The sequence below is a fragment of the Sulfurimonas lacustris genome (genome assembly GCF_059705355.1).
Genome location: NZ_AP046125.1, coordinates 1606100 through 1663770 on the forward strand (window position 1 = coordinate 1606100; position 57671 = coordinate 1663770).

56 protein-coding genes (2 of these 56 running past the window's edge) are annotated in these 57671 nt (G+C 36.2%); 14 read left to right on the plus strand and 42 right to left on the minus strand.

Annotated features, from left to right (window positions below):
• The 7 genes from AC6H4V_RS08315 to AC6H4V_RS08345 form a co-directional block, all read right to left on the minus strand.
• On the minus strand, positions 1 to 372 hold the 5' portion of the coding sequence (locus tag AC6H4V_RS08315) for a TolC family protein (protein WP_497606454.1). It extends 2031 nt beyond the left edge of the window; 372 of the gene's 2403 nt are visible here — the first part of the coding sequence; its start codon is at positions 370 to 372; its stop codon lies beyond the left edge, outside the window.
• A complete protein-coding gene (locus tag AC6H4V_RS08320; RefSeq protein ID WP_497606455.1) occupies positions 372 to 1043 on the minus strand; it encodes a hypothetical protein in 672 nt (223 codons plus the stop codon). Before AC6H4V_RS08320 ends, AC6H4V_RS08315 begins: the two co-directional genes overlap by 1 nt.
• Positions 1044 to 1047: 4 nt before the next feature.
• Positions 1048 to 2043, minus strand: coding sequence for a hypothetical protein (locus tag AC6H4V_RS08325; protein ID WP_497606456.1), 996 nt, complete (start codon positions 2041 to 2043; stop codon positions 1048 to 1050).
• A 154-nt stretch (positions 2044 to 2197) separates the two neighbouring features.
• Complete coding sequence (locus AC6H4V_RS08330; protein ID WP_497606457.1) at positions 2198 to 3142, minus strand: hypothetical protein; 945 nt, start codon at positions 3140 to 3142, stop codon at positions 2198 to 2200.
• Positions 3143 to 3236: 94 nt separating this feature from the next.
• Positions 3237 to 4061 carry an HDOD domain-containing protein gene (locus tag AC6H4V_RS08335; protein WP_497606458.1) on the minus strand — a complete coding sequence of 275 codons (825 nt, stop codon included), beginning with the start codon at positions 4059 to 4061 and terminating at the stop codon, positions 3237 to 3239.
• A 58-nt stretch (positions 4062 to 4119) separates the two neighbouring features.
• Positions 4120 to 5388 (minus strand): HlyD family type I secretion periplasmic adaptor subunit, encoded by a 1269-nt coding sequence (locus AC6H4V_RS08340; protein WP_497606459.1) that lies wholly within the window; start codon positions 5386 to 5388, stop codon positions 4120 to 4122.
• Positions 5385 to 7484 carry a type I secretion system permease/ATPase gene (locus AC6H4V_RS08345; protein ID WP_497606460.1) on the minus strand — a complete coding sequence of 700 codons (2100 nt, stop codon included), beginning with the start codon at positions 7482 to 7484 and terminating at the stop codon, positions 5385 to 5387. Before AC6H4V_RS08345 ends, AC6H4V_RS08340 begins: the two co-directional genes overlap by 4 nt.
• Before the next feature lie 162 nt (positions 7485 to 7646).
• Between AC6H4V_RS08345 and AC6H4V_RS08350 the strand changes: the two genes are divergently transcribed.
• From AC6H4V_RS08350 to AC6H4V_RS08365, 4 genes are read left to right on the plus strand one after another with little or no spacing between them, the layout of a single operon-like run.
• Positions 7647 to 8993: a TolC family outer membrane protein gene (locus AC6H4V_RS08350; protein ID WP_497606461.1), complete on the plus strand. Its 1347-nt coding sequence runs from the start codon at positions 7647 to 7649 to the stop codon at positions 8991 to 8993.
• 37 nt (positions 8994 to 9030) lie between these two features.
• On the plus strand, positions 9031 to 11202 hold the full coding sequence (locus tag AC6H4V_RS08355; protein ID WP_497606462.1) for a type I secretion system permease/ATPase: 2172 nt from the start codon (positions 9031 to 9033) through the stop codon (positions 11200 to 11202).
• The gene (locus tag AC6H4V_RS08360; protein WP_497606463.1) at positions 11189 to 12526 is read left to right on the plus strand and encodes an HlyD family type I secretion periplasmic adaptor subunit; all 1338 of its coding nucleotides are present in this window, start codon (positions 11189 to 11191) and stop codon (positions 12524 to 12526) included. The genes AC6H4V_RS08355 and AC6H4V_RS08360 overlap by 14 nt, the downstream gene beginning before the upstream one ends.
• On the plus strand, positions 12527 to 13132 hold the full coding sequence (locus tag AC6H4V_RS08365) for a response regulator transcription factor (protein WP_497606464.1): 606 nt from the start codon (positions 12527 to 12529) through the stop codon (positions 13130 to 13132).
• 39 nt (positions 13133 to 13171) lie between these two features.
• Here the strand turns inward: AC6H4V_RS08365 and AC6H4V_RS08370 are convergent, their stop codons facing one another.
• From AC6H4V_RS08370 to AC6H4V_RS08380, 3 genes are all read right to left on the minus strand, one after another.
• On the minus strand, positions 13172 to 21862 hold the full coding sequence (locus tag AC6H4V_RS08370; protein ID WP_497606465.1) for a tandem-95 repeat protein: 8691 nt from the start codon (positions 21860 to 21862) through the stop codon (positions 13172 to 13174).
• A 220-nt stretch (positions 21863 to 22082) separates the two neighbouring features.
• Positions 22083 to 22415: a hypothetical protein gene (locus tag AC6H4V_RS08375; RefSeq protein WP_497606466.1), complete on the minus strand. Its 333-nt coding sequence runs from the start codon at positions 22413 to 22415 to the stop codon at positions 22083 to 22085.
• 10 nt (positions 22416 to 22425) lie between these two features.
• Positions 22426 to 22626, minus strand: a complete 201-nt coding sequence (locus AC6H4V_RS08380; protein ID WP_497606467.1) for a MerR family transcriptional regulator — start codon at positions 22624 to 22626, stop codon at positions 22426 to 22428.
• 140 nt (positions 22627 to 22766) lie between these two features.
• On the opposite strand from AC6H4V_RS08380, the gene AC6H4V_RS08385 reads away from it, so the two are divergent.
• From AC6H4V_RS08385 to AC6H4V_RS08430, 10 genes are all read left to right on the plus strand, one after another.
• A complete protein-coding gene (locus tag AC6H4V_RS08385) occupies positions 22767 to 23126 on the plus strand; it encodes a hypothetical protein (protein WP_497606468.1) in 360 nt (119 codons plus the stop codon).
• A gap of 327 nt (positions 23127 to 23453) precedes the next feature.
• A complete protein-coding gene (locus tag AC6H4V_RS08390) occupies positions 23454 to 23804 on the plus strand; it encodes a hypothetical protein (RefSeq protein ID WP_497606469.1) in 351 nt (116 codons plus the stop codon).
• Positions 23805 to 24407: 603 nt separating this feature from the next.
• Positions 24408 to 24584 carry a hypothetical protein gene (locus AC6H4V_RS08395; RefSeq protein WP_497606470.1) on the plus strand — a complete coding sequence of 59 codons (177 nt, stop codon included), beginning with the start codon at positions 24408 to 24410 and terminating at the stop codon, positions 24582 to 24584.
• 173 nt (positions 24585 to 24757) lie between these two features.
• Positions 24758 to 25123 carry a hypothetical protein gene (locus tag AC6H4V_RS08400; RefSeq protein WP_497606471.1) on the plus strand — a complete coding sequence of 122 codons (366 nt, stop codon included), beginning with the start codon at positions 24758 to 24760 and terminating at the stop codon, positions 25121 to 25123.
• 114 nt (positions 25124 to 25237) lie between these two features.
• The gene (locus AC6H4V_RS08405; protein ID WP_497606472.1) at positions 25238 to 27010 is read left to right on the plus strand and encodes a hypothetical protein; all 1773 of its coding nucleotides are present in this window, start codon (positions 25238 to 25240) and stop codon (positions 27008 to 27010) included.
• Between the two features lies 1 nt (position 27011).
• Positions 27012 to 27449, plus strand: coding sequence for a hypothetical protein (locus AC6H4V_RS08410; protein ID WP_497606473.1), 438 nt, complete (start codon positions 27012 to 27014; stop codon positions 27447 to 27449).
• Positions 27446 to 28591: a zonular occludens toxin domain-containing protein gene (locus AC6H4V_RS08415; RefSeq protein ID WP_497606474.1), complete on the plus strand. Its 1146-nt coding sequence runs from the start codon at positions 27446 to 27448 to the stop codon at positions 28589 to 28591. Before AC6H4V_RS08410 ends, AC6H4V_RS08415 begins: the two co-directional genes overlap by 4 nt.
• Positions 28524 to 29669 (plus strand): type II secretion system protein GspD, encoded by a 1146-nt coding sequence (locus AC6H4V_RS08420; protein ID WP_497606475.1) that lies wholly within the window; start codon positions 28524 to 28526, stop codon positions 29667 to 29669. The genes AC6H4V_RS08415 and AC6H4V_RS08420 overlap by 68 nt, the downstream gene beginning before the upstream one ends.
• A gap of 126 nt (positions 29670 to 29795) precedes the next feature.
• Positions 29796 to 31094, plus strand: coding sequence for a rolling circle replication-associated protein (locus tag AC6H4V_RS08425; RefSeq protein ID WP_497606476.1), 1299 nt, complete (start codon positions 29796 to 29798; stop codon positions 31092 to 31094).
• Positions 31094 to 31972, plus strand: coding sequence for a tyrosine-type recombinase/integrase (locus AC6H4V_RS08430; protein WP_497606477.1), 879 nt, complete (start codon positions 31094 to 31096; stop codon positions 31970 to 31972). Before AC6H4V_RS08425 ends, AC6H4V_RS08430 begins: the two co-directional genes overlap by 1 nt.
• A gap of 250 nt (positions 31973 to 32222) precedes the next feature.
• Here AC6H4V_RS08430 and AC6H4V_RS08435 read toward each other — a convergent pair whose 3' ends face one another.
• From AC6H4V_RS08435 to AC6H4V_RS08590, 32 genes are all read right to left on the minus strand, one after another.
• Positions 32223 to 32735, minus strand: a complete 513-nt coding sequence (locus AC6H4V_RS08435) for a hypothetical protein (protein WP_497606478.1) — start codon at positions 32733 to 32735, stop codon at positions 32223 to 32225.
• Positions 32732 to 32878, minus strand: coding sequence for a hypothetical protein (locus tag AC6H4V_RS08440; RefSeq protein WP_294880859.1), 147 nt, complete (start codon positions 32876 to 32878; stop codon positions 32732 to 32734). The genes AC6H4V_RS08435 and AC6H4V_RS08440 overlap by 4 nt, the downstream gene beginning before the upstream one ends.
• A 103-nt stretch (positions 32879 to 32981) precedes the next feature.
• Positions 32982 to 33227, minus strand: coding sequence for a hypothetical protein (locus tag AC6H4V_RS08445; protein ID WP_497606479.1), 246 nt, complete (start codon positions 33225 to 33227; stop codon positions 32982 to 32984).
• A gap of 27 nt (positions 33228 to 33254) precedes the next feature.
• Positions 33255 to 33440, minus strand: coding sequence for a hypothetical protein (locus tag AC6H4V_RS08450; protein ID WP_497606480.1), 186 nt, complete (start codon positions 33438 to 33440; stop codon positions 33255 to 33257).
• Positions 33441 to 33457: 17 nt separating this feature from the next.
• Entirely contained in the window at positions 33458 to 34426 is a 969-nt protein-coding gene (gene traN, locus AC6H4V_RS08455) for a conjugal transfer protein TraN (protein ID WP_497606481.1), read from the minus strand.
• Positions 34416 to 34808 (minus strand): hypothetical protein, encoded by a 393-nt coding sequence (locus AC6H4V_RS08460; protein ID WP_497606482.1) that lies wholly within the window; start codon positions 34806 to 34808, stop codon positions 34416 to 34418. Before AC6H4V_RS08460 ends, traN begins: the two co-directional genes overlap by 11 nt.
• Before the next feature lie 7 nt (positions 34809 to 34815).
• Positions 34816 to 35508: an Lcl C-terminal domain-containing protein gene (locus AC6H4V_RS08465; protein WP_497606483.1), complete on the minus strand. Its 693-nt coding sequence runs from the start codon at positions 35506 to 35508 to the stop codon at positions 34816 to 34818.
• Between the two features lie 413 nt (positions 35509 to 35921).
• Entirely contained in the window at positions 35922 to 36644 is a 723-nt protein-coding gene (locus AC6H4V_RS08470; protein WP_497606484.1) for an EAL domain-containing protein, read from the minus strand.
• A gap of 77 nt (positions 36645 to 36721) precedes the next feature.
• Positions 36722 to 37396, minus strand: coding sequence for a DNA/RNA non-specific endonuclease (locus AC6H4V_RS08475; protein WP_497606485.1), 675 nt, complete (start codon positions 37394 to 37396; stop codon positions 36722 to 36724).
• 13 nt (positions 37397 to 37409) lie between these two features.
• On the minus strand, positions 37410 to 38153 hold the full coding sequence (locus tag AC6H4V_RS08480; protein ID WP_497606486.1) for a thioredoxin fold domain-containing protein: 744 nt from the start codon (positions 38151 to 38153) through the stop codon (positions 37410 to 37412).
• Positions 38154 to 38286: 133 nt separating this feature from the next.
• Complete coding sequence (locus AC6H4V_RS08485; protein ID WP_497606487.1) at positions 38287 to 38664, minus strand: hypothetical protein; 378 nt, start codon at positions 38662 to 38664, stop codon at positions 38287 to 38289.
• A 73-nt stretch (positions 38665 to 38737) separates the two neighbouring features.
• The gene (locus tag AC6H4V_RS08490; RefSeq protein WP_497606488.1) at positions 38738 to 39916 is read right to left on the minus strand and encodes a hypothetical protein; all 1179 of its coding nucleotides are present in this window, start codon (positions 39914 to 39916) and stop codon (positions 38738 to 38740) included.
• A gap of 2 nt (positions 39917 to 39918) precedes the next feature.
• Positions 39919 to 41295: a conjugal transfer protein TraH gene (locus AC6H4V_RS08495; protein WP_497606489.1), complete on the minus strand. Its 1377-nt coding sequence runs from the start codon at positions 41293 to 41295 to the stop codon at positions 39919 to 39921.
• The gene (locus AC6H4V_RS08500; protein WP_299857315.1) at positions 41292 to 41762 is read right to left on the minus strand and encodes a S26 family signal peptidase; all 471 of its coding nucleotides are present in this window, start codon (positions 41760 to 41762) and stop codon (positions 41292 to 41294) included. The genes AC6H4V_RS08495 and AC6H4V_RS08500 overlap by 4 nt, the downstream gene beginning before the upstream one ends.
• Positions 41759 to 42133: a hypothetical protein gene (locus tag AC6H4V_RS08505; RefSeq protein ID WP_299857316.1), complete on the minus strand. Its 375-nt coding sequence runs from the start codon at positions 42131 to 42133 to the stop codon at positions 41759 to 41761. The genes AC6H4V_RS08500 and AC6H4V_RS08505 overlap by 4 nt, the downstream gene beginning before the upstream one ends.
• Position 42134: 1 nt before the next feature.
• On the minus strand, positions 42135 to 44675 hold the full coding sequence (locus tag AC6H4V_RS08510; RefSeq protein ID WP_497606490.1) for a TraG/VirB4 family ATPase: 2541 nt from the start codon (positions 44673 to 44675) through the stop codon (positions 42135 to 42137).
• A gap of 4 nt (positions 44676 to 44679) precedes the next feature.
• Positions 44680 to 44982: a TraV family lipoprotein gene (locus tag AC6H4V_RS08515; protein ID WP_299857319.1), complete on the minus strand. Its 303-nt coding sequence runs from the start codon at positions 44980 to 44982 to the stop codon at positions 44680 to 44682.
• Between the two features lie 153 nt (positions 44983 to 45135).
• A complete protein-coding gene (locus AC6H4V_RS08520) occupies positions 45136 to 46353 on the minus strand; it encodes a TraB/VirB10 family protein (protein WP_497606491.1) in 1218 nt (405 codons plus the stop codon).
• A gap of 9 nt (positions 46354 to 46362) precedes the next feature.
• Positions 46363 to 47070: a TraK domain-containing protein gene (locus tag AC6H4V_RS08525; RefSeq protein ID WP_497606492.1), complete on the minus strand. Its 708-nt coding sequence runs from the start codon at positions 47068 to 47070 to the stop codon at positions 46363 to 46365.
• A gap of 38 nt (positions 47071 to 47108) precedes the next feature.
• Complete coding sequence (locus AC6H4V_RS08530) at positions 47109 to 47654, minus strand: TraE/TraK family type IV conjugative transfer system protein (protein WP_299857325.1); 546 nt, start codon at positions 47652 to 47654, stop codon at positions 47109 to 47111.
• A complete protein-coding gene (locus tag AC6H4V_RS08535; RefSeq protein WP_497606493.1) occupies positions 47651 to 47947 on the minus strand; it encodes a hypothetical protein in 297 nt (98 codons plus the stop codon). The genes AC6H4V_RS08530 and AC6H4V_RS08535 overlap by 4 nt, the downstream gene beginning before the upstream one ends.
• Complete coding sequence (locus AC6H4V_RS08540; RefSeq protein ID WP_497606494.1) at positions 47947 to 48231, minus strand: hypothetical protein; 285 nt, start codon at positions 48229 to 48231, stop codon at positions 47947 to 47949. The genes AC6H4V_RS08535 and AC6H4V_RS08540 overlap by 1 nt, the downstream gene beginning before the upstream one ends.
• 164 nt (positions 48232 to 48395) lie before the next feature.
• Positions 48396 to 48809, minus strand: a complete 414-nt coding sequence (locus AC6H4V_RS08545) for a thioredoxin fold domain-containing protein (RefSeq protein WP_497606495.1) — start codon at positions 48807 to 48809, stop codon at positions 48396 to 48398.
• A complete protein-coding gene (locus tag AC6H4V_RS08550; protein ID WP_497606496.1) occupies positions 48806 to 49672 on the minus strand; it encodes a TrbC family F-type conjugative pilus assembly protein in 867 nt (288 codons plus the stop codon). Before AC6H4V_RS08550 ends, AC6H4V_RS08545 begins: the two co-directional genes overlap by 4 nt.
• 10 nt (positions 49673 to 49682) lie before the next feature.
• Positions 49683 to 50642 (minus strand): TraU family protein, encoded by a 960-nt coding sequence (locus AC6H4V_RS08555; protein WP_497606497.1) that lies wholly within the window; start codon positions 50640 to 50642, stop codon positions 49683 to 49685.
• Positions 50621 to 51235: a chromosome segregation protein ParM gene (locus AC6H4V_RS08560; protein ID WP_497606498.1), complete on the minus strand. Its 615-nt coding sequence runs from the start codon at positions 51233 to 51235 to the stop codon at positions 50621 to 50623. Before AC6H4V_RS08560 ends, AC6H4V_RS08555 begins: the two co-directional genes overlap by 22 nt.
• 106 nt (positions 51236 to 51341) lie before the next feature.
• Positions 51342 to 52391, minus strand: coding sequence for a ParB/RepB/Spo0J family partition protein (locus tag AC6H4V_RS08565; RefSeq protein WP_497606499.1), 1050 nt, complete (start codon positions 52389 to 52391; stop codon positions 51342 to 51344).
• Complete coding sequence (locus AC6H4V_RS08570; RefSeq protein ID WP_497606500.1) at positions 52369 to 52974, minus strand: AAA family ATPase; 606 nt, start codon at positions 52972 to 52974, stop codon at positions 52369 to 52371. The genes AC6H4V_RS08565 and AC6H4V_RS08570 overlap by 23 nt, the downstream gene beginning before the upstream one ends.
• Positions 52971 to 53765 carry a conjugal transfer protein TraF gene (gene traF / locus AC6H4V_RS08575; RefSeq protein WP_497606501.1) on the minus strand — a complete coding sequence of 265 codons (795 nt, stop codon included), beginning with the start codon at positions 53763 to 53765 and terminating at the stop codon, positions 52971 to 52973. Before traF ends, AC6H4V_RS08570 begins: the two co-directional genes overlap by 4 nt.
• Positions 53758 to 54036: a hypothetical protein gene (locus AC6H4V_RS08580; protein ID WP_497606502.1), complete on the minus strand. Its 279-nt coding sequence runs from the start codon at positions 54034 to 54036 to the stop codon at positions 53758 to 53760. Before AC6H4V_RS08580 ends, traF begins: the two co-directional genes overlap by 8 nt.
• A 56-nt stretch (positions 54037 to 54092) precedes the next feature.
• Positions 54093 to 57335, minus strand: a complete 3243-nt coding sequence (locus tag AC6H4V_RS08585; RefSeq protein WP_497606503.1) for a conjugal transfer protein TraG N-terminal domain-containing protein — start codon at positions 57333 to 57335, stop codon at positions 54093 to 54095.
• On the minus strand, positions 57332 to 57671 hold the 3' portion of the coding sequence (locus AC6H4V_RS08590; RefSeq protein WP_497606504.1) for a type IV secretion system DNA-binding domain-containing protein. It continues 1538 nt past the right edge of the window; the window shows 340 of its 1878 coding nt (coding positions 1539-1878); the start codon falls outside the window, past its right edge; its stop codon occupies positions 57332 to 57334. Before AC6H4V_RS08590 ends, AC6H4V_RS08585 begins: the two co-directional genes overlap by 4 nt.

Consider the following 57671-nt stretch of genomic DNA (forward strand, 5'->3'; position numbering starts at 1 on the left):
AGTGGTTGGACCATCATCCCCTGGGCTTATTTGGTTTTTTCCATAGCTGTACTCAAGATCAAGAGTAGGTTTATAACCCGAATATGCATCATCTAAATTTATCTTTGCACGCCTTACTTTTTCACTTGCGGCTTTTATTTTATTGTTATTTGAAACTGCTTCTAAAATCACATCTATCAAAGATACTTTTGTGTAACTATGAATCTTTTTCTCTTCTTCTTCATCTATACCAAACTCTTTTTTAGACTCCTTTTTCATAGCAGTGCTACTGTTTATATCAGCCTTAATAGAGGCGTCAAGCGTCTCTGCTGTTGCAAAAGTCATAGTAAGCATAAAAATAATAATTAAAAAATATGTTTTTTGAAATATCATTATTTTTTTTCAATCCTGATTATGATATACCCATTTTTATTTTGATTTACGATTTTTGCTGCGTTTGAATGGAGTAAATCAACACGCACATCTTTGATGTCGTATCCCATTTGTCGTATAAGATTTCTGGCATTGAGCGTTCTAGCAAGTGAAATCTGCTTCATAACTGTTGCGCTAATCTGATTTGTTGGATCAACTGCACTTATCTTTACTGTGTGTTTTAGATTTTTTTGCTTCATTTTGTTAATAAACTCTCTTATTTGCAGAATCGTCGGATTATCAATCTTTATAGCATTGCTTCCAAAATTGACAAGCAGATGTTCCTCTGCCATAACTACTTCTTGCTTCGTGACCTCATCCTCATAGATTCTGCTCAAATCTTTTCCCGCTGCTTCTATATTACCAATGCGTTCTTTTACTTGCACTACTTGAATTTCTCTTGGAACATCCTCTTTTTTTTCTAAAACTTCGACTTTTTTTGTTTCTGGAGCCGAAATAACCTTATCATTTAGTATCGCGCCCGCATACGCAACTTTAAATTTAAACTGAGAGTAATAAACAATATTAACAACCGTAACTAATAAAAACAGTAACAATACCAAAATAACTGATGAGAAAAGATCAACAAATGCTGGCCATGGGTTGAATTCCTCTATATGTTTTTTTGCCATTATGTTAACTTTTCACGCTTGTTTGGGAGAGATTTTCTACTAGTTCTTGATTTTGTTTTTGCGTCTCAAGCAACTGTTTCATCGTTTTATGTTGACTTGTTGCGATGTTAGCAAGAGATTGTATCGACTCATCAAGTTTACTTGAATTTGAAAATTGGTTAACATTGAGCTCTTTTATGGAGTTTACGATACTCTCCAAAAGAGCTATTTGGTTTGCGGTTGTTTTAGTGGTAGATTCTAAATTTTCCGAGAGCATTTTATAGATGATTTCATTGCCTTCAGAACTTCGTCTCATCTCCTCTTTGAGTCCACTCATCGCCTCACCAAAAACATCCAAAAATTTACTTGATGCCATTGGGTCTGAAGAGACAGCACTTTGTGCACCTGTATGCTGAACAACGCTTACATGCGCCAAACCTTCTGTCTCTCGAAACTGTTGGATTGTCTCTGCAGATTGTGTGTCAATAATGCGACCTTTCATCCAATCTTCTATATCTTCTATGAAAGATTCTTGACTTCTACTAAGAATATAGCTCTTAAGACTTAAAATAATGGCAGTAGCAACACCAAATAAAGAGGAGCCAAAACCTATCGCCATACCGCTTAGAGGTCCAGAAAAGCCAGAAACCACCTCTACTATGTTGATATCTCCGCTTAAAGACAAAATAATAGCACCCATGTCATCAATTGCTTTTAGCAAACCTGTAAAAGTTCCTAAAAGTCCTATCATCAAAGCGGTTGATGTAAAGAAGTTTATATATATTTTTTGAGAAGCAAATTTTTCTTCAAGCCATGTAGTGACATCTTTTGCTTCTGCTTGGGTAAAATAGAGAGACCCTCCTTTTGCTCTTTTATAAAACATGTGCGCAATGCTTGCAGGCATAATTCTGTCTATTCCATGAAGATAATGGGTAAGCGCCTCACCTTTTTTATATGCCAAGATACCAAATGTTCCCGCTAGCATCGTTAGTCTAAATGCAGAGTGATAGACTATAATCATACCAATAGAAAGAACCGTTAAAACTGCAATATTAAAAGTCAAGGTGGCCATAAAAAAGCTAATAAAAGCGTCAAGATGGGAAAATACTAAAAAAAAGATAAAGAGCCAAAAAACAAAATAAATTTTTAATATTCTAATGCGTCTCATAAGCTACCTAAAAGAGAAATAAAATGATAGAAATAACCAATCCCAAAGCAACAGCCGTAACTGTGTTTGTCATGTCACCTGCTATATTAACAAAACCACCACTCGCATCTATGCTCTCTCCCGAAATCATCAAACCTATGTCTACTCCATTGATATCGGTAATTTTTTTAACTACTCTAAAATAATTACCATCAAGCGCATATTTCAACTGCTTCATGGCTTCAAAATCAACTTCACCTATAGTTGATGCAAACTTTGTGTTGTACTCCATCTGCTTAAGCACGTAATTTTCATTAATCTCTTTGTATTTATCTGCTTTTTCTTCAAGAGATAAAATCGGAAGCATCTTTCTATCAAGCAAAAAGAGGTATTGACTTCCCTCTTTTGTCAGCTCTGCTTTAAGGGCATGTAGTGACTCTTTTATCTCTAAAACACCGTAAACAACCTCATTTTTTTGTAAAGGAATCAGATAGACAAAAAAAGCACCGCTATCTAGGACTTCTGCGCCAAAAAGCGTTCTTTTGCTGCTGATTATCGTATTTATAGTATTTCTTAAGGGTTTGTCTCTGTTTGCTACGCTCGCAAAGTCCACGCTCAAACTTGTAAAGCCGTTTTTGAGTAACTCTTCATTTAGAGATTTTTTAAATTTTTCTATAACCGCACTATTATTTGTCTCTATCGCACTTAAAAGTAACTCATTTTGCGCAATTACCGCCGCAATCTTTTTAAACTCTTCTTGCTTCGTTTCTATTTTTGTATTTAATTTTAACTCATAGCTATCAAACATACTTTGATAAACTTTTTGTGAAACTCTATCTGTCATAGTCATAATCACATACATTGAGATAAAAATACCGATAATGGAGACAACAAATAGTGTTGTAAACCAAAGACCCTTGTGCTTTTTAAGATGCGCGAGCAACTCTTGTAATCTTTTAATGAAAGTAAACATTGTTCTAAAAGTTCCTTAATTCAATTGTTTTTTTATGTTATTTTACATTGTCTTTGAAATGTCTAAGGATTATAGCATATATTATTTATTTAACCTATTCTTCAGAGATTCTTGTTTGCATTTTTGTAACAGCTGTGTCAAAAGGTTGCAAATCAAACCCAAACTCTTGGGCTCTTTGTCTTGCAAGTTCTATACATTTTTCATCTAAAGGTCTTGAAATGTTACAAACAAGCTTTACGATGTTTAAAATCTTTGCATGTTTTTCATATTGGGGAGGCACTTTAGAGACATCATCACTGTACTTAATGCCATTGGTAATACTCTGAGCAATATTCCAGTGTTTAAAGATTGCAGCAGTTACATCTGCACTGCTCATTCCGACAAACTCTTTTTCTACCGCACTTATATCATCAAATCTTTCATTGATTTGCTTAAGAAAATCATCTTTTTTGCCCTCATCCATAATAGCATTATTGATAATAAATTTACCACTCTCTTGTAGAAAAGAGGGCAAAACCAACTCTTTTTTTAGTTCCATATCGACTTGATTCATCCATAAACTTACAAAGTTTGACTGCATGTTGGCAATTCTCAAAAACATATCACTATCGCCTCCATACACTACTAATTGGCTATTTATCGCATTTTTAATACCACTTGCCAATGCCATAGAGATGGTAAAATTTATCCCTAAAAGAGCAACAGCTTTGTTGAGTGAGTCGATTTTGCTTACAAAACCAAACATCGCCGAATTTGCTGTTTTTAAAATTGTCGATACCATAAGCGGGTCTTGTTCGATTATTTTTACCAAATCATTTGTATCATAATTGTCGGTTTTTTTAAACTCTTCTATATCCAAAACAGTTTTTGGCAGAGGCGCTAAAGCATCAATTCTTTTTAAAAGTTCTATGTATGTCATATATCAAATCCTATTTTTTAATTTATCGCATAATAACACTTTGACACCTTGCAAAATGTTAAATCTCCTTAAAAGAGTTCTGTGCTATGTCCTTAAGGGGCTTTATCAGATACCTTAAGACACTTTTTTTGCCTGTTAAAATATTTATCTTTGCAACCATACCAGGGAGAATTTGAGAGTTTTCATCAAACCCAAGTGTATCGGCTTTTATCTTCAGTATATAATATCTATTGCCAAGCTTATCTTCTGTACTGTCTGGAGAGATTGAAACAACCCTTCCCTCCAAAAGACCATATTTTGAAAAATCATACGCTGTTATCTCTATGGAGACTTTTTGATTGCTCCAAATTTGCGCTCTATCACTTGTTTTTATCTTCGCTTCTATGACGAGTTTATCTTCTACTGGCGTTATTTCGGCTATATTGTCTCCGGGTTTTATAATTCCATCTACTGTATTGAAGTAAAGTTTATTGACCACCCCGTTTACCGGACTTACTATCTCTTTTCGCAACTCTCTATCCAAGCTAGCTTTGTATTTCTCCTGAATCTGGCGAATGTTCAACTTTACCTCAGAGAGCTGTTTAAGATTTTTTGAGAGCATCTCAGAATTGACGCTTTTTACTTTTTTTTCTGCCTCTTTAATCTCTTCTTTTACAATGGGGATTAAGCTTCTCACATTTTGAATTTCAGTGACAAGAGTTTGCTTTTTTGACAGTTCTACTAAGTAGTTTTTCCTAGATACTACATTTTTTTTCAGCAATGCATCTTGTATCTGCATATTTTCATTTGCAAGTTGCATCTCTATCTCAAGATTTTGCAGCTTCATGCTCAGCTCATCAAGTCTAAGAACTTTTTGTTTTAATTGGTCTTGCGCTATGCCCAACTGTCTTTTGTGGTTTGCGTTCTCTTCTTCAAAAGTCTGTCGTTCACTCTCGACGATTCCGCCTATGGCTTGTATAAACTCTTTTGCAAACACAAGTTTTTTGCCATCAATAAGCGCCTCAAGCCTCATAGCTCTTGCCTGAAGAGCCATCATCTCTAGCTCTTGTGATTTTAAATCAGCCATAAAATAGTCATTTTTTAAGGTATATAAAACATCCCCTTTTTTTACACTCACGCCTTCGCTTATGTGGATATCGGTAATGATACCGCCCTCAAAGTGCTGTAAAATTTTTGTTTGTCCTGAGGGAACAACTCTTCCCTCTCCTTTTACCACTTCATCTATCTCAGCAAAAGTCGCCCATATAAAAAACAGAACCACAAATGTCATCATGGGGTAGATAACTACTCTATAGTTCCAATCTTCTTCTTGATAGTGAAGTTTCATTTTGCCCCCTCTGGAGTTCTTAGTGCATTTAGGATTACATCGCGTGGACCATCCGCAACTATCTTGCCATCATTAATAATAACCACACGATCAACAAGTTCAAGTGCCGCAAATCTATGTGTTATCAAAATCAGCGTCTTCTCTTCAATGATATTTTTGAGGTTATTCATAAGCTTTTTCTCCAGACCCACATCAAGCCCCGTTGTAGGTTCATCCAAGATAAGGATTGAAGGGTTATTTACGATTGCTCTTGCAAGACCTACAAGATGTTTTTGCCCGACACTCAAGTTTGCTCCCCTCTCTCCCACGGCGATACCATCGCCTTGAGCACTTTTTTTCACAAGTTCCTCAAGTCCGCTTAAAGTAACAAGCTCCATCATCCTCTCTTTGCTGATTGGATTTGAGAGTTCTATATTCTCTTTAAGTGTACCATTAAAAAGGTATGGTTCTTGCGTCATAACGCCTATATTTTGTCTGATTTCAACGGGATGGATAGTGGCAATGTCATGATTGTCTATAAACACGCTCCCTTTTGTAGGATGTAAAAGCCCCGTTAAAAGTTTTAAAACCGTTGATTTTCCTGCTCCCGTTTGCCCGATAATACCAACTTTTTCGCCACTTTTTATCTTTAAGTTTAGATTGCTCACGGAAGGATATTTTGAATTTTTAAAATAGTATGTCACATCCTTAAATTCAATATCTCCATGCAAAACCCTAACCCCAAGCTCAATATTTTTTTCATTCTCTTGCGGTAAGTTCCAAAATTCTTTAAGATTATGAAGAGAGTCTTTAATCTCTTTAAATTTTATAAGCATCGTCGATAGGCTGATTACAGGAACCATAGCTCTGCTTGCTAAAATAGTCACTGCGATGAGCCCGCCAACACTTAAACTTTTATCTGCTATCTGAAAAACTCCTACCGAGACTACTAAAATCGTCGTCAACTGAATAAGCGTTTGTGAGATATTGAGCGCAAATGCATTTACGGACTGAATTTTAATCTGAATATTTTCTCCAAAAGCTATAATATTTCTCCAGTTAAAAAGCTTAGATGCCGTGGCATTTGAGAGTTTTAGCGCGTCGGCTCCTTGTATGGTTTCTACTAAATAGTTGTGTTTTGACTGGGTATTTTGAAGATGTCTTTTGCTCAAATGCCCGATGGGAATCTGAAGTCCTATGTTGATAAGCATAATAAGAAGCGCGAGCGCAAAAGGAACTAAAGCGACAGCTGGAGAGATGAAGTAGATAGCAATAAGCGCAAATATAAAAAATGGAAAGTCGATTATCTGGATAACTGATTTTGTAGCAAAAAAGTCTCTAACAGTTGCAAGTTCTCGAAATAAATTCACCTTAGAGCCAGTCATCATAATGTCATACTGCGATTGGAGACCAAGAAGTCTTTTCATCAAATCTTCTTCAAGATACAAAGAGAGTTTTTTTCCTGTTTTGTCGATAATATGGCTTCGCACACTCTTAAACACAAGCTCAAAAACAAGCGCAATTATAAGTCCAAAACTTAGTACAAAAAGAGTATCGTAGGCTTCATTTGGCACAACTCTATCATAGACAATCATAATGTACAAAGGCACAAAAAGAGCAAACAGGTTTATAAAAAATGTCAAAAACCCAACCTCTACATACGACCTCCAAAACGACTTTACAGGCTCCCAAAACCATCTGTTTGTCGCTACTTTGTCTATAACATCAACTTTGGATTCCTCTCTAAATATAAAAAGAGCTTTTTTGTAGCCACCAAGCTCTTTATACTCTATCTCAAATGTTTTTTCTTCAGAAGCATCATAAAGCTCTATTTTTTTGTTGGCAATATTTTTTAGATAGACAAAAGGCTTATTTTGTTTGTCAAACACAATACAAGGAAGCAGATAATTTGCTATGTTAGAAGCAACTACTGTTTTTTCAAGTGCAACAAGCCCTATTTGTTCAGAAACTCCGACAAGAGACTCTACGCTAAAATCTTCATTTTTTGTTGGGCTTAGAGTAAGAATTGTCTCAAAACTTACATCACCAAAATAAAAATCAAGTATATATTTATATGCTTGAAGTAAACGGTTTTGTTCCACTTGATGTGATTTCATACTTTTTCACCTTTATGATATAAGCTGGCAATTATAACTCAAATTGCGAGTTGCTTCTACGTTCTTTAGAAACTTGATTTTTTAATTATTTCATTATCTTATATAAATTTTTAAAATAGTTCTGCTACAATAACGCTATTCAACTAAAAAGGTGTATTTCTTATGAATCAAAAAATAATATTGGCTCTCTCTTTAGCTACAGCCCTATTTTCGCAAGATATCAAGACAACTGTAAGTGAAGTTTTATCAAGTAATCCCATAGTACAAGAGAGACTTAAAAACTACAACGCCACAAAAGAGGATATCACAGCAGCAAAATCTGGATACCTTCCAAAACTTGACCTCTCTATCGGCGTAGGTAAAGAAGATGGAGAAAGAGCACCTAACAGTCTTCCTTTTGATTATAGCGTTTATCAAAACTCACTCTCTTTGACGCAAAATGTCTTTAAAGGTTTTGAGACACAAAGCAGAGTTGCACAGCAAGAGAGCAGAACGGTAGCGGCGGCATACAACTATATAGAAAAAGTAAACAGTCTCTCTTTTGAAACACTAAACGCATACATTGAACTGATGAAAAACCAAGAACTTTTGGCGATACAAAAAGAGAATATTGAAATTCATACAGAGATATTTAAAAAAGTTCAAAAACTCTATGATGCAGGGCTTACAACTCTCTCTGAAGTCAACAAAATAGAATCGGCTCTCGCTCTTGCAAATGCCAACTATGTTGTTCAAGAAAACACACTCCTAGATGCATCACATACAATGCAAAAAATCTTAGGACACACACTTGAGACGCAAAGTATGGTAAAACCTGCAACTGATGTACCACTCCCTGCAACGGTTGAAGAAGCAACTGAGATTGCAACAAAAAACAACCCCTCTTTACTTGTCTCAAAGTACAATATTGAACTTGCACGTGCAACATACGAAGAGAAAAAATCACCTTTTTACCCATCTGTAGATCTTGAGCTCTCTCAAAGTTATAACAAAAATCTAAGCGGTATCGAGGGCAAATATGAGAATCTAAGAGCAATGGCGTATCTTAGATACAACCTCTTTAACGGTTTTGCAGATAGTGCCGGAATGCAAAAAAGTGTAAGTACCATCAATCAAGAGATGGAGATACGCAATAGACTACAACGTGAAGTTATCGAGAGACTAAACCTCTCATGGACTTCACATGAAAAACTTGGTGAACAGCTCAAATATCTCAATGAATATAAAAAATTCTCACTACAAACACTCACACTCTACTCAAAAGAGTACGATTTGGGACGACGTTCACTCTTAGATCTTCTCTCTGCTCAAAATGATTTTATAGGTGCAAAAGCGCAAATCATCACTTCCGAGTATAGCCTGCTTTTTGCAAAATATAGAGTTTTAGATGCGATGGGAACTCTTGTAACAACTGTTGTTCAGGAGAGCGACACTCTCTACTCAAAAGTAGGATTACGAGGAGAAACTCCCCCAAACAATGATACACTGCCAATTTCTTACGATAAATAGCCAACAAGGCAAGATAAAAATTTTAAGAAGGCACTGAATGGTTGATACTACTGCTCAAAACTTGAGAATGGACGCTCTGCTTGAGAGCTTGGTTCTCTTTACCAAACTCTACCATAAACCCTTTTCTGCTGAAGCGCTTACTGCCGGATTGCCCATAGAACCCGGTAGTGATGCGCCTGAACTCTTCTCCATAGACAACTCCAAAGCTCTTTTTTCTCGTGCAGCAGAGAAGGCGGGGCTTAAATCATCACTTATCAAGCGTCCGCTTGAGCAGATATCTCCACTGCAACTCCCTATGATTATCTTGCTCTCAAGCAACCAAGGCGCATGCATCTTAGATAGCTTTAGCCAAGACAAAAGTATGGCAAAAATCGTCATTCCCGCCGAAGAACCGCTTGAGCAGTGGGTGGCGATAGATGTTTTAGCGGAGGAGTACATCGGCTTTGGTTTTATGATAAAAAAGGCTTTTGAGTATAGTGATAAAAACTCAAGAACACTCCATCTCGACCAAAAACATTGGTTTTGGAACACCATCAAGCTCTCTATGCCCATATATAAAGATGTCTTGTACGCTTCACTGCTTCTAAACCTCTTTGTTTTGGCCTCTCCGCTCTTTACTATGAATGTTTATGATAGAGTTATCCCTAACAACGCAATTGAGACCCTTTGGGTTTTTGCTATAGGTGTCGGTATAGTTTTTATTATTGACACATTTTTAAAATTTAGCAGAACCTATCTGCTTGAAACTGCCGCCAAAAAGAGCGATGTTATCATGTCTTCCATCATCTTTGAAAAAGTGCTTGATCTTAAAATGGCTCATCATCCGGCATCGGTAGGCTCTTTTGCAAGCAACATCAAAGACTTTGACTCCATCAGAAGTTTTTTAACAAACGCAACTATGGCAGCAGTTATAGACCTTCCTTTTACTGTTATTTTTCTTCTTGTCATTGGGTACATCGGAGGGATGATTGTCATCATTCCTATCTTAACAATCCTGCTCATTATCGCTTATGCATTTTTGATAAAAAAACCGCTTCAAGAGAGCATAGAGAGCACACATGAGGCAAGTGCGAAAAAGAACGCTATCCTTATAGAAGCACTTAACAACATAGAGACACTCAAAACTCTCGGCGCGGTAAATCAAACACAATGGAACTGGGAAGAGTCCACAGGCGAAATAGCTGCTAAAAGCCTCAAATCACGTCTTCTATCTGCATCCATACCTACGGTGACAAACTTTTTTATTCAGCTTAACACTATCATGATTGTTGTTTTTGGTGTTTACCTTATCAGAGATTTTGAACTCTCCATGGGTGGGCTTATCGCCATCGTTATCTTAACATCCAGAACAGTCGCCCCGATGGGTCAGGTGGCGGCACTTTTGACAAACTATGAAGAGACTAAAACATCTTATGAGACACTCAATGAGATTATTTCACAGCCAAGCGAGCGTCCAAGCGGTAAAAAATTTGTTGAAAAACCAGACTTTAGCGGTCATATAGAGTTTGTAAATGTCAATTTTACCTACCCAAACACAGAAATCCAAGTGCTTAAAAATGTCTCTTTTGTCATTAGCCCAAAAGAGCATGTTGCCATCATAGGGCGCATAGGTTCAGGGAAAAGTACGATTCAAAAGCTTATTTTAGGGCTTTATGAGCCTGATAGCGGACAAATCCTCATAGACGGCATCGACATCAAGCAGATAGACCCTGCGGATTTGAGAAAAAACATAGGCTATGTCTCGCAAGATATCATGCTCTTTAGAGGCACAGTCAAAGAGAATATCACCTTTCGCGCATCTCACGCAAGTGACGCTGCTATGCTTGATGCCGCACAAATCAGCACAACGTCTGAGTTTATCAAAAAACACCCAAAAGGGTATGAGATGCCTATAGGCGAACGTGGTCAAGGGCTTTCCGGTGGGCAGAGACAAAGCATAGGTATCGCACGGGCGTTCTTGCTTGATGCGCCTATCATGCTTATGGATGAACCGAGCAATGCTATGGATCAGATGACAGAGGCAAAACTTCTTGAAAATATGGCTCTTGCTTTGAGGGAAAAAACTACGCTTTTAGTAACACAAAAAATGACGCTCTTAGCTCTGGTTGAGAGGGTTATCGTTATGAACGAGGGAAGAGTTTTTATAGATGCGCCAAAAGAAGAAGCACTTTTGCAGCTCCAAAAAGGGGGTTCAAATGAAAAAAAATAGACCTCTTGAATATACAAAAAATGACTACAACTTTATGAACAGCCTCAGTGCGGCTGTTTTAGAGCAGACACCTTCAAAAATGAGCAGAGTTATCAAGATTTGGCTCTTTACCATCGCTGCGTTTGTCATCTGGGCATCGTTCGCAGAAGTCGATGAGATAACACGCGGAGACGGGGATGTCATCCCTTACGGACAGAACAAAATTATCCAAAATCTTGAAGGTGGCATCGTCGAATCCATCTTGGTCGAAGAGGGACAAATCGTAAAAGAGGGAGAGGTTATCTTAAAAATCGACAACGCAAAGTCAGTCTCCACCTCCCGTACAAACGAAATGACATACTATGAGCTTGAAGCCAAACGATTGAGGCTCTATGCTCAAGCCAATGTGTTGGAGTTCCAAGCTCCGGAAGTAGCAGATGAAGAGTTTAAACGACAGATAAAATTAGCTCAAAATCTCTACAACTCCAATAAAACAGAGTTCAATGCAAAAGACAGCTCTTTTGTAAACCAGATAGAACAAAAACAACAAGCCTACAAAGAGGCAAGCGCTAAAGTACACTCTTTGCAAAAATCTTTAAAGTTTGTTACAGAAGAGATTGCAATGACAGAACCTATGGTTAAAGAGGGTGTAAAATCAAGAGTTGATTTTTTGAAACTGCAACGTGAAGCAAGTACGATTGAAAACGACATAGAAGCGACAAAACTCTCGCTTCCAAGACTAAGTGCTTCTATAGAAGAGACAAAAAACAAACGAGAAGAGTCAAAACAGCTCTTTATCAACACTGCCAAAAAAGAGCTCAACGAGGTTGTAGCAGAGATATCCAGACTTCAAACACAGCAGGTTGCCTATAGTGATCAGGTAGAGAGAACTATGGTCAAATCACCGGTTGAGGGGATTGTGCAAAAGCTCTTCATCAACACCATAGGCGGAGTTGTCAAACCAGGAGCAGACCTCGTAGAAATCGTTCCGACAAGCCAAAAACTCTATCTTGAGATCAAAATCAAGCCAAGCGACATCGCATTTATCCACCCAGGGGCAGAGGCAAAAGTAAAAGTCTCCGCGTATGATTTTGCTATCCACGGCGGGCTTGTCGGCAAGGTTATCAACATCTCACCTGACACCATAACAGACAACAAAGAGAACACATTTTATGTGATTCATGTCATTACTGAGAAAAACTATCTTGGTACGCCGGAAAAACCGCTCCACATCATCCCAGGGATGACGGTAAATGTAGATATCGTAACAGGCAAAAAAACAGTGATGGAGTACATCCTAAAACCTATACTCAAGTCCAAAGAGTATGTTTTTTCGGAAAAATAGATGAAAATCATCCTTTTTGGCACAGACATACTGCTTCTTGACGAGTGGAAAAAAAAGATAGAAAAAACAACAACTCTTCTATGCCACGATATGCCTTCTCTTATGAGTGCGCTTGACAAAGACGCGCAAACAGTTCTTATCGTTGACTATGACACAGTCGCATCGGAGATAAACAGCCTCATCGCTTCAGCGGCTCTTCCGCAAAACTGCATCGTCCTTGAAAGAGCTCCCTCAGTCGTTACGGGAAAAATGCTCCTCTTTCGCGGAGTAAAAGCCTACGCAAATGCAAGAATGCACGCCGTTCACTTTATGCAAATGCTTCAAAGCGTCGCCGATGGAAATCTATGGAGCTATCCGGAACTCACAGCATCTTTAGCTCTAAAAAACACTCAAAATAGCCTAAGCGAAGAGTCCCAAAAGCTAGTAGAAGAGAGACTTTCAGAAAAAGAAACAGCAGTGCTTACGCTTATCCTCCAAGGACTTACAAACGACGCTATAGCCTCTTTGCTGGACATCACGACACGAACAGTAAAAGCCCATGTCAGCTCTATATTTTCTAAATTACATGTAAATGACAGGGTTTCGTTGATTTTACTTTTGAAGTAGTTTTTTTCACATGTAGAGATTTTCTACATGTGAGGGTTTTTATGAGTGTGAAACAGTAAGATCTTCTTGAATCTGAAGTTTTACGGTTGCGTCTTGTGTTGATGTATATTCATTGAACCCGACTTGTGATTGCGTTGCTGACTTCACCCAAGTATCAGAAGTTTGCAGAGCAACGCTATCGCTACTGTCTCCTGTTATGAAAAGGTCATTGTCTGCATCTGTCATAGCAAGTACATCACTCAGAGCAAGAGCTATATTCTGCGCTCCCTCACCTAGATTTAACTCTTCGACATTGCTAACTTTACTAAAATCAATAGCAGCCTCAACGATAAGTATGTCATACCCTACTCCGCCATCATACGTGTTTACTCCAGCTCCGCCATCTAAAATGTCATTACCAGCTCCACCTATCAGTACGTCATTACCGCCATTTCCATTTAAGGTATCGTTGCCACTTCCACCTATAAGTGTTTCGTTAGCGTCTGTTGCATTTAAGGTATCGTTTCCGTCTGTTCCAAATATATTTATATTTGTAAGAGAAACTGGCGTTGCATCAACATGAATAATAGCACTCTGCTGTGTTGATACCACATCTCCATCATTATCCCTTAAAGTATAATCAAATGTTTCATCATATCCACTCACAACATATCCTGGTGCTCTAAATGAAGCTTCACCGCTATCCATATTTACAGTTACAACTGCTGAGTGTGATGTAGTGATCTCTAAGATATGACTAGCTCCATCCAAAGTCCAGTAATAACTATGTCCAGATGGCACTGTACCAGAGTATGATATCCCTTGTGTTTGCTTGTCATAAACATATGTAACTCCATCAACTTTAAATGTTGCAACATATCCGCCATCAGCTCCAAATCCGCTATCTATATTTCCAGATAAAACACCCGTAATAGGCTGAAGAGGAACGGTTGTAGCAAGTGTCGCATTTAAATCTGCCAAAGTAGCTATCGCTTTTGCATCGATATCTATCTCACGGATACCGTCAAACGCTATAGGGTTCATTGCATCAACATTAATACCTATGGCGTGAGAGAGGATACTGTTTTCTACCAAGAAATCCTTCCAGATATTTTCCTCTGAAGCTTGTATTCCCACATCATTAAAACTCACTTTATTTGGCCATGAGCCTTCTTTCCATGTTGTCTGATTTGTTCCAGTTAAATCATAAACACCATTGTTTTTAGTATCCATTCCCAAAGTTGGGTCACCATCCGATAGGAAATAAGAGACATTTTGCACATCACTTCCAGTTAGTTTACCATCAGTAGTTGCAAATGCAGACATAGCCTTAGCAAGTGCGGCATCATAGTTTGTACTGCCACTTGCTTCAAGGTCCGCTATAACTGATTTGATATCATTTACGCTCATCCAATAAGCTGTCTCTTGAGTCGCATTGTCACTAAATGTGACTAACATAACCTTCACTTCACCTAGAGCGTCATATTTGTCAACTAAGTTCACAAGAGCATCTTTTGCCATTGCAAGACGTGATATCTCTCCAGCTTCTGGAGATGTATCGTCTCCTAACTCCCAATCCATACTACCAGATAGGTCAAGGACTACCATTAAATTCGTATTTATCTCAGATGGAACAAATGTCGCTGAGAAATTTTGAATAGTTGGTGCATCATCTATAACTCTAATATTTAAATCTGCATTTGTAGAAACACCACTTGTGTCTGTTACCACTATTGTTATTGGAACTACTACATTGTCTCCTGATGTTGGAGCTGTTAAAGTATATGTGTAGCCAACAACACCGCTGTTTGCATCAAAGCTATCAATTGTTATATAGCCATTACTTACTGTATACTGGGTAGTTGAAGCAGCTGTAATTGTTGAGCCGCCAATACTAATAGATGCCAATCCCTCTGCATCTGCAATAGTAAATGTGCCACTAACACTCTCTGCCGTTGAAGAGCTATTGCTTCCACTGTTCATAGCGCTCTCTTCTACTGTTATATGACCAGCTACTGAGCCGCCATTCATATCTGCGATGATGATTGTAGGTGCATCGTTTACAGCTGTGACATTTATATGAACTTGAGCGGTATCTTCTCCTCCATTGCCATCGCTTATAGTATAGCTTATCGTTGTATTGCCATTAAAATTAGCATTTGGTGTAAAGTTTAACGTTCCATCAGGGTTTATAACCACCACTCCATTAGGGCTAGTTGCCGAGGTAACGCTTAGTGTATCACCATCTAAATCGCTATCGTTACCAAGCACATTGATATTGTTTAAAGGTATATCTTCAGCTGTGCTTAGCGCATGTGTAGCATTTGCAACATCAAGAACATTATAACCGCTTGAGCCGTTTTGTAATTCAACTTTGAACTGATAATCCCCACCTTGATCCCAGTAAATAATCTCAATAGAGTGCTCTCCACTAGTTGCTATAGCAAAAGCGGTATGCTCCGTTGCGGTAGAGCCTTGATTTTGATTTACAGTAGCAACCGCCACTCCATCAATTAAAATAGTATACCCATCATCAGCAGTAACTCTAAAATTGTAAGTACCCGCATCCAATGATATATTTCCACTCATATGCAATATAGCATCACTTGTGTTAGCAGGATCATTACTTAGCGAAGCAGCATCAGATCCTAAAAATGTTTGTAAATTTGTCCCATTGCCAAGATTGCCACTGCCTGAAGTATAATTTAATAAAGTTGGTGTAAATAATGCATCTGGCGCATTGTTTGCCATAAAAGTACGAATTTGAGTCAGATTGGTTAAGTTTGCACCATCCACACCATCCGTATACCCATAATATTCGCCACGTAAACCAGTAACCATAACATCATCATTTGCGATTGGAGCGTCGTTAATATTGCCAACTGTTGTTCCACCGTTTGAAGCATCGATAGCATCAGTTACTGTATGACTTCCAAACTCATCGCTGTAAGTTACCGATACGCTGATAGTTTTACCAACCTCTGCTTGAGTGAGTGTAAATGTGCTTGTATCTGTGTTTGGATTTGCTACTGCTGCGCCATCAACCAGCCATGTATAAACAGGTGTTCCTGCTGTAATACCGTCTGGGTCTGTGAGTGCAGTAGTAAGAGTTTGACCCTGTTCTGCGGTTCCTAGGATTGTAACGCTTCCTGCGTCATCTATGTTGCCAACAGTTGTTCCGCCGTTGTTTGAAGCATCGATTGCATCAGTTACGGTGTGGCTGCCAAACTCATCGCTGTAAGTTACCGATACGCTGATAGTTTTACCAACCTCTGCTTGAGTGAGTGTAAATGTGCTTGTATCTGTGTTTGGATTTACTACTGCTGCTCCATCAACCAGCCATGTATAAAGAGGAGTTCCTGCTGTAATACCATCTGGGTCTGTGAGTGCAGTAGTAAGAGTTTGACCCTGTTCTGCGGTTCCTAAGATTGTAACGCTTCCTGCGTCATCTATGTTGCCAACAGTTGTTCCGCCGTTGTTTGAAGCATCGATTGCATCAGTTACGGTGTGGCTGCCAAACTCATCTGTGTATGTAACTGATACGCTGATAGTTTTACCAACCTCTGCTTGAGTGAGTGTAAATGTGCTTGTATCTGTGTTTGGATTTGCTACTGCTACTCCATCAACCAGCCATGTATAAAGAGGAGTTCCTGCTGTAATACCATCTGGGTCTGTGAGTGCAGTAGTAAGAGTTTGACCCTGTTCTGCGGTTCCTAAGATTGTAACGCTTCCTGCGTCATCTATGTTGCCAACAGTTGTTCCGCCGTTGTTTGAAGCATCGATTGCATCAGTTACGGTGTGGCTGCCAAACTCATCGCTGTAAGTTACCGATACGCTGATAGTTTTACCAACCTCTGCTTGAGTGAGTGTAAATGTGCTTGTATCTGTGTTTGGATTTACTACTGCTGCTCCATCAACCAGCCATGTATAAAGAGGAGTTCCTGCTGTAATACCATCTGGGTCTGTGAGTGCAGTAGTAAGAGTTTGACCCTGTTCTGCGGTTCCTAAGATTGTAACGCTTCCTGCGTCATCTATGTTGCCAACAGTTGTTCCGCCGTTGTTTGAAGCATCGATTGCATCAGTTACGGTGTGGCTGCCAAACTCATCTGTGTATGTAACTGATACGCTGATAGTTTTACCAACCTCTGCTTGAGTGAGTGTAAATGTGCTTGTATCTGTGTTTGGATTTGCTACTGCTGCGCCATCAACCAGCCATGCATAAACAGGAGTTCCTGCTGTAATACCATCTGGGTCTGTGAGTGCAGTAGTAAGAGTTTGACCCTGTTCTGCAGTTCCTAGGATTGTAACGCTTCCTGCGTCATCTATGTTGCCAACAGTTGTTCCGCCGTTTGCTGCATCGATAGCGTCAGTTACGGTGTGGCTTCCAAACTCATCGCTGTAAGTTACAGATACGCTGATAGTTTTACCAACTTCTGCTTGAGTGAGTGTAAATGTGCTTGTATCTGTGTTTGGATTTGCTACTGCTGCGCCATCAACCAGCCATGTATAAACAGGTGTTCCTGCTGTAATACCGTCTGGGTCTGTGAGTGCAGTAGTAAGAGTTTGACCCTGTTCTGCGGTTCCTAGGATTGTAACGCTTCCTGCGTCATCTATGTTGCCAACAGTTGTTCCGCCGTTGTTTGAAGCATCGATTGCATCAGTTACGGTGTGGCTGCCAAACTCATCGCTGTAAGTTACCGATACGCTGATAGTTTTACCAACCTCTGCTTGAGTGAGTGTAAATGTGCTTGTATCTGTGTTTGGATTTACTACTGCTGCGCCATCAACCAGCCATGTATAAACAGGTGTTCCTGCTGTAATACCGTCTGGGTCTGTGAGTGCAGTAGTAAGAGTTTGACCCTGTTCTGCGGTTCCTAGGATTGTAACGCTTCCTGCGTCATCTATGTTGCCAACAGTTGTTCCGCCGTTGTTTGAAGCATCGATTGCATCAGTTACGGTGTGGCTGCCAAACTCATCGCTGTAAGTTACCGATACGCTGATAGTTTTACCAACCTCTGCTTGAGTGAGTGTAAATGTGCTTGTATCTGTGTTTGGATTTGCTACTGCTGCGCCATCAACCAGCCATGTATAAACAGGTGTTCCTGCTGTAATACCGTCTGGGTCTGTGAGTGCAGTAGTAAGAGTTTGACCCTGTTCTGCGGTTCCTAGGATTGTAACGCTTCCTGCGTCATCTATGTTGCCAACAGTTGTTCCGCCGTTGTTTGAAGCATCGATTGCATCAGTTACGGTGTGGCTGCCAAACTCATCGCTGTAAGTTACCGATACGCTGATAGTTTTACCAACCTCTGCTTGAGTGAGTGTAAATGTGCTTGTATCTGTGTTTGGATTTGCTACTGCTGCGCCATCAACCAGCCATGTATAAACAGGTGTTCCTGCTGTAATACCGTCTGGGTCTGTGAGTGCAGTAGTAAGAGTTTGACCCTGTTCTGCGGTTCCTAGGATTGTAACGCTTCCTGCGTCATCTATGTTGCCAACAGTTGTTCCGCCGTTGTTTGAAGCATCGATTGCATCAGTTACTGTATGACTTCCAAACTCATCGCTGTAAGTTACAGATACGCTGATAGTTTTACCAACCTCTGCTTGAGTGAGTGTAAATGTGCTTGTATCTGTGTTTGGATTTACTACTGCTGCTCCATCAACCAGCCATGTATAAACAGGTGTTCCTGCTGTAATACCGTCTGGGTCTGTGAGTGCAGTAGTAAGAGTTTGACCCTGTTCTGCGGTTCCTAAGATTGTAACGCTTCCTGCGTCATCTATGTTGCCAACAGTTGTTCCGCCGTTGTTTGAAGCATCGATTGCATCAGTTACGGTGTGGCTGCCAAACTCATCTGTGTATGTAACTGATACGCTGATAGTTTTACCAACCTCTGCTTGAGTGAGTGTAAATGTGCTTGTATCTGTGTTTGGATTTGCTACTGCTACTCCATCAACTAGCCATGTATAAAGAGGAGTTCCTGCTGTAATACCATCTGGGTCTGTGAGTGCAGTAGTAAGAGTTTGACCCTGTTCTGCGGTTCCTAAGATTGTAACGCTTCCTGCGTCATCTATGTTGCCAACAGTTGTTCCGCCGTTGTTTGAAGCATCGATTGCATCAGTTACGGTGTGGCTGCCAAACTCATCGCTGTAAGTTACAGATACGCTGATAGTTTTACCAACCTCTGCTTGAGTGAGTGTAAATGTGCTTGTATCTGTGTTTGGATTTGCTACTGCTACTCCATCAACTAGCCATGTATAAAGAGGAGTTCCTGCTGTAATACCATCTGGGTCTGTGAGTGCAGTAGTAAGAGTTTGACCCTGTTCTGCGGTTCCTAAGATTGTAACGCTTCCTGCGTCATCTATGTTGCCAACAGTTGTTCCGCCGTTGTTTGAAGCATCGATTGCATCAGTTACGGTGTGGCTGCCAAACTCATCGCTGTAAGTTACAGATACGCTGATAGTTTTACCAACCTCTGCTTGAGTGAGTGTAAATGTGCTTGTATCTGTGTTTGGATTTACTACTGCTGCTCCATCAACCAGCCATGTATAAACAGGTGTTCCTGCTGTAATACCGTCTGGGTCTGTGAGTGCAGTAGTAAGAGTTTGACCCTGTTCTGCGGTTCCTAAGATTGTAACGCTTCCTGCGTCATCTATGTTGCCAACAGTTGTTCCGCCGTTGTTTGAAGCATCGATTGCATCAGTTACGGTGTGGCTGCCAAACTCATCGCTGTAAGTTACCGATACGCTGATAGTTTTACCAACCTCTGCTTGAGTGAGTGTAAATGTGCTTGTATCTGTGTTTGGATTTGCTACTGCTGCTCCATCAACCAGCCATGTATAAAGAGGAGTTCCCGTAATACCATCTGGGTCTGTGAGTGAAGTTGTAAGCGTTTGACCCTGTTCTGCGGTTCCTAGGATTGTAACGCTTCCTGCGTCATCTATGTTGCCAACAGTTGGATCAATATTTGTAGGAGTGCCATCAATTGTTCCATCGTTTGGAGTAAGTGTAAATGCTGGTAAATCAGCTCCGCTATTTACTAAGTCTAGTCCTGCTTGAGTTAATAGAACTTTACCTGCCTCAGTGCCTGTTCCTAGTGTATAGTTAGTTGTATCACTTAGAGTAACAGTTACAGCAGAGCCCTCTTCATCGTGTGTAGTGTAAGTTGCAACTACAGAGCCTACATGGTTTGTAGGGTCGTCTTCAGTGAAATTGTTTACCTGCGTAACTGTAATTATAGGTGCATCGTTTATAGGAGTAATATTTAGTTTTACAGTTGCGGTATCAGTCCCACTATTACCATCACTAATAGTGTATGTAAAAGTTGCTTCACCATTGTAATTTGCTTCTGGTGTAAAAACAACATCTCCGTTTGCGTTTATACTTACTACACCATGCGTTGCATCCTGAACAGAGACAATTGAAATTGAATCTCCATCCTCATCCGTATCATTGCTAAGTAATAGAGTATTGTCTACAATAAGAGAGGAATCCTCTGCAACTGTTAATGGATTTTGGTTTACCACAGCATCACCAGTTACAGTAATCTTATATGGACCAGACGAAGCAGAAGCATATGAAGAGATTTCTATACGATACTCTCCAGCCGCAAGATTGTCAAAATGTATATAGGAGTCGTATCGATGTAAAGATCCATCACTAAATGTTTCGTTACTGTCATCGTTTTGTGCAATCATAATACCGTTTGAGTCATAAATTTCAAGCCATATATCCATCTCTTGCTGTGTGCCACTACCATCCAAATCGTTATATATCGCGTCTTGATTATTTCCGCTGTTATCTGAACCTTTTTCACTCAATGAATCAAATGTGAGTGCTCCTCCATTATGAGTAAATGTGTAAACATCTTTAGCAGCATTAGAACCTAAAATTCCAGTAAGATATCCAACTCCACTTGTATTACTGTATTCATCATTCATGGCAACTGGGTTATCATTTACTGTTGTAGTATTAGCAGGGTTTACCTCTTGGTTTGCTGTAGAGTTAGAAGATGTTGCAGTTACTGTAAAGTTTGGAAGGTCTGCTCCGCCATTTACGATTGCAGCTCCTTGTGTAGTGAGTGTAACCTCTCCGGTTGCAGAGTCGATTGCATAGTTAGTTGTATCATCGATTGTAAATGTAATAGCTCCGCCATCCTCATCGCTTGCTACTGATGTCGCTACTGTAGTTCCTGCAGTTACGCTCTCTTCAGTGAGAGTTGCTATTGGAGTAACTGTGATACTTAGCGTATCATTAGCATCTGTGCGGCGGATATCTTCATTGATATCAATACCAAAATCTGACAAATCATCTTGGAAGCTTCTCTCGTAGAGATCTGTATTGATATTTGAAAGCGTATAGTTTGTCGCCAAAAAAACTGCTTCTGGACTTTCGGTTGACTGGGTAACTACAGTTTCACCAGCAGCTGTCTCTAAATCTTCTACATTTTCTATGTTGTTATTCGCCTCTAAAAGAGTCAAAAATGAATCTTTTTGCGTAACAGTTTCTTCTTTTGTAAAGGCTTCAGCCAAAAGGGAACTGTCCAAGAGCTGCTTTGTATTTCCAAGAACAACAAGCTCGAAGCCATCGTTAAGTAAGAGAACCAGACTATCTTTAGGGCTGTTTTTTTGTTCACCAGCTATCATCTCTTGTTCGTAAACATTCTCACCAACAATTACTTTGCGCTCAGAACCATCACTGCTTTTTACATTAAAAAGACCATTTACACTCTTTACTTTTCCGACAATTGACAACATAGCACGCTCCAAAAGATATAATTTTTTATTATATTATTTTATTTTCTAGAAAAAGCATATTGTACTCAAGTACAGAGTGATAGTAAATATATCAGATACGTAAAATCAAATGACGGGATAGGGAGGGATTTTGTAATCTTTTTTAAGGGCTTTGAAACTTCCTAAAATAGGGCTTTGTGGTGGATAGGGAGGGATTTGAAAAATTCTTATCCCTATTTTATTAATCTGCTTCTATGCAATCAAAATATGTTTCTTTTTCTTTTATACACATTAATTCGTAAATTTTATAATTTTTAAATTCTGTTTTGTTTTCTATTTTTCCATTAACTAATCTTCCTTGTGTTGTTTTTGCTGTTACAGTTTTTCCTTTTGGAAATTCATTTTTTAAAAAGAATTTAGTTCCTCTTTCATCTTCTAAATAATTTGTTTGGTTTAGTGGATTTGTATATGTAAATTTATATTTTATTGTGTCGTTATAATTATTTAATTTTATTTTTACTGTTTTTTCCGCATATAGATTTATTATCAATATTAAGATTATTAAAATTTTCATTTGTCACTCCTTATTTTAATTTAAATTTGCCATTACTAGCATCTTTTTTGATTTGTTCTAATCTCTCCAGATGTCGCTTTGTCTCTTCTATGCTCTCATCAAGTGCCATACCTTGGTTTACTAATCTCACTAAATCAGGTTTCTCTTTTTCCCAGTTATATAGTGTTTTTAATGATATTCCTAATAAATCTGCTAATTCATTTTTGTTCATTTTGTAATTCTTTCAAAATTATCGCTATTTTTATGTAATATATACAAAAATAGGCTTATTTTTTATTAAAGTTTAAGTTTGTAATAGTTACAATACAAGAGTTGTATATATGTAAATATTACAAACCAAAGGAAGTGACAATGCAGACTAGAACTAAAATCCCTCTCTCTCTTAAAACTCAGAATAAAGAGCCATTTGCTAATGGTTTAAATAATGTTGGTGGCAGTGTCACTTCTTTGCTCTATGATAGCAAAAAAGCTCTTAAACTCGTAAATGACATGAGTTTTTACGGTTATCCTACTTCTTACGTTTCACTTATTATTGAAGATATAGAAAATCTTCTTCTCTCCTCTGATAGCAATTTCATTATTGAACGTTTGGTTCATGATTTATCACTTGAAGAAAAAAACTTTAAATCTTATAAGCGTAAACTCAAAAAATTAGGTTTTGAGACACTAGAGAATCATGAGCAAATTCTTTTAAGATGTTGTGCAGCATGATACCTACGCTTTCAACTCTTCAAAGTTCCCATAAGTCGTTAAGCAAGATAGATACGCATCCACGGAACTGCATGCAGAGTTTGGAGTAAGTCGTTGATATCACGAGCATTGAGTTAGAACTCGTAAAAAGCTAGTCTCTCCCCGTCAGTCACTTCTCGGGGGTTAAAAATAAAAGTGATGAGTTAGGTACTTAGAGCATAAAAAGCAACATAAACCACAGATAGGTTAATTTTTTCCTATTCAAAAAAAATATCTTTTTATGTTCTAAGTACTTAATTATGACAGTAGTTAAGTAACAAAAAATACAAAAACACTGAGGAGTGACAAATGATAAATGTTCTTATGATTGGCAAGATTAAAGCGGTTCGCAGAATCGAACTAGATGGTTTCGTAGATAGTAAGTGGACTGAAAATATCCCTAAAATAGAGGTAACAGTTGAGAGCGAAGTTCCAGATGATAACGGAGATATTAACTACTCTATGGATAAGCAAATCTTAGAAGCTACCGACTATAAAAAGTATAAAGACTTGGAACACAAATATGTTGCAGTTCCTTACGTAATGGATTCAAGCGCAAAAGGTCAAAAATGGTATCCAGATAAAAACACGCCTATGTTTGAACTCAAAGATTCATTTATGAGCATGATAAAAGTTGAAGCAAAAGCGGCTGTAAAGTAGATAAGCACCGCAGGTACTAGCCTGTAAGGCGGGATGGTTAGAGAGTTGCTAAAAAGATAAATTTAGGAAAAAAGAGGGAATAGCTACACAGCGTCAGCTGAAAGTGAAACTTTCTTCTAAATGAGAAAATGCAAACGGGTTCAAGCACGGAAGAGTTACGCTAGACCCCCGCCAATATATCATAAAGGCAAGATGATGTTACCTCGGGAGAAAAAAGGCTCTTTGCTCTTGCGTTAGGGATTAGAACACTTGTGACATGTACCGTGTACTGGTTTTGTTTACAAAATTCAAGCCCGCCCCCTTTAGGGGAACGCCCTTATTGTTGAGAATTTGGGGAATTTAATCCACTTGTTAGTAAATTCAGGCTCGGGCTAGGCTCTCAACAAAAAAGCCCCGCAGGGTAATAATAAAAAAAAGGTTAAAAAGTGAACAGATACAAACTCTTAAATCTCTATTCTCTGCAACACTCAATCAAGAACTGCAAAGATAAAGAGATAGTTTGTAAACTAAGAAGCATGAGAGATTCAATCCTCTCTAAAATTCGGGTCGCTTAGCGGTTAAGAGTATGCCGAAAAACAAAATTTTCCTTAAAAAGGTGTTCTTATGAAAAAGTTTCTTTCTCTTCTTGGCGTTGTTGGTTTAATGGCTGTACAAGCTCAAGCGGCTCTTACTATTGACCCAATTTCTCAAACTGACTTTATGACAGTTGCTGGTGCGGTTGTTGTTGCTATGGGTGCTTTCTATGCTGTTAGAAAAGCTCTTGGGCTTTTAAGAGGCTAAAAAATGCCTGTGCTTCCTGTCATTAACCTTGAAGTGATAACCGCTACTTTTAGCGTTTTTCTTGTTGCTCTTGGTGTCATGTGGGGAGTAAACAAAGCAATAATCTTGCTTAAATCCCACTAACTCCCTAACGAGTTACTGGGATTTAAAAATCAAAAAAAGGAAGTGACAAAATGAAATATCTAAAAACATTAACATTCATAATCTTTTTAAATATCTCAACTCTGAACGCTTCTATGCTCTTAGACGCTAATGGTTACTGTATAGAAGATTTCTACATAAAAAACGGTTCTTTCTACTATCTCCGCTCTGACAATAACACTTGGTACTCTACAACGACAGACAACTACACTTTAAAAGTTGTACCCAATTTTATATATCAAGCATCAGACCAGACTTGCAGACCAAACACCGCTTACATCTTAGGAATGACACAAGACGGTTTCCATTTCTTAATGGCTCTCATGGGCTTAATCTTTGGCGCAACGTTCATGTTCTTTACAACTCAAATCTTTACTAACGTAGGCGGCAAAAGATGATCTACATAGAAATAACAGATATACCAACGATAAACTATTTCGCTTCCATACTTATAAACTTAACCGCTGTTATAGCTCCTCTTTTTGGTGCTTTAGCTCTTACAAGACACTAATATGAAAAAGATACTTTTTCTAGTTTTGTTTTTAAACAGTTATTTGTTTTCTTATACGCTTTATTTTACAAATACTTCTGGTTATATGGAATGTGTTCAAAATAATTTAAATATTTCTGAATTTCCCAATGCAGTTCGTAATGATATTAATCCTACATTCCAGTATCTTGGCTTTTCTACATCTTTAAACAGTCATGTTTTTTATCCAGGATCATCTTATCGTGCATATTGGGCTTGCGGCGGTGCTACTTGTCCTTCGGGAACTTCTTATGATTCCCAAAAATTGGCATGTATTCCTACTTCTTGTCCTTATGGTCAGGAAATTATTGGTTTTTCTTGTGCTGTTCCTCCTACTTGTCCAAATGGTCAAATTTGGAACTCTGACACTGATACGTGTGTCGCTCCCCCTGCTCCTGATGCTGATGGCGATACAATTCCAGATAAATGCGACTTTGACCACCCCGACTTTTTGATTTTAGATTGTGATGGTAATGGTAAAAATAATGGTATTGACCCAGATATTGACGGGGATGGTATTCCTAATTATAAAGACCCTGACGCCAATGGATACGGCAACTCTATGCCTTCTCCCACAAATGGTTGTTTAGGTGCAAACAAGGGTTATGCTACTTCTACGCCTTTTCCTATTAGTCAATATTCTTTTCATTCAAATTTAAATTCAAATGATTGTCAAGGTTTAGTTTTTAGAGATACTAAAATTGATAGTGCTGTATGGCTTCCTGATTTAGAAGATGGTTGTAATACTCCTTATTGTTATGTTCATTATTTAAAAAATGATTGTGATTTTGATTCTTCTTGGTATCGTCCTGGCATAAATTGGGATTATCGTCCTGGATTAACTTCATCTGCATGCGGTCTTTTGGTTGATGGTATTAAATATTCTGAAATGCGTTTTGTAACTCCTGATGATTTAAAATGTCCTAATACTGGTTTGTGTTATGCAAAACGCATAGATACTCCTCCTGATACTAATTCAACTAATCCTAATACTCCTCCTCCTAATCCTGATACTAACTCTACTACTTCTGATTTAGCTCCTTTGCTAGAATCTCAAAATATCGGTAATGATTTATTAAAAGGTTTAGGCGAAAAAGCAGATACTACAAATAAAAATCTTGATGATTTAAAAAAAATCGCTAATGATTCTTTAAATACGCAACAAGATAGTAAATCTCTTCTTGGTAATTTAAAAAGTCTTGCTGAGAGTTTACTAGATGGTAGTAATAAAGCTAATCAAAATTTGGGTGAACTTGGTAAGTCTTTGGGTAAATTTTCCAATACTTCAACTCAAAATCAAGTTATTGCCAATGAACATCTTTCTTCTATAGATGGTAAGATGAATACTAACAATTCACTTCTCACAAGTATTGATAATTCTCTTAAAGGTGATGGCACTTCTCCCGATACTTCCGCTCTAGATGGTGCAGAATCCGCTCTTACTGATTTTGGTTCTTTTGTAGACAGTGTCACTTCTCAATTTTCTACTTTTAAAGATAATATTCAAGGTAATTTAGATGATGTTATGAATCAATACAATAACGCTAAATCTCTCTTGACTTCTGGTCAAGCTCCTACAATGAGCGGTGGCGGTTCTCTTGAATGCGCTTCTTTTAATGTGTTTGGCAAGCATGTTGTGCTTGATTTGTCTTTTCTTTCTGTTTTGTCTCCTGTTTTTTACTATATTTTCACAGCTTATTTTATGTTTTTAAACTTTTCATTTTTGATTAGACATCTTTTTGGAAGTGGGAATTAATATGATAGCTGCTCTTTTTGCAATTTTTTCTGGCATTGGTGTAATTGTCAAATTTATAAAAGGCTTTCTTGTCAAATATGTTGGCTTCGCCGCTATTTTGTCTTTTCAATTTGCCGTAACTGCTTCTACGATTGCTTTTGTTCTAGGCTTTTATGCTTTTGTAATAAGTTCTTTTGTATCTGCCTATAATTTCGGTGTTTCAACTGCTCAGTACATAGCTACGGGTGGCGGTGTTTCTAATCAAACTCTTACTTGTTTTCTTTCATTGCTTGATTCTTTGGGCATTGTAGGTGCTATAAATAACGCATATACAATGTTTTTTGCTTCTCTTGCTACGATTGCAGCCTTTCATCTTATGAAGTTCACTTACTGGGCTATTAAACAAATTGCAAATGAATTGTTCAAACTTGGCGTACTTCTCGGTCAGGCTTTAGCATGATAACTTTTCTCACTGGCGTTCCAGGTTCTGGCAAAAGTTATTATGCAGTTGATAAGATTTATAATAATTTTTCAAACGACAAAGAAGCCATAAGAGATAAAAAGGCAACTTTTAAAAACTGTTATACAAATATAAATGAGTTTAAATTTGACAAGGTAGAAAATTGTTTTTATCTTGATTTTGATGAGTTAAAAGCAAATCTTACCAAGCTCCATAAGCTTTATAAAGCAAAATCAACGGATGAGGAACTTATAGAGTTTTGCAAAGAGCATAATATTTTAAATACTCTTTTTGTGATTGACGAAGCGCATAACTTTTTTGATAACAAAGACCCCGTGCTTATTTGGTGGCTCTCCTATCATAGACATCTTTTTCACGAAATAATCTTGATTACTCAAAATCTTTCTCTTGTAGAATCCAAATATAAATCATTTAGCGAGTTTTTTTATAAAGCTTTCCCGCAGTCTCTTACTCTTTTTAAAACTCATTTTAAATATAACATTTATTGCAATTCTCGCATGTCGCAAATTTCAAAAACTGGCACTATAAAGATAAAGCGCAATCCAAAAGTTTTTGAACTTTATCAAAGTGGCGATACCATAAATAGTTCTAATATTATTTTAAAGTTTCTTTTATTTGCTCTTCTTTTTCTCGCTCTTGTTGTTACTATTTTTTATTTTTATAGTGAATCTTTAAAGGGAGATACTGATACCGAACCCGACAACAACACATCAAAATCAGCTGCACAAAGTATACCTGGTGGTGCATCACAAACCCCGCAAAATAGTCCTATATCTATTACAAACCAAAATGAAAACAACGTAGTATATTTAGGTGAAAATTCCGAACAATACAGAGAAGCCAAATTTTTAACTCTCTCTTGCAATACTTCTATATGTTATAACAACTCTCTTTCTCTTCCTGTTCCGCTTGTAACTCAGTTCATAAAATCAAAAAATATGAACCTTATCTACTCTCAAAACATCAACAAAAACTACATAAAACTTTTCATTTCATGTAGTGAAGATTTTTATATGTTTTTAAATTCAATCTCAAATCAAGGAAGTGACAAACATGAAGACAAGTTTCTTGGCAATACTTTTGCTAATACTCCTCCATCTCCAATTACTCAAAGCAGATGAAAATCTAAAAAGTATAGCCCTGGTTGATTTCGTTCAACTCGTATCTACAAATAATAATATAAATATATTTGTTGATGAAGAGTTAAAAAAGGAGGGTATATCGCTATTTATTCCTAATGAGCTAGACCCTACAAACCTTTTCTTTTTGTTCAAAAACTCTATGCAAAAGCTTGGCTATGTCGTTTCGCAATATGACAGCATTTACTATCTAAGTAAGAATCAAAAAGAGCTATACACCTATTTTATCAAGTTAAAATATAACTCTTTTCAAAATGTCTCTCAATATCTCGCTTTTAAAAATATAAAGTTTCAATTTATAGATTCAATCAACAGCTTTATAATATTTTCAGAAACTGACAATATAGACGTTATAAAAAATGAGATTGTCAAGATTGATGCGCAACTAAATCAAGTCACGCTCAAATTTACAATAATTGAAGTTAATGATGATGATATCAAAGAGCAAGGATTAACGCTGAATTCTCTCTATGTTTCTGCTTCTGATGGTTATAAAAATGTCATTGATACGTTCGTAATACCTTATTCAAGCTCTAAGCCTATTTTCCCACGAACTACGTTCTATGGTGCTCTAAAGCTCTTTAATGAGCTAAAATATTTTAACATTGTTCAAAACCCTCATGTTTTGGTCCAGCACTCAAAAGATTTTACATTTTCCGCTGTTACAAATATACCTTTTCAAACTTCAAAAGTCATAACACAAGCTTCTAACTACTCAAATCAAACAAGCATAGATTACAAGGACGTAGGGCTTAAAATCAACGGTAAACCGCTCATTTATGATGACTATATAAACCTTGATTTGGATTTGGTTGTTGAGGACATTTTAAGTACTACCGATAACATCCCTACAACTTACAAACGTCAACTCAAATCAAATACTAATTTGAAGTATGGAGACGTTCTTATTCTTAGTGGTATCAAGCAAGAGAAAAGCACTAAAGATACTATCTCCGTTCCTTTGGTTTCTGATATCCCTTTTGTAGGTAATTTATTCAAGTATGAATCAAGTAAAAAGAATATCAGCACTATCTCAATAGCAATAGAGGTAATACGGTAAATGTGCCTTTGGTGGGCTTTTCCGTCCCATTTGTGAGCCTGCGAACAAATGGGCGGTAACGCCCCTCTTGGCTATCTATAAAAAAGTATCGGACACGATAAGTAAATTCAAATAGGAAGTGACAAAATGACAAACTACGGTTTAACAAAGTACCAGATACAAAAATCCAAAGATAAACTCTTAAAAAATAAAGAGTTCATGTACAGTAACGGAATCCACATGGATAATAAAATCATTCCCTTTGCTGATTTCGTGGCAAATAGCTACATGAATGCAGATAGATACATCGCTGAGTTGCAACATAGAGCATGGAGTGTTTACGACTATGCAAAAGAAAAAAATCTTTCAAATGTTTTTATAACTTTGACGCTTCCGTCCGTTTGGCATCCAAAAAAGACTTATAAAGGTCGCTTGATAAGAAACAAACAATTTGCTGGGCGCAAATATATCACTACAATCAAAGGCTATAAAATTTTAAACTGCCATGTAAAGCAAAAGTTTAACGGTCTAACTTTTGAGCCTGTTCTTGATTTTTCTCAAACATTGGATTATTATACTCCTCGAAACGCATCCATTGAGCTTACAAAAATGTTGCATAAACTTTTTAATGATAGAAGCTATAAAAGCATTGAAAAAGATGACAGAGTATATCTAAGAGTTACCGAACCTCACAAAGACGGCACTCCGCATTTACACATCTCGCTTTTCGTTCCTGCAGACAAAGTAGAATCAATCGTTAAAGCTTGTAACCGTCTCTTTCCTGCTCCGCTCTCAAAAGTCGAAACAAACGTACAATCTCCGATATCTTACTTGATGAAATACATCCTAAAAACTCTTGACGATTTAAGAGAAGATAACGACAAAATCACAAATCTTACACTTTGGTATCTTTATCATGGTATTTGTAGATTTTACACTAGCCGCACTTTCGTATCTTTAGAGGTTTACCGTAAACTCAACGGCATGTACACGCTTTTAGATTTGACAAAAGCATATAAAAATCATGATGTAAACGTTTACGTTTATAGCGATACTAAAAAAATCTCTTACATTAGCAATGAATTTGGAACTATTTACACGCAAAAGCCTGTGAATTGGGCTGAGGATGATGTAGCATATTTAGAATCGCAATTTGAGACTATTTACAAAGACAAAGAAGCAAAACAGATTGACGTTGTCATTGATGGCGAAACATTCGTATATTATAACAACACTCTTAAAAAACCTAAAACAATGCCTTATCAGATGAACTCTCTACAACTCTGGGAGTACTTCGAGGGCTTAGACGTTGAAACGTGCGATTTGAAGCACTACGCACACACTAAAAACATTTTGATAGAGAGAGGCTTACTAGACGAACCAAAAGTTAATCCTGCACTTCTGCAAGATGATTTTTATAGATTTGAAGCTGAGGAGGTTTTTTAATGCTTTTTTCTTACTATTCATCCCTATATCTCGACTTTAAAAAACATGAGCTTAAAAACTCAACTCTTGATAAATATACAAACATCGTAAAATCAAGAATAAACCCATTTTTTAAAGACAAAGATATAGCAGACATAAAACCATCAGACGTAAAAATCTGGCTCTACTCCATAGAAGATGTAGGCGCAAAAAGCAAACGCCATTACATGGGCGTATTAAATGGTATACTCCAAGAGGCTCTCTATGATGAAGCAATTACAAAAAATCCTCTAAAGCATGTCAAGCTCCCGAAATATTACCGCCCTATCATCAAACCTTTTAACTCTGATGAAGTACAGCAAATCATGAACCATAGCTACGATAATAATTTCAAGTTCTATATCGCAATAGCTTTTTATACTGGTATGCGCTCTGGAGAGATAATAGCACTCAAAAAAGAGGATATAGACTTAAAAAACAAAATTATCCATGTAAAAAGAACTCGCTCTAAATTTGGAGAGAGTACACCAAAAACTCACGGCAGTATAAGAGAGATTCCTATCATTGAGCTACTAGAGCCTTTTATAAATGAGCTATACAATCTCCACGATAACGAGTATCTTTTTATCACTCAATACAAAGAACCATACAGAGACACGCACTCTTTCGTAACAAATCACTGGTTACCGCTTCTTGAACTCTTGAAACTAGAGTACAGACGTCCATACAACACACGTCATACATACGCTACAAATATGCTTTACAATAACCTTGTAACGCCTGTGCAACTCTCGCAACTCTTAGGACATGCAAATACTCAAATGGTTTATGATGTTTATGTTCGCTATATAGAATCAAACTATCAAGATTTTGACAGAAGTATCTCAATTTATAAGTGACGGGATAGGGAGGGATTTTGTAATCTTTTTTAAGGGCTTTGAAAGTCCCTAAAATAGGGCTTTGTGGTGGATAGGGAGGGATTTGAACCCTCGGTACGGTTACCCGTACGCATCCTTAGCAGGGAAAAATTAAATCTTACAAACACGCATTTATGAGGATTTTGCCAAATGTAATTAACGCTAATTGGCAATATTTCTTTAATTTTTAGCGACACTTTTAGCGACACTTCTACTTTTTTAATAATCAAATTTACAACAGCGTAGGATCTTCATCTAAAAGGTTAAAGACCATATAATCTTCATATTCATTTTTGCCAGAACCAGGAATATTTACAAAACCGTACTCATTATATATTGCTCTCATTTTATCGCTTATAGGGACTAAATAAACATGATTAATAGCTACTAATTTTTGAATATCTATCGCTATATTTATAATATGGTCAAGTAGTAAAAAACTATATTTTATATTTGAAAACTCTTCTATTTTTGATCTATACTCTACTTTTAAATACAAAAACTCAACGATGATACCTGGAACATTATCGATATCATCATGAGTAGTTTTAAGTGCAAAAAATCCAAAAACATCATCTTTGTTTAAATCATAAGCTTCATATATAACAACTCGCTGGCAAGCAGCTGTTTCTCTGACAATACTAATATATTTTTTGATATGCTCAGAATCTTTTGAAAAATCAAGCTTTTTAAAAAATGACTCTAACTCTTGAGCAGATAGAGGAGCTATTGAAATATTTTTCAACTTGCTTCTTTTTGAGCCTTAAGTTCTCTTAGTTTAGAAGATTGTTTTGCGGTACTGACTCTCAATACTTTTTTTTGTTCGGGAGTAAGATTAGTTATGGGTTGAGCTTTTTCAAGTTTTCCATCTCGTATAACATAAGCCATAATAAATCCTTTTTTTATTTTTAAAATTATAACATACTATTAACCACTTATCGGAGTTATCGGTCTTGTCAGTATAATATATAAAAACCAGAGAAGCCCTATTTTAAAGGTTCTCGGAGTTGTCTGAGTTATCGGTTTTTTTTAATTTTTCTAAGCTCTCTTTTACTTCTTCGTATTTGAAAGCGTATCTAATCATAGATGTTCCTGGTGTTCTTACATCATGAAATTTAATGAGCCCTTTTTTTACCAATCTCATGAATTTTCCATAAGTAAATACATTTGCGCCTAACTCTTTGTTTAGTCTCGTGCATACCTCTTCTGAAGGTATAAAATCTTTTTGGTTACTCATCTTTTTGCCTTTAACCTTATTTTACTCTTATTCATAATTTTTTATCTCTTCAAATTTCAATGAAAAAATTTTATGAAGCAATTCTATATCGTTCAAAACATCAATGATGTCTCTTCTTTCTAGCTCTTCAATTGTTTGTTTAAGCCAATAGCTAACATCAGGAGCTAATAGAATTTCTTGTATTAGCTTAGAACTTGTATCTTTTTTTGTCATTTGAATCTCTTTTCTGCTTATTTATTAATGTCATTTACTTTATTTTTAATATTGTCAGTAATAGTTGTCATGTTGATAGTATTAAGCTTTATATCTTCAAAAACCTCACTTAAATCCATCTTGCTAAAATCAAGCTTTTGAAACTCTTCTGGAGTAAAACCTCTGCATTGAGGATTCTCGCCGCTTCCCCAGCCCATATTTAATTGAGCGCGTCCTTGTTCTTGAAGTATTCTTCCAAGTTTTGAATTAAAGCAGCAGTGTCCTTTAGATTTTTGAACGCATATTTTTACAAAACCTAGTTTGATTTTCTTAGAGCAAAACTCTCCGACGTAGTGGCACTGTTCAGCTTTATTTTTTTCAGCAAGAAGCTTTTCATTAGCTTTGCATGCTATTAACCCAGCAAATACTTTGTCTTTATCACAACATCCGCCTCCTGCCAAACCAAAGAACATATCCCATGAACGACACTTTTCACCCTTACCGCTGAATAGATATATCTGTCCATCGCAACCGCCATTTTCATTCCATCCACCATTGTTAGGGTCAGAAGCCCCAACTGTTGTATCCAAGTTTTCAACATCATTCTCTCCTACACAAGGAAACGGACTACACATCCACTGATTATCAACCCACGCAGGAGTTCTTACGTTGGAGTTACATGTATATTTGAGAGATTTGCAGTTATTGTCTGGAGGTGTTGAACTATTACAAGGATCATCCAAAGTGGATGTGTTATCAAGCGTAAGATTTGGATCTGTTTTTAAACAGTCTCCGCCATCGTCAATAACCGTTCCTGTAGAGCATAGATAGTTGTAATAGGTGTAACTTACTGTTTTTTTACAGTTCGTGCCGTTATCGGTGTAGCCGGTGGGGCATGTAATAGTGGTTACATTGTTGCATGTAGTTGGCAAAGAACTCCAATGGTAAAATTTTGCATTTGCAATACTTACTAAAGCTGCAAATAAAATAAATATTTTAATTCTCATTTTTTATCCCTCTTAAATATTTTTTCCAACCAGATAGTTGCATGGCGATTTGTTCAATTTCGTTATTTAAAGAAAAATAGAATGTTTTATCAAGATAATTATGTAAAACAAGGAAAGATAAAAAAGTTTTTACAATAAAAAAGTCATTTTCAATCTTATTTGTTAAATTATCGATTTCCTGAAAAGAGAGTTTCTTTTTATTGATCCCTATGTGTATTGTGTTTTGCATAGATGCAATTAATCGAGGGTATATTTCTTTTTCAAGTATGGTTATTCTATATACTTTATTAACTTTTTTATGAACTTTAAGCAATTGAAATAAAATTTTTTCTATATCATGGTAAAGTTTAGGGTTTTGGTAGCCGATTCTTTTTTGATTCATCTTGATATTACCTGACACAACGAACCCAATTGTCGTAGCCGTCGATGTCGTCGCTGCCGACGTACGAACCGCTCCAAGCATACCGATAGCCGTAGTCGGCAGTCGAAGTCCACGTCCCACTACTGCAACTAGGTACACCATTCCCACCCATTCCACTTGAAGTTGCTGTTTCACCTAAAGTGGGTAATCTCCAATCGTTATATCCACCTTCAACTAGGTTGGAGCAATAGCTAGATGCTTTAGAATAAGATATCGTATTGCCAGCACAATTTGAATACATTCTTACGCCTGTGTTGGTACTGCAAACTTCTTTGGTTGTTGTTATTTTATTTGTATAATCTACAACGCTTCCAATATTAGCAACACTATACCCATCGGCATAATCCCAATAGGTATCAGCGGGGGCTAAGGCTTCGGGGCAGTAGTCGGTTCCGTATTGGTCAATCAAACAGTTAAAGGTCTGCCCTGGAGTTAAGACATCCGCCGTTTCATCCCAAACACTTGTGTTACATTTTTTCTCCTCAAAATCATCAGCGGAAAGAGCATCATCCTCTTTAAAACATTCAGGCTTAGTGTCATACTCAAATACTGCTATAAACATAGCAGGGTTGTTAAAAGAGTCTGCATGTGAACCGTAATCCGCCCATCTGCCGCTATTTCCACTCATGACTCCCCAATGCTCCCCTAGAGGTGCTACCATAGCCATATTATCTACAATATCATAATCTCTTACAAAGTTATCAGGTTGAGCTGCATCCCAGTTCGAGTAAGAAAGAGTTTGATTTTTAACAGTCTTGAAGCGTGATGGATTAGTGCTGCATATACCACTACCCTCGTAGCAATAGCTTGATGAATAGTTTGGATCCCAAACACCAATCCAAGCCGCACTTCCTCCGATAATCCCTTTAATAAATCCATTCTCTGTTGTGGTATTTGGAATAGCCAAATATCCACCGTTGTTCTCTGCAACCTGTTTTGCGACATCAAACGTCAGCTTGTCTGTTGTAACAGTATAGTAGTGTCCGTTGTACTCTAAAATGTCTTTCGTGGATGAGCAATCGAGGGCAAAAAGAGAACTGAAAAGTATTGTCTGTATTAATAATAAATTTATTTTCAATTGAGAATCTCTCTTAATAAATTTTCTGATGGCTTTCCGATATAAAAACCTTGCGAAAACTCAATGTCAAGCTCACAAACTTTATTGTAGATACTTTCATTTTCTACATACTCTGCTATGATTTTTATATCATGAATTTTGCAAAAGCTTAAAATGGAGTAAACTATCGATTCATTTTTCTTGTTGTGAATGTTTTTGATTATTTGTCCATCGATTTTTAAATAGTCAAAATCAAAATGCAAAAGATTTTCAAAGTTAGAATAGCCGGTACCAAAATCATCAATAGAAATTTTTATACCAATTTTTTTAAGTTCATTTAAAAAAATAACTGCTCTTTTAAAATCTATTTTGTCTGTTTCAGTAAATTCTAAAGTAATTCGCTCAAGGTTTTGAATGCTTTTTAATTCCAAAAATAAGAATTTGCAAAACTCAATATCAACAATATTGAGCATGCTAATGTTGATAGATACATTTAAAAATTCATACTTTTTTAAATCTGAAAATACTATCAAAATCATCTTTTTTGATAGTTTGTTGTAAATGCCATGCTCTTTAGATTTTTGCATAAAAACATCGGGTAAAATAATTTCAGCTCCATTGCTTAAGCGCATGAGAGCTTCATGTTTATGTAATGATTTTGATTTATTACACAAAATAGGTTGATAGTGCACAACAACATCAAAGTTTTCTAAAATATTAGACATCTGTTTTTCATTCATCTTTTAAGCCTTTTTTTTTACTTATTTTCCCGCGGGAAATTTTGCATACTGACTGCTTTTGTGCAATCGTTTCCATTTTATTTTAGCTTTCCACACTCAACTTCATAGTCGCTAATATTTTTACTTGAATCAGTCACTGGCTTATTCTCAAAATAAAAACATCTTTGGTATTTCTGTTCTTGATTGTAGTACATCTTCCAAAAAGCATCTGGTACAGCAATTTGGTTGTGTCCTATACGCTTAGGACTGTTAGAATAGATTACACCATTGAGAACATCAACTTTACCCATCTTTGCCGCTATGGCTCTTCCAAAGCGTTCTACACCTGCCCACGCTTTTTTATCTCTATTTACCGTAGCGTGCTGCGGGATGATGTTGCTCATTACATAGGTCGCGTCCAAACTTCTTTGAGAGTAATCAAACGATGCATCTTCCGCCATATGTCCTCTGTCCATATCGTAGCGGTTTCTGATATAGTCGGAATGCTCACTCCTGTATTGATTTGGTATATTTTTGTCTGGATAAAAGCGAGGGCGTTCGTCGATATTGCCTTTGTTTGATAAAAAGCCGTCTATCGTGTAAGCAACATATTTTGCACCCTTTACCTTGTAGTCATAACAAGTCTTAAAATATCCATCGTTTTCAAGAACCTGATCGCACACTTTATCGTTAAAAAATTGATGCAAGAAAGTATCGCTTGCCAAAGCCAGTGATGTGGTAAGCACCATAGTTGAAAGTATTTTTTTAAGCATTTCTCATCCCTCCTTATTTAATATATTTTTCTAGTTTTGGAATATCTGCACCATTGACAACATCAACAATTTTTTGCTCTTTTTCATCAATTACATAAATTTTTGGAGTACCCGCAACTTTCAGTTCTTTTGCAAGAATCTCCATTTCTTCTAGTTGTTTTTTTGCAGCATCAGTCAACTCTACTGTTGGGATATTTCCGCTATGTATATCATTTAATGCTTGTTTAAAGTCTTTTGAAGATAACGCTATCTCACTCCACTCTTTTGCATTTTTATGAAATGGAAGAGGAGTAAAGTTGTAGTAAACTGTTGTGTTGTTTTGGCTAAAAAACTTTTCAACTGTTTTACAGAAAGGACATTCAGGGTCTGTGAAGAGTACAAACGAATAGTTATTTTGAGTACCTTTGTTGAATATAGCTTTTTTTGCAGGCTTAAGCAATTTATCTATTGATAGATTTTTCAGTTCATTTTTCGCCAGCTCTTCTTTCCACTTTTGCAAAAAATGCGTGGTGTAGCTTTTACCCTCCTTGCTCCACACTTCTCCAAAAACTATTGTTTCATTTAATGGATTGATATAAAGAAGTTGCCCATTGTCAAAATAAACTCTATAAAATCCATCCAATTCCACAGCTTTTTCATATTTTATAAACTTAGAATTTGGAATAACATTTTGGATTAATGCTTTTTGCGCATCGACTTTTGAAATATCTGCCAGAAGAGCAGATGCCATTAAGGATATAAACAATATTTTTTTCATCTCTTGCCTTTTTTTCTATTTACTCTTATTCATAATTTTGATGATTTTAAAGATATAGATGCATAAAAAAGGAAGTAGTTTTTTTGAAGTTAATTGGAATTTTTAGATTTTATTCTTTATCATCGGTAGTTAATTATTTGTATGCTTTTTGCTCTGTTGTTTTCTGTAATTTCGCAAACATATCACAATGGTTACGCAAGGCGATTGTTTTTTTCAACAAGTCTTCACCAAACATATTGGTAAACTCTTTTTCTTTTCGATAACTTTCATCTTCCACTATCTCCAATAGTTTTGAGGCAGTTGGATGAAACAGTGAAAATTTGCCTCTCCATTCATTGTAATAAGGGCAATCAGAGTTGGCAATCTGCTTGAAGCTTAAGCTTCTGCGCTTAAAACATATTTCCTCTTTTCTTTTATGAAATGCGCTGTAAATTAAATGCAAATGCGTCAATGCACCTGAAAGGTCTCTTGTTTCGATACACTTTTTAGCTTTTTTTATGTTCTTTTCCAATACTTGCTCCTATCGTAATTTTTTAAGGATTTTAAAAATGCGTGTATGAAACAAGTTCATTGGAGAAAAAGATTTAATTAGTAGAGCAAGTCATGTCTTTTGCTAATTCGTTAAGCACACTAAGACTAGCAACAGACTCATTAAAGCTTGATTTATTTACTTCTCCACAAGCATATTTGACAGTCTCACCTGTTTCAAATGGGCAGATATCCCGATTTACACCGGTACATTCTCGTAGCTCATATTCAAAAACTTGAGTATTTGTCGTATTGGATGTATAAGAAGTTGATCCGTCAGTGTAGATTTGTCCGTTTGAAACAATTCTTTGAATTTGACAATATCTCGGCTCTTCTAAATCTTCTATCCTGGTCATATTGAAAGTTTCGCCTGCAGCAGAAACTATTTTATTGGATTCGGTTGCTATAGGTATTGAATCTGCCTTTGCTCTTAAGGCATTTTTATCGGCAGTAAAATCAATACTATTTTCATTTACCGTTGCTCTGAGTAAAGTTCCAGCTGCCGTATTTGGATTATTTTGGTCGTTATACATTGTAGTATTACCTTGATTAATTATGCTTGAGTTATCGGTCTCACTGTATGCATAGTTGCTGCTACCTGTTTGATAGTTTCGGCAAGTATCTTGATTTTCTCCAAAAATCTCAACTATAGAGTTGTCATTACTTACTCTTGTAAGCACAAAACGAGGCATATTTGCTTGTAATATATTGTAGATACCTGCTGATATATCATTCAAAATTTTATCACTGCTAGAACTTGCCAAGCTTCCGCAAGAGCTGTTAATGCAGTAGCAATTTGAGGAGTTACTTCGGTTAGAGGCAGCTAGAGAAATACCACTTGAATTGTATTGATATCTATAGTAAGTACAGTTGTTCCAAGTACCTATATCACACTTAACAACACCATCTGCACATATTCCGCTTATGTCTGTAAGCGCACTATGCATCTCTTTTGTACCATCTCCGTTTATGTCGGCATTGACAGATATGGAAATATCACTAGTGCCTGTATAAGAGATATCTGCTATAGCTTGAGTTGAACCGTCGCAAGTCATATTTGCTTTAAAAGTAGATTTGCCATCAACGGTATTAAAACTAGAAGTACCTGTCCCTGGAGCAACGATTGTGCTTTGAAAATTTTTGCCAAAATGATTATTTAAACTTTTTGCTTCGTTTAAATATTCTCCTGCATTTATGTTACTAATTAGCGTAAGTAAAAATAATAATTTATACATTGCTATTTACCCATAAAGGCTTGATTTGCAGCTTGGGACTTAAGATCTTGATCTCTTTTGCGGATAAGATCTAATATATTTTTATGTTGTGTGAAATTTTCCTGAACAGCAGAATAATATTGCATTGTTTGCTTGTTTAACTCATTTATTTTTTTGGTCATTTCATTTGCATGTTTAACATTTTCAGGTGAAAGGTCTTTGCCATGAATAGCAATATAAGAAGAAACACCTCTAGCTATCAATCTGGATAAATACAATACTAAATCTTTTGTCTGGTCTGCAGCAATCTGGCTAGTCATAAAGTCAAAATCGTTATCGGCTCTGCTTAATACTGCGGTGTTTAAATATTTATATACAGGAAAACTTAGCGTTGATAAAAATCTTTTATCATTATCATCTAAAATTTGCCTATTTTTCATCTTGTTGTAAATCTCAGTTAAATGTTCTTTGATAATATCTTTTGCACCTTCCGTTATCTCATGCTCATTAAATTTTGAGAGATTTTTCGTTGTAGTTGAATAACTAGAATATGGTATTTTTCCACCTTCGTAAATTGTTTTAAAAAGGTCATTTGTTGTTCCACCTGGTACTGCATACGCAGTCGGTTTTCCATCGGTATCCTTACCGCCGATAACATCTCCGATAGCAGCTCTAAAAATTGATAAAATGAGTTTATCTCCATCAGCATCATTACCCAAGAGGTCTAATTTAGAAACATTAGGCAGCCCTTTTGTCGAAACAAGATGCAGTAAGCTACCCTCAAGAATTAAGATTTCCATCATATCATTTGCTTTTTGTGCATTTCCACCAAAATAATTTTTTAGACTACTGTTCCATCCTTGAATAGCTTCTGTTCCTGTTTTTAAATTTTGGGACATCCAAGAATCTGATTGTCCACTAAAAACAGACTGGTTCATCGCTTCACCAACTAGCTTGCCTGCACCTTCAGCGCCTTGTATAGCACCACAAGTATCAAAATTCATTCCATTTATCATATTCGCAAATTTCTCAAGCTCATTCATGATGTTTTGACAATCTTTGCATAGAGCGGAAATCGCCATTTGATAAACAAATGCTGGAGCCGCAGCACTTATCGCTTTTAGCTTTTCAATAATAAATTCTGGTTGAAGATAGTTAAACCCTCCCATGCCGATATCTATACCGCCGCATCCAACATTGAATCGTGGAGGGTCTATATGAAAAGGCGTAATTGTTCCACCAACCTCTCTATAGCGTATAGTTTGAGAACCTAATGTGTAGATACCTCTTGTTTGAGTTTGATAGTAGCCCATATCTGTGCCGACATCAATCATATTATCTTTTATCCAATCTGCCGATAATATGCCAATTGCGACAATACTTAAAACTATTTTTTTCAAAATATCCTCCTCGCACTTTTTGAAATTTGCTTTTTATCGACCAACCCAAAGTATCTACTGTCAAAACTTTTAAGATGCTCACCCAAAGCAAAGAATTGGTTGTTTGGAATAATTCCGTCATAGCTATAATTTGGCATAAGCTGTCCTTCATTGTTTTTTTGGAATATGGTTGCAATTGCTCTTCCGTCACAAACTACTTTGTAATCCTGAACCAATAAATGCTGTCCACTATCACAACCGATTTTTTTAATAAACAGCTTGCCACGATGATAATTTTTATAGTCAATTTTGTTATATTCAAACACAACATAATCATTTGCAGCATCTTTATCTTGAAGTAAAAAAAGCGAGCCATTTACAGATTCGCTTTCAGGAATTACAAATTTCATATCCGATGCTTTTAGCCCAACAAATATTGCAACCATAGACACCACAACAATTGATATATTGAGAACTTTTTTATTCATGGCAATAGTTTTTGCTGTTTAAGTCTATTGATTAAATCATCGGTAAGATCTATGATTTTATTTGATTTTGTGGTTAAGATATGCGTTTTTGGATAAACAAGAGTCTCTTTCTCTTGAGAGACAGTATTTATATAGTCGTTAGAAAAAATAATAATTTTTTCTAAACTATCGTAATGTTTAATAACATCATCTTCGGTTGCAGAAGAAGCTTGCAGTGTTGCTTGTTTTAGCTGGTAGATTCTTTGTGCATCTACAACATAAACCTTTTGATTTGAAGTTTTATATGCATCATAAGCATAAATACCGCCGCCAATTGTGACAGCTACAAAAACTACATCTATTAGCCCTTTTAAATTATTTTTCAAATTCATTTTACGCTCCTATTTTTTCTTGATCTACGATATATTGAATCGCTTTGCCTGTTGACAACTGATGCTTATTCATAATTTCGTTGATTTTTGCTTTGTCTTTTGGATCGGAACTGCTTAGATAGTAAAAGTATCTATCTATTAAAAGTCTAACGACCGATATTTCATTCTCTGGATTGATGTAAAATATTTCAGAGTAGTATCCTTTTAAGCTTTTTGTGCTTTTTAGCAGCTCTATATCAAGTTCTGAGAGCGTAAAGAGTCCTGATTGCTTGATAGCATTGATAGCAGTATCGTTTTGATTGAGAAAGAATTTATAAGGACTGTTTGCCATGATTGCTTGTCCTGCAATAGATAAGCCGCCTGTTTTCATATTGTAGATATCTTCAAAACTTTGAGTGATAACGATAATTGAAGCATTGTGCTTTCTAAATCTTCTATACGCTTGGTCAAAGAAAGCATCCATAATCGCGTTTTTACCTAAAAACTTATGTGCCTCATCGATAATTACTTGTGTCTGAATATTAAAATCATGATTGTTATAGATAAACGAAGCAATGTTTGAAGCCATTATATAAATTAGTGCATCTCTAATATCTGCTCTTTGCTCAACGCTGGAGAGGTCTAGCACAACCATAGGTTTAGTCATATCCACATCTCTAGCACCGGCTACAAATTTATAATATGCTCCGCCTTTACACCAAGGCTTTAGATGAATAGCAAAATCTCTTAACCTAACATCCTCACACTTTTGCAAAAGATGTTCTTGAATGTCATGAATTTCAAGAATCTTATCTTTATTATTGTCTAGCAAATGTGCGATAACATCCTGTAAAACACCTTTAATATATCGTTCTTCAGACTGAGCTTGTTCCGAAAAAAGATTTGCGCCTATCATGTAAACAAAGTTAATCATAAACTCTGTCTGCTCAAGTACTTCATCAAGCGTTTCTTTAGCTGCAGTTTGGAGGTATAAATTATATGTTGTCTGCAATCCGTGAAAAGGATTGAAAGAAATAGGTTTATTCATGTCAATGGATATATATTCACCCCCATTCTCTTCACAAATCTTTTTATAAGATTCACCAATATCTATAATAAAAACTCTCGTTTTTCTGCAATACTCATTAAAAGCAATAAAGTTTGCCAAAACAGATTTTCCTGCTCCGGCTTGTGCAACTATAAAAGCATTTTTTGAATAGTTAGAATTAAATATATCCACACCGCACATTTGCCCTCTTTTACTGACAAATATAAGATTTGGATAGTTACCGCTATAGTCTGCTTCCAAAGGTAAAAACTGACACACTTCATGTACAAAATGGTTTTCATCGTTAGATTTAGAGATAAGCTGAAAATACTCTTTGTTTATACCTGCTGGCAAGCTGCCTATAAACAACGGCATTATTGCAAATGTAAAATCTTCTAAAATGATACCGCCTATCTCTTCCTCGCCCTTTTGAGTTTTTTTCTGCCAATATGATTTGATTCTATCTGTATTTGCTTTTGCCAGTTCATATGTTTTGCCACTCACCCAGATATTCAAATCAACCTTAAATAAAGGCTTTCTATCCTCAATATTTTCAATAATATCCTGTATCTCTGTTTTTTCTTTCTTGACTTTACTTCCTGTATTTCCCCCACCTTTAACAATTTGTTTATTTCTTTTTATAGAGGCAGATTCAGTAGAACTTACTCTTGTAAGATTAAGACAAATCATATAATTATCTACGAATTGATTGCTATCCGAACCTTTGGAGATATAATCCCCAAGCTTCATGCCAAACTCACTTATATGTGCATATTTTGGATATTTTATTGGAGTCAGAGCTTTAAAGTATTTTCCATCTACTACAACACTGTCTTTATATACAGATATTTTATTGTCACTTGCCATGATCTGTTTATTAAAGAATTTTCTCTCATTGTATTCTTGAATATTCTGCATACTATGATTTGGATTTACCATTTCAAAAAATATCGCTTTTAGCTCATTTTCTTCTAAGTTTGTCGGGTAAAAATGATTAGAATTTAAAATATTGAAAACATCTTCCTTGATAGCTTTTAACCTACTAAAATCTCTATTTTTCAAGACAAAAAAAACTCTATTATTTTTTATTTGTGTGGAGAATCTTGCATTTATAGGTTCTTCGGTTTTTTGGCGTAAAAAGTTTACAAAGTTATAAACACCGTTTAGAACGATATCTTCATCTCTTTGCGTATGCACTTTTGTGTATTCTTGCAGATACAGTTCTATATTTTTAGAGCCAAAGAGAATTATTTGTGTATAAAAACCTTCAGGTATTTTTGACAAAGCTTGCTCAAAAGTCTCTGCTGTTTCACTGCCCATTCTTATTCTAGGAGCAAGTTCACATATCCAAGCATACTCGCCGTCGTTTGTTTCCCAGATACCATTTTCGTCATATATAGAGGGACGAATATAATCAGAGAAGTGAGAAAATGTATAATGCTTTTTGTCATCGTATGCGTTAGAAGCAATGAATCTATCTCTGATATTTTTTCCTATCTTTTTGAACATAGACATATATTTACTCCTTGTTTATGGAAAAATATTTTTTATCTTCGGCAAACGCAGACTCTTGAATTTTTAAATGAAGCCTTGATGCCTCATGATAATCACCATCGGAATCAATATAGCTTTCAATTTTTATTTTGGCTATTTTAGGTTTTGTTAAAAGCGGACTTTCGCTATCGACTTTTTTTTCAACAATTTTAACTTCCAAATTTTGTACTTCTGGTACTTCAAGCTTGTTTTCTGCACATCCTGCAAACGCAATCCCAACTAGTAAGATTACTACTGTAAAAAATCCCATTTTTTTCTCTGTTTTCATTTGTCTTTCCCTGCCTCTAAATTGTAATTGTCTCTTACCATTCCACATCTACCCGCATCTAAATCAGAGTTACAGCTAAAATTCTCTTTATATGGCATTAGCCAACAACCGTTAAAAATTAACATAGTGATTATCAATAGAACTATTTTCATCTCACACCTCTTTCTTAAATTCTATTGTCGATACATCTGTAACCATAATATCTACATCTATATTTGGCTTAATCTCAATGGAAGGTTCAATTTGCCTAACCATATCCATATAAAATTTAGACATTTCCGATCCAGCTTTTGACATTCCTCCGTACGCTCCACTCTTTAGCATTTCGTCACTGCTCATTCCTTCGTTAGATGTAAGAGTTCCTGTAGTAGTTGTCAAAACACTTTGGTATTGGCTACTTCCACTTTTTGCAAAGCCATCCACAAAACCAGCAATCAAACTTCTGCCAAGTAGTGCGCCTTGTTTACTTACAACTACTCCACCAATGCCGTTTGTCCCACTTGTGCCAAATACACTTGCTGAAAGTTTAGAGACTAAAACTTCGCCATCGTTTGTCGTGCATGATAAAAAATTTGTTCTGATATGAACCGTCTCAGTCGCAAGATCTCCTTTTGCTTCTCCCTTAACTATGCACTCTTTAATATTTAATTTACCTCTGTTTGGAAGAATTGCCAAATCAGTTACTTTTAAAAATACAGGTTGCGGTTCATGTACAGCTTTTGTAAGTGTTGGTGCTCTAACCCCACTTATAAGTCTTGCTTTTATTAATACTCCAGGAGCAAGAGTTATATTTTTTTTCCCGCGGGAAATTTTTTTATCATCAGTGATGTTGTCATCATTTTTTTTTATATCAAAAACCATGCTGTCTTGCATATTTTCAATCTTTATTATTTTCTCTACAGGTTTTTGTACGACAGCTGCTTGAGGATTTGTATTTTGGAAACTTTGGAAAGGAAGAGGATAAGAATCTTCTTCTTGATTTGAGTCAGAATACTTAAAATCTACACCTTTTTTAGATTTTGATTCAGGTGTATTTTCTGCCTTTTGCTCCATCATCTTCTTCATTTCATCAATCTGCTTAAGCTGCTCTGCTTGTTGTTTTTTCATCTGCTGTAATTCACTTTTTTGTGCACTTATCTCTGGAGCAATTTCGCCTACAAATTTTGTTTGCACCATGTCGTCGTTTTTAAATATTCTGATTTTTTCTTTTTCAACCACCGTGTTATCTTCAGTTGAGCCAATTGCAACCCAAACTCTCCAAGCGACAAGAACAGCCAACGCTGCGCCACCTGCGATAAGTTTTATATTTCTTTGCTCTTTTTGTGCGTCTAAATTCGGAGATATTATCTCGGTGTTATTTTCTTCTTCCATGATGGCTCCCTATTTGTTCTGTTCACACAAAATAAAATAGTTTTGCTCAAATACAGCAGTGGCAACTATCTTATTTTTAACAATTTGATTGATTTTTTCGATTGTTTTGTCGCTTTTATTGAAGACAAAAAATTTATGTACTTGGTAATTTGTACCGTCAAATTGACTTAAAAACAAAAAATCATCATGCCTTGCATTTTGAACAATCTCAGTAAAGCTATTGCTCAATTTATTTGCTATTGCCAATTTAAAAATATTTTTTATATTTTTAGTATATTCGTTTGAGGCTTTTTCAACTTTTTCGATATCTTCTTTTTTTACCGTATTGTCGGTTATGTACACGGTTCTTGTGTCGATTTTATCTGGAACAAAGACTACTGCATAGGTTTTGTTTTCTGTCAAAAAAAACACTTCGGCTTCTTTGTCTGCATAAACTATTTCCGTTTCTGTCACTTTATTGTCAATAGTTTCTGTCTTTTTGGAAGGTATGACTTTTACATATGCTTCATGTCCATTTGATTGTATGTTTAAGTTTTTCTCTTGGCTAAATATTTTGCCTGTAATGGCTGCAGGTAAAACAATTCTGTTTACACTGTTTTTGCTAATGCGTATCCTTAGAGTTTCATTTTCATACTTAAATGTATTTGCATCGGCTTTTGGAGTATCTGCCATCAGAAGAGCAGATGCCATTAAGGATATAAACAATATTTTTTTCATCTCTTGCCTTTTTTTCTATTTACTCTTATTCATAAAAATCATTTAATTTCAAAAGTCGAAATATAAAACCTTCCGTTTTGAACTTCAAAATAAATTTTTAAAACCACCTCTTTTTTTTCAACAACTTTATCTCCGATTATGTTGTGCTTTGTCCCCTGAACTAGAATATGGTCTTTTTCATATTTGAATGTTTTTGCCCAAAAAGCACTTGTTATCCCATTTTCAACAAGGTATCTAGTCTGATTTACTAATTCCTGCCTGAGATTTTGATAATAGGAAGGAGCTGCAAGATCAAGGATTAACTCAAACTGTCCTTTTGCGCTATTTGGAGAGACATTTAAAAGTGCAGTCGCTACATATTGCCCCATCTGCTTTAAGTATGTTTCACTTACATTTCTTGAAGTTACCCAAAACTCTTCCGTTATATTTGTTGGCACAACCACAACTTTTTGCTCAGTGTAAAGCTTATAAATTGTAAAGCTACAAACAGCCAATGCTCCCGCCAAGATTATAGAAACTGCCTTATTGGCAATTTCTTTTGCAACTAACTTATCGTGCTCATTTTTAAAAAATTTTCTGGTCATTTTACAAACTCTCTTTCATGGCTTTTTGGAAATGTTTTATAATCTGGGCTTGTGATGCCATACCACCACAGCATTACCCAGTAATATCCCTTCACTTTAGTTTCATTCAGCTCTTTGATAAGAATCATTAAATAAATTGCGACAGCGATAGTTATTAAAGTAGCCGTAAAACCAAATTGAAACACTTTTGCAACGGCTATACCGCTAATGGGTATAGCTATATCATGTAATGTATAATTACCTATCGTAATATCCTTATTGGTACTACGATAGATTTTTATATAGTTGCTCATTAGATCATAGCACCAGCAATCGCTTGAGCGATGCTGTCCAATTGCCCAATAATTAGAGCTAAAGCACCTACCATAACACCTTGAAACGGATGTTCTTTATAGGCTCTAAACACAGCCATAGCCAACATACCTACAACAAGTATCGGCTGCAGATATTGGTCTGTCAAAATTGCCTGAACTTTCGTCCAAAGTCCGCTCATTCCCAAAGTATCCGTTGTTCCTGCAAATGCTGCCCCACAAAAAACCATTAACAATACGACGGTAAACATAATCTTTTTATCCATTTTTTCTCCACTTATATTTTAAATTTTAAAACCGCTACAACAGTAGCATTTGTTAAAAGGGTATTTTTATCCGGTATCAATTTTTTTCATGATTCAACCTTTTTCTCTGTTTCCTCTTATTCATAAATAAGTCGAAAAAAAGGTTTTTAAGAATGTGAGTGTTTTTATATTTCTAAAATTTTGATCAAATAATTAACAAATTCATTAATATCTGTCGGTTCGCCTACCATTGGAGCGATAACAAACTTTTTATTTTGAGTCATAACGAAAGTGGTGGGAGTAGATGTAACTTTAAACATTTGAAGCATCTGAATATCATCTTCAATTAAAGAAAATATATATTTTGAGCTTAGATATTGTTTGGTTTTAGCGTCCAAAGATGCAAGCTTATTTTTAAAAGTTACACAGTGGCTACAGTTGCTAGAAGAAAAAATCAATATAATTTTTCTTGTATCTTTTGGATTTGAATAATTTAAAACTTCTTTGATATCATAGAAGTAGATGCCGTTTAAATTAAGCACTGGAGTACTTGCAAACAAATTTGAAATGAGAATAATCGTTAAAATTATCTTTTTCATTTTATTTCCAATTTTTTTAGAATATTTTGTAAAAAAGAGTTTTGTTTCTTTTCATTCATTTTTTTAATGACATAGCCAATGGGCATATCGCCGTAAAAAATATATGTATCGGCATCTGCTTTATCAGCGTTTGCAGATTGTACCTCTTGAGATTTCATCTCAAAAAAATCTTTTTGTGTATATAAAATTGCCGGAACTTGCTTTATATTAAAATGTTCAGATAACCTAGGATCTATTACGATTTTTGCATTAGCGTATTTTTCTCCTATAAGTTCTTTAATCCATTGCAAAGTAGGTTTTATCTTTCGCATACCGCCGATAGCACCTTGCATCACAAAAACCACATTATCTTGAATGTATTTTGTACTCTCAAGATAATTTTCAATCGTCTCTTTAGGCAGAGATGAACTTATAAAAATGTAGATTGTCTCTTTTGAATTAAAGTAAAAATTTTGCTCACCTTTTTCCTGTTGAGATTTTACATATTGCTCTGCTATTGCCGCTTGTTCGCCCCAACCTAATTTTTTGTCATAAAGCAGGTTGTCTTTTGCCTCACAAAACTGTTTTTTAAACTTATCGGAATGAATAACTTCAGCATCTGCTTTAGCTGCATTTTCAATATTTTTATCTGCAAGTTTATTTTCAACTATATTTTTTGCGTCTGCTCTGATAGAATCAGAGATATTTATATCTTTAAATAATTTTGATGCACTCACATCTGCACTATTGTTGATATTAATCTCTTTTTTTACTTTTTCAATACCTGTACTATATTTATCTAAAAATATTTTTGATTCATTTACATCAGCTTCTGCTTGTAAATTGATAAAAGCAATAGCAGACAATAAGATTAGTTTTTGCATAATTTTCTCCCTATAAAACACAACAATCCCTTTTTTTAAATAGCATAAATCCAAAGTTATCCCCAATAAATGGCGGATTGTGCCCTGGTGTCCAAATCAACCCGCTTGTACCTATGGTCGTTGCGTATGAAGGTACCGGAGAAACTAGCTGCAGCCGATATGCAGATTTTCTCCAGATAGGAGCCGGATAGTAACCGCATAATCCTGCTTGCCCCCAAGAACCCCATAGTATCAATTGCCTGTGTAGCTTATAAATCATTGAAGATGCTACACTGGCAGCATCTTCCACCATATTTTTTGTATTTGTCCATCCTGTTAAAGGGTAAGCATTGCCCCAAGCTCCCTTGCACCAAAAAAGAGGGTCTATTGGATTAAAAAGAGTAGAAGCAGCAGAGTCAGCTACGCATGCTAAGTTGGCAATTGGATTTCCAAACAACAAAGCTTCAGGTGTCATAAAAGCACTAAGAGTATCGCTATTCCAAAGAGGATCTACTTCTGTAACATATGCATAGTCAGCTCCAGTGCTTTGAAGGCATACAAAATCTGTTAATAACTCAAGTAAGGAAAAAATAGGAAATATTAAATAATGCGCCTGATAAAAAGTTTTTTGTCTATCCTGCCCATCTCCATATGTGCCGCCTCCTATTCTTCCCACACCTGTTCCGAAACCAAAAGTCGGAAAGCACCAAGAATCAGAAACGACTTCGATTATTCGAGACGGTTCAAAATATGATATAGGTATGCCTATTCTTGGAAATGGGTCAGTACACACACAAATAGGGCTACCTACATGGCTTGAACTGTCTGGCATTCTCCCAGGCACAATAGTTGCCCCAGCAATTCTAAGAGGAAACATTGCGCTATAGTCAATTTTACCTATCAGGTCAAGAGTTAATGCCCCCGTTGGCGCACAAACAGCAAAAGCATTTACAACAAACGCAAAATAAATTATTGACAATTTTTTAAACATATTTCACTCACTTTGATTTTATTTTTAATTTGTTTTACAATTGACGGGGTTTTTTGGATTTGAAATCTATCTGCAACCTCTTTAGTGAGATAGTAGGCAGGTTTTTTAAACTCTTCCGTAATCTCAAATACATTGCCGCCTGCCAATAAAACCATATATTTTGCACTATCAAGATAGTTATTTTTTTTAGCCCAGTCAAGCTCTGTTTTATTACTTGCATCGATGATTACAATTTCTTGCTGCATGTGTACATAATCAGCAGGATTGAATTTAAACCCTTTTGCATACATAATCCGTCCCGTAGCATCTTTAATATCTTCAGGTACTGTGTAAGTCATATCAGGGTAAAAGACTTTATGCTTTGTAGCCGCAGTAAGTTTTCTTTGCTCAGGCTTCCAATCTCTGGTTTTGCTCTTTTGTTCAAGTTGTTCTTTTGCTATTTTCGCCTCTATATTTTTCTCATTTTTTTTAATATGATCTTGAATATCTGTTAAGGCGTTTTTTTCCGTAAAACTGTATGTTTTTCCCTCTGACAAAATAATTGTCTCGGCAAAAAGAAGCTGAGATAACAGACAGATGATTAAAAATCTCATGTGTTTTCTCCCCATCTTCTTTTTGTTTTTATGTACATATGATATGAAGAGAATAAAACACCAACAGACAATAATGTAGCTATAAAGATAAGTATTTCCATATTCATTAAATCTCCTCAACTGTAATTTTGTACTGCCCATTCAAGGAGAGTGGAATTTTTTTAAACTTTTCTTCTTCAATATTGATTTCATTATAGTTGAGATAAAAAATATTCTCAAGCCATAGATTATTTCTAGAATTGGAATAGATGAAGGAGTGTTTTTTCCCGCGGGAAATTTTTTCTTCCTTTAACTCTTCTAATTCTACTGATAGCTTATATATTTCATATTCATAGCTCCAATCCATCAATAAAATAAACTTATTACTATCAATTTGTAAGTTATGCTCTTCATTTATTCTATATCCTTTTTTAACAGCTTCTTTGATATCCACAATTTGATTTGAAATAGAAACCGCTTCCTCCCACTCTTGTATTTCCTGTGCATATGGGTTTTTCCCAATTTGCTTGTTATTGCCTGCTTTAAAGCCCTTGATATCATCTCTAGTAATTTCGCCGGCTATATATTTTTCATATACCTCTCTTTGAATGGCTTTATCTTTTACTCGGCTTATCTCTTCAAGTACAGACAAAGAAATATCATTTTTATTTTCTTCTATCTCATTTAAGATTGAACTATCAAGCTTAAGAGAACTGAAAACTTTTGAAATGTAGCTAGCACTTTTTCCGATAGCGGTCGCCAAATCTTGTTTTTGTGCATACTTGCCGCTTGCCCATAATTGCCCTATAAACTTTGCTTTTTCAAAATCACTCAGATCTTCTCTTTGAATGTTTTCAATGAGAGAGAGTTCTTGCACTTTCACATCATCTGCTTGCAGCACATGTGCTTTTATGCTTTTTAGCTCTAAATATTGGCAAGCTCTATATCTGCGTTCTCCGCTTACCACCATATAACCGTCATCTTTTTTAACTACTGCTATAGGTTGAATAAGCCCTTGCGCTTGTATGCTCTGCGCCAACTCCTCTATATTTTGAAAATTTTTGCGAGGTTGATTTGGATTTGGAAAAACTTTTGTCAGTTCCAATTCCATAAAAGCACTTACTCCCGTTGTGCGTGTTTTACCGGAAGTTGCTTTATTGATTGCATCTAAGTTCATCTCTTACTCCTAAAATCTCCTGTTTTGCTTGAAGATGATCTGCTACTTTAAAAATATGACTTCCTTCTCCCATGGCAGTTCTGAAAATTTTGCGTGAACGAACTACGGTGTTAAGTAGTTTCATTTTATTTTTACTGACGGCTTCTTTGATAATGTCAAAGTTTTTTGTAAGAGGATGGATGTTGTTTAAGACAACATGTATCTCGGCATCTACTTTTAGCTCTTTTAAAATTCCTTCAAATGTTCTAAATCCTAGAACCTCAGTAATGCTTTCGCTGATAGGAATAACTATTCTGTCAGAATGTTCTATCGCTGCACGGTTGATATCGCTATCAAAACCACCGACATCAACAATGCAAATATCATCCGGAGCAACAGCCTCTAGTTCATTTATGAGTTCATCTACACTCAGCGGCTGCAAAACATTAAGCGTATCACCGCTTATAATATTTACAAAATAGAGAGTTTGTTGAAAGTCAAGATCTATAATCTTGACTTGTTTGTTTTCAAAGCTATGTGCCAAATGCCATGCAAGAGTACTCTTACCGACTCCGCCTTTCGTATGTGCTATTGTTATTATCATTTTTGCTTCTCCTCTTTAAATATCTTTTTGCTATATTCATAAACCTTATTCATAATTTTGTCTTGAGTGCTAAGTCCTATTGCAACTCTTTTCCAAGCCTGTTTTCCCTCAAAATCTATCATCAGCCAGATATCTGGCAGGCGTTCATCACTTATTTTTAACTTCGCAAAAAGCTCATCAGCTTTTTTGTTATTAATGTCTATTTTGAGCTGTTTTATCTCAGGATAGTCATAGCTTATAAAATTCATTACATCGTCTTGCTTTGATGTGACTTCTCTTTTGTTACTATCATAAAACATAACAACAGTCATATATTTTGAAAATTCAGAGAAAAAAGCTTTTTTCTCTGTTTTGGAAGACTCACTCATTGCGCTCTTTGCAAAAGAGGTCTTAGCAATGTTTACGCTTATGTCAAGTTCTGGATTTTCAAGCATAACTTCACCCCATGTGCTTGTCAGTTGATCTGCTTTCTTTTGTACAAAGTTTTGAAGGATGATAAATTTTCGGACATTATCTTTAGTAGGGTTCATTGTAGATATCTCTTTTGCTTCAGTGATTAGTGCTTCAAACTCTTTTGCACTAAGCTCTTCAAGATCTTCGGGTATCTCTACTGTTTTTTTAGGTTTTTTTCCCGCGGGAAATTTTGCAGTATCTTTTTTGGTAGTGTTATCTTCTAATTTTGCAGTTAAGTTTGCATCTTTATATGCAAACCATCCCTCTAAATTATTTTTGTAAAAATTTGCAAAAGCCATACTAGAACACAATAGCGACATTATGATTACTTTAGTCATTGAACCCACCACAAGTATCACTGCCAAGACTATTGCCAAAAGTGTCAATACCGCCCATGCCACCCATCATAAGCCCACCGCTTACAGGGTTGAGTAAACTATCGTTTATATCATCATTGTTGATTTTTTTAGTTGTTGTAGAGGTATTATCAATTTCCACAGATGAAAGTTCACTATCATCTGTATCTTTCTTTTTAAATATCTTATTTGAAATATAAGCCAAGCCCATCATGAGTGAAACCCAGCCAATAACTATAAATATAACTTCCATTTCTTGCTCCAAAATCTGAATTTACTCTTATTCATAATTTTGGAGATTTTTAAAAGCTACTCTTTTTCTTTCATCTCTGCTACTGCCTCAGAAATTGTTTTGACACTTTTTTCTGCTTTTTGAACTTTATCCTGTAAAACTTGATTTTCTCTATGTTGAATAACTTGTTCTAATTGTCTCTCTGCCGTATTGCTCAAACCTGCTCCAGCATTATTTTTTTCCCATAGCTGCAAATCTTTCAACTCTTGAGTCGAAAACTGGTCAAGTTTTTTAGTATCTAAACTATCGCTGAAGATTCCCTTGTCTACCAACCCACTTTTCACCGCTTTGGCGTATGTCTCATCTGCTCTTTGCTCATTCTCGTTTTTACCAAGTATGCTATCCGTTGCATCAAGAACTTTCTGTCCTAAAGGATTAAGCTTTGCAGCGGTTATTGTTCCTGTAGTATCTTTAGCCTTTTCAACTTTCTCTTTAGCCTCAAGCGTTTTCTCATCAATCTTATCTTCAGAGTTTAGTTGATGTTTATCTTTGAAGTCATGCATAGATTTTTTACTATCTCTCTCCAGAGAGCTTGATTGTGTGTCATAGCTATCTTTGATATTTTGTTTTTTACTATCTATATCCACCTCACTTCTAGGTGCGTTAGCAGTATTTTCTTTAGCCTTTTCAACGACAGGGATAACATCAGCTTTTAAAGCATCACCCTTTGTTGTGTATTCTCCATCAACTTTCTTCATCTCTTCACTTTGAGCCGATATTATAGAGCCTGCTTTTTGAGCTTTGCTTGTATCTAGTTTAACTCCAAGAACACTGTCAATAGCGTTCATCTTTTCATCTTTATATAAATCATCTCTCATCATGGCAGCAGCAAGTTCAGCAGCTCTTGTCGGATCTGTTTTTCTAACATCAGATAGTTTTGTCCCGTCTTTCATTACTGCTTCATCTATAAACTTATTGAAAACTTTTGGTAATACATCTTCAGTGAAGTTTTTATCTCTTTTTTGAGCAGTTGAATACTGTTCAGATAATGCTTCGGTTTGATTGTATGATTTGGTGTAATTATCCGCAATTGTTTTAGTATCGCTATCTCCATAACCAGAAGTCTTTTGCACCTGGTCAGCAAGCGCAAAGGAGAGTCCATCGGTTTTTTGGATTTGCTCTGAGAGATTAGTGCTGAATGACTTCATGAAACTTTCTGCTTCAGAAGCAGAAAGTTTTGTTGAATAGCTCTCTCCATCTGCCGTTTTTCCACTAAAGGTTAAAGAACCATCAACTCCTGCTTTAAAGCCTGTTATACCTTCTAATAGTTTCGTTGGGCTAAAACCTGCATGAGCACTTAAATTTGCCCCATTTTCAGTTGTAAATGTTAAATCCTTTCCTCCAGATTTCATATCGTTTAATGTTTTTTGGATACTTTCATTTGTAGCTGAATTGAGCGCATCTCCTGTTTGATGAGTCACCCCTTTATTATCAGTAAATGTACCAGTATTAATAATTTGTCCACCTGTACTAATGGTATTAGCAGTATTTCTTGCAAAACTAGAGCTAAATGCATCTCCAAGCTGTGATGTCTCTTGTTTTGATGCATTATAATTATCAGAGATACCGTTTGCTATACTGACCCCTGTTGTGCTATTTGAGACTTTTACAACTTCACCTTGCCCATTTACAGCAATATCTGCTGCTCCACTTGCATCTGTTTTTGTCAAACCTAGCCCATCGCTATTTAGATAGGAACTTCTACTTGCACCTTCTGAATTTATCCAAGATTTTTTCCAAGCATTTTGCCCTGCATAATCATGCGTACCGTATTGATCCGTTGCATTGAAAGAGCCTAAGCGACTATTTCCTGCATTAATATTACCACTAGCCGTTTGGCTTGCTGCTCCTCCTGCTGCACTTGTACTTGCCGCACCGACTCCACCGAACAAACTTACAAATCCATGCTCTGATTTTTTAGCTATAGCATAAGCAAAAACAGGTATTGAAGCAGCTAAATACCCTAAGAAAGAGAGATAATTTTTTAAATTTTCAGATACATCATTTAGATTTACCATTGTCAAACCGCCGTTTGTAATGTTGGGCAATATCCTTTCAATGGCTATATTAAACATTCCATTTATTAACAATGCCAACGGTGTCCATAATACCATCGCAAACAGTAGCGTAAACCCCATCTTAATATGTCCTAAATCGCCATAGATTATAGACAGCAAAACGAGTAATATAAAAATACCCAAAACAAGAGTGGTCATAACTGCTTTCATTAACGGTAAATTCTGTTGGGCAAGAATTCCTGTAACTGCCCAGGTCTGCCGTTGATTTGTCTCTGATAATGCCTTTGCGTACGCTAAAGCTGAAGCATCACCACCCGTTGCAAGTGCAACCGCTTTTAAACCGTTATTTGTCATATTTATAAGCGTTTGTTGAAATAAATAATCTTGTGAATTTTGAGAAACACCAAACATCATTCTTGTAGTTTCAGCCATTCCATTTTGAAAAACTGTTTGATCAACCATCATTTTATTTGCGGCAATTTGCTCCATATCATCTAGCTTACTGCCCAGTGCGACTTTTAAATTATCCCATGCATCTTGACATTGCATATCTACTCCGTTTGGATTTGCGGCACTATAGTAAGGCGTAAGATAACCTGTTACGCTCAAATCATTTTTTAAATTTGTACTCATAGTCAAGACATCCCCACTCATTTCATTAGCAGTTATAGCACTAAATACGCAATTTCCCATATACTCATTGAAAGTTCTTACTACATAAGCATCTACCATGTAAGATGAGCCAAGGTTGATAGGTGCAGACATAGTAAAGCCCAATCCTGCTTTACTGTAGGAAATTGAATTAGGCGTTGCAAATGCGATCTCAAATGCTTTTGCTAAATTTTTTTCCAAGCTTGTAAACAAAGAGAAAGTTTCGCCGATTCCTATCGGAACATTATCAATAGGAAACGCTTGCCCTGTTATCTCATCCTCTACGATATACTGTTTTGTTTGTGTAGAGAACATTCCGATGATTATCGTCGTGATAAATAGGTACTTACCCATCGCAACTGCCATATCAGAGCTGCTACCGCCACCAGCAGTATTTTTAATCATTAGCAAAAGTCCACCGACTGCAAGTGCTGAAGTTATAAGATAGCTCTCTCTTGAAATAATCGTTACGCCCTGAAGTACTTTATAAAATATTTCACCATAACCCCATGTATATATAGACGGGTCGGCAGCAAATACATCTGAAGCGATTGCTGCTACCATAAAAAACAATAAACTGATTTTTCTCATATTGTGTATCCTTTTGTTGTTGATTCAGCTCCGACTAACATAAGTGTCTTATACTGCTCTTGTGTAATTTCATTTCCGTTTTTATCTTCATATCTCGTTTCAATTTCGCCTTTATCCACTTGAGCTTTTCCTTTTGTTTTTTTCTCTTGAGTTGTTTCTTTAGCTTGAATTTTTTTAGCAGCCGGAACCGCTTCTTCATTTGTATTTACAGTCAAACTATTAAACATCTGATTTATTACCGCTTTTTTAAAAAAGTTTATTTGAGATGGTTGGAAGAATTTAAAATGTACAACCGTTACAGGAAAACCTGGCATTTTTAAATATGCAGACAATGGT

Excerpts from the sequence above, each read along its gene's own strand:
- AC6H4V_RS08320 (WP_497606455.1), bottom strand. The coding sequence starts at position 1,043 with ATGGCAAAAAAACATATAGAGGAATTCAACCCATGGCCAGCATTTGTT.
- AC6H4V_RS08325 (WP_497606456.1), bottom strand. The coding sequence starts at position 2,043 with ATGATTATAGTCTATCACTCTGCATTTAGACTAACGATGCTAGCGGGA.
- AC6H4V_RS08330 (WP_497606457.1), bottom strand. The coding sequence starts at position 3,142 with ATGTTTACTTTCATTAAAAGATTACAAGAGTTGCTCGCGCATCTTAAA.
- AC6H4V_RS08335 (WP_497606458.1), bottom strand. The coding sequence starts at position 4,061 with ATGACATACATAGAACTTTTAAAAAGAATTGATGCTTTAGCGCCTCTG.
- AC6H4V_RS08340 (WP_497606459.1), bottom strand. The coding sequence starts at position 5,388 with ATGAAACTTCACTATCAAGAAGAAGATTGGAACTATAGAGTAGTTATC.
- AC6H4V_RS08345 (WP_497606460.1), bottom strand. The coding sequence starts at position 7,484 with ATGAAATCACATCAAGTGGAACAAAACCGTTTACTTCAAGCATATAAA.
- AC6H4V_RS08350 (WP_497606461.1), top strand. The coding sequence starts at position 7,647 with ATGAATCAAAAAATAATATTGGCTCTCTCTTTAGCTACAGCCCTATTT.
- AC6H4V_RS08355 (WP_497606462.1), top strand. The coding sequence starts at position 9,031 with ATGGTTGATACTACTGCTCAAAACTTGAGAATGGACGCTCTGCTTGAG.
- AC6H4V_RS08360 (WP_497606463.1), top strand. The coding sequence starts at position 11,189 with ATGAAAAAAAATAGACCTCTTGAATATACAAAAAATGACTACAACTTT.
- AC6H4V_RS08365 (WP_497606464.1), top strand. The coding sequence starts at position 12,527 with ATGAAAATCATCCTTTTTGGCACAGACATACTGCTTCTTGACGAGTGG.
- AC6H4V_RS08370 (WP_497606465.1), bottom strand. The coding sequence starts at position 21,862 with ATGTTGTCAATTGTCGGAAAAGTAAAGAGTGTAAATGGTCTTTTTAAT.
- AC6H4V_RS08375 (WP_497606466.1), bottom strand. The coding sequence starts at position 22,415 with ATGAAAATTTTAATAATCTTAATATTGATAATAAATCTATATGCGGAA.
- AC6H4V_RS08380 (WP_497606467.1), bottom strand. The coding sequence starts at position 22,626 with ATGAACAAAAATGAATTAGCAGATTTATTAGGAATATCATTAAAAACA.
- AC6H4V_RS08385 (WP_497606468.1), top strand. The coding sequence starts at position 22,767 with ATGCAGACTAGAACTAAAATCCCTCTCTCTCTTAAAACTCAGAATAAA.
- AC6H4V_RS08390 (WP_497606469.1), top strand. The coding sequence starts at position 23,454 with ATGATAAATGTTCTTATGATTGGCAAGATTAAAGCGGTTCGCAGAATC.
- AC6H4V_RS08395 (WP_497606470.1), top strand. The coding sequence starts at position 24,408 with ATGAAAAAGTTTCTTTCTCTTCTTGGCGTTGTTGGTTTAATGGCTGTA.
- AC6H4V_RS08400 (WP_497606471.1), top strand. The coding sequence starts at position 24,758 with ATGAAATATCTAAAAACATTAACATTCATAATCTTTTTAAATATCTCA.
- AC6H4V_RS08405 (WP_497606472.1), top strand. The coding sequence starts at position 25,238 with ATGAAAAAGATACTTTTTCTAGTTTTGTTTTTAAACAGTTATTTGTTT.
- AC6H4V_RS08410 (WP_497606473.1), top strand. The coding sequence starts at position 27,012 with ATGATAGCTGCTCTTTTTGCAATTTTTTCTGGCATTGGTGTAATTGTC.
- AC6H4V_RS08415 (WP_497606474.1), top strand. The coding sequence starts at position 27,446 with ATGATAACTTTTCTCACTGGCGTTCCAGGTTCTGGCAAAAGTTATTAT.
- AC6H4V_RS08420 (WP_497606475.1), top strand. The coding sequence starts at position 28,524 with ATGAAGACAAGTTTCTTGGCAATACTTTTGCTAATACTCCTCCATCTC.
- AC6H4V_RS08425 (WP_497606476.1), top strand. The coding sequence starts at position 29,796 with ATGACAAACTACGGTTTAACAAAGTACCAGATACAAAAATCCAAAGAT.
- AC6H4V_RS08430 (WP_497606477.1), top strand. The coding sequence starts at position 31,094 with ATGCTTTTTTCTTACTATTCATCCCTATATCTCGACTTTAAAAAACAT.
- AC6H4V_RS08440 (WP_294880859.1), bottom strand. The coding sequence starts at position 32,878 with ATGGCTTATGTTATACGAGATGGAAAACTTGAAAAAGCTCAACCCATA.
- AC6H4V_RS08445 (WP_497606479.1), bottom strand. The coding sequence starts at position 33,227 with ATGAGTAACCAAAAAGATTTTATACCTTCAGAAGAGGTATGCACGAGA.
- AC6H4V_RS08450 (WP_497606480.1), bottom strand. The coding sequence starts at position 33,440 with ATGACAAAAAAAGATACAAGTTCTAAGCTAATACAAGAAATTCTATTA.
- traN (WP_497606481.1), bottom strand. The coding sequence starts at position 34,426 with ATGAGAATTAAAATATTTATTTTATTTGCAGCTTTAGTAAGTATTGCA.
- AC6H4V_RS08460 (WP_497606482.1), bottom strand. The coding sequence starts at position 34,808 with ATGAATCAAAAAAGAATCGGCTACCAAAACCCTAAACTTTACCATGAT.
- AC6H4V_RS08465 (WP_497606483.1), bottom strand. The coding sequence starts at position 35,508 with ATGGTAGCACCTCTAGGGGAGCATTGGGGAGTCATGAGTGGAAATAGC.
- AC6H4V_RS08470 (WP_497606484.1), bottom strand. The coding sequence starts at position 36,644 with ATGAATGAAAAACAGATGTCTAATATTTTAGAAAACTTTGATGTTGTT.
- AC6H4V_RS08475 (WP_497606485.1), bottom strand. The coding sequence starts at position 37,396 with ATGCTTAAAAAAATACTTTCAACTATGGTGCTTACCACATCACTGGCT.
- AC6H4V_RS08480 (WP_497606486.1), bottom strand. The coding sequence starts at position 38,153 with ATGAAAAAAATATTGTTTATATCCTTAATGGCATCTGCTCTTCTGGCA.
- AC6H4V_RS08490 (WP_497606488.1), bottom strand. The coding sequence starts at position 39,916 with ATGTATAAATTATTATTTTTACTTACGCTAATTAGTAACATAAATGCA.
- AC6H4V_RS08500 (WP_299857315.1), bottom strand. The coding sequence starts at position 41,762 with ATGAATAAAAAAGTTCTCAATATATCAATTGTTGTGGTGTCTATGGTT.
- AC6H4V_RS08505 (WP_299857316.1), bottom strand. The coding sequence starts at position 42,133 with ATGAATTTGAAAAATAATTTAAAAGGGCTAATAGATGTAGTTTTTGTA.
- AC6H4V_RS08510 (WP_497606490.1), bottom strand. The coding sequence starts at position 44,675 with ATGTCTATGTTCAAAAAGATAGGAAAAAATATCAGAGATAGATTCATT.
- AC6H4V_RS08515 (WP_299857319.1), bottom strand. The coding sequence starts at position 44,982 with ATGAAAACAGAGAAAAAAATGGGATTTTTTACAGTAGTAATCTTACTA.
- AC6H4V_RS08520 (WP_497606491.1), bottom strand. The coding sequence starts at position 46,353 with ATGGAAGAAGAAAATAACACCGAGATAATATCTCCGAATTTAGACGCA.
- AC6H4V_RS08525 (WP_497606492.1), bottom strand. The coding sequence starts at position 47,070 with ATGAAAAAAATATTGTTTATATCCTTAATGGCATCTGCTCTTCTGATG.
- AC6H4V_RS08530 (WP_299857325.1), bottom strand. The coding sequence starts at position 47,654 with ATGACCAGAAAATTTTTTAAAAATGAGCACGATAAGTTAGTTGCAAAA.
- AC6H4V_RS08535 (WP_497606493.1), bottom strand. The coding sequence starts at position 47,947 with ATGAGCAACTATATAAAAATCTATCGTAGTACCAATAAGGATATTACG.
- AC6H4V_RS08540 (WP_497606494.1), bottom strand. The coding sequence starts at position 48,231 with ATGGATAAAAAGATTATGTTTACCGTCGTATTGTTAATGGTTTTTTGT.
- AC6H4V_RS08545 (WP_497606495.1), bottom strand. The coding sequence starts at position 48,809 with ATGAAAAAGATAATTTTAACGATTATTCTCATTTCAAATTTGTTTGCA.
- AC6H4V_RS08550 (WP_497606496.1), bottom strand. The coding sequence starts at position 49,672 with ATGCAAAAACTAATCTTATTGTCTGCTATTGCTTTTATCAATTTACAA.
- AC6H4V_RS08555 (WP_497606497.1), bottom strand. The coding sequence starts at position 50,642 with ATGTTTAAAAAATTGTCAATAATTTATTTTGCGTTTGTTGTAAATGCT.
- AC6H4V_RS08560 (WP_497606498.1), bottom strand. The coding sequence starts at position 51,235 with ATGAGATTTTTAATCATCTGTCTGTTATCTCAGCTTCTTTTTGCCGAG.
- AC6H4V_RS08565 (WP_497606499.1), bottom strand. The coding sequence starts at position 52,391 with ATGAACTTAGATGCAATCAATAAAGCAACTTCCGGTAAAACACGCACA.
- AC6H4V_RS08570 (WP_497606500.1), bottom strand. The coding sequence starts at position 52,974 with ATGATAATAACAATAGCACATACGAAAGGCGGAGTCGGTAAGAGTACT.
- traF (WP_497606501.1), bottom strand. The coding sequence starts at position 53,765 with ATGACTAAAGTAATCATAATGTCGCTATTGTGTTCTAGTATGGCTTTT.
- AC6H4V_RS08580 (WP_497606502.1), bottom strand. The coding sequence starts at position 54,036 with ATGGAAGTTATATTTATAGTTATTGGCTGGGTTTCACTCATGATGGGC.
- AC6H4V_RS08585 (WP_497606503.1), bottom strand. The coding sequence starts at position 57,335 with ATGAGAAAAATCAGTTTATTGTTTTTTATGGTAGCAGCAATCGCTTCA.